At 72.9% G+C, this 55,937-nt stretch carries 48 protein-coding genes and 2 pseudogenes; 23 read left to right on the top strand and 27 right to left on the bottom strand.

Going from position 1 to position 55,937, the window contains the following annotated elements; all coding sequences use genetic code 11:
• Positions 1-163 precede the first annotated feature (163 nt).
• Entirely contained in the window at positions 164-577 is a 414-nt protein-coding gene (locus ACWD0J_RS28315) for an SsgA family sporulation/cell division regulator (RefSeq protein ID WP_451498673.1), read from the bottom strand.
• Positions 578-1,032: 455 nt separating this feature from the next.
• On the opposite strand from ACWD0J_RS28315, the gene ACWD0J_RS28320 reads away from it, so the two are divergent.
• Positions 1,033-2,463 (top strand): PP2C family protein-serine/threonine phosphatase, encoded by a 1,431-nt coding sequence (locus ACWD0J_RS28320; RefSeq protein WP_451498674.1) that lies wholly within the window; start codon positions 1,033-1,035, stop codon positions 2,461-2,463.
• Between the two features lie 27 nt (positions 2,464-2,490).
• Here ACWD0J_RS28320 and ACWD0J_RS28325 read toward each other — a convergent pair whose 3' ends face one another.
• Entirely contained in the window at positions 2,491-3,987 is a 1,497-nt protein-coding gene (locus ACWD0J_RS28325; RefSeq protein ID WP_451498675.1) for a DNA-binding protein NsdB, read from the bottom strand.
• Between the two features lie 244 nt (positions 3,988-4,231).
• Between ACWD0J_RS28325 and ACWD0J_RS28330 the strand changes: the two genes are divergently transcribed.
• Complete coding sequence (locus tag ACWD0J_RS28330) at positions 4,232-5,371, top strand: aminoglycoside phosphotransferase family protein (RefSeq protein WP_451498676.1); 1,140 nt, start codon at positions 4,232-4,234, stop codon at positions 5,369-5,371.
• Positions 5,372-5,634: 263 nt separating this feature from the next.
• Positions 5,635-7,602, top strand: coding sequence for an N-acetylmuramoyl-L-alanine amidase (locus tag ACWD0J_RS28335; protein WP_451498677.1), 1,968 nt, complete (start codon positions 5,635-5,637; stop codon positions 7,600-7,602).
• A gap of 5 nt (positions 7,603-7,607) precedes the next feature.
• Here ACWD0J_RS28335 and ACWD0J_RS28340 read toward each other — a convergent pair whose 3' ends face one another.
• The 7 genes from ACWD0J_RS28340 to ACWD0J_RS28370 form a co-directional block, all read right to left on the bottom strand.
• Positions 7,608-8,105 (bottom strand): hypothetical protein, encoded by a 498-nt coding sequence (locus ACWD0J_RS28340; protein WP_451498678.1) that lies wholly within the window; start codon positions 8,103-8,105, stop codon positions 7,608-7,610.
• A 282-nt stretch (positions 8,106-8,387) separates the two neighbouring features.
• Positions 8,388-9,290 carry a universal stress protein gene (locus ACWD0J_RS28345; RefSeq protein WP_451498679.1) on the bottom strand — a complete coding sequence of 301 codons (903 nt, stop codon included), beginning with the start codon at positions 9,288-9,290 and terminating at the stop codon, positions 8,388-8,390.
• Between the two features lie 147 nt (positions 9,291-9,437).
• On the bottom strand, positions 9,438-9,680 hold the full coding sequence (locus ACWD0J_RS28350) for a DUF397 domain-containing protein (RefSeq protein WP_451498680.1): 243 nt from the start codon (positions 9,678-9,680) through the stop codon (positions 9,438-9,440).
• An 83-nt stretch (positions 9,681-9,763) separates the two neighbouring features.
• Positions 9,764-10,930 (bottom strand): thiolase domain-containing protein, encoded by a 1,167-nt coding sequence (locus ACWD0J_RS28355; RefSeq protein WP_451498681.1) that lies wholly within the window; start codon positions 10,928-10,930, stop codon positions 9,764-9,766.
• Positions 10,927-11,976 (bottom strand): thiolase domain-containing protein, encoded by a 1,050-nt coding sequence (locus ACWD0J_RS28360; protein WP_451498682.1) that lies wholly within the window; start codon positions 11,974-11,976, stop codon positions 10,927-10,929. Before ACWD0J_RS28360 ends, ACWD0J_RS28355 begins: the two co-directional genes overlap by 4 nt.
• Entirely contained in the window at positions 11,973-12,914 is a 942-nt protein-coding gene (locus tag ACWD0J_RS28365; RefSeq protein WP_451498683.1) for a Zn-ribbon domain-containing OB-fold protein, read from the bottom strand. The genes ACWD0J_RS28360 and ACWD0J_RS28365 overlap by 4 nt, the downstream gene beginning before the upstream one ends.
• 48 nt (positions 12,915-12,962) lie before the next feature.
• Entirely contained in the window at positions 12,963-13,763 is an 801-nt protein-coding gene (locus ACWD0J_RS28370; protein ID WP_451498684.1) for a crotonase/enoyl-CoA hydratase family protein, read from the bottom strand.
• Between the two features lie 176 nt (positions 13,764-13,939).
• Between ACWD0J_RS28370 and ACWD0J_RS28375 the strand changes: the two genes are divergently transcribed.
• From ACWD0J_RS28375 to ACWD0J_RS28390, 4 genes are all read left to right on the top strand, one after another.
• Positions 13,940-15,559: an acyl-CoA synthetase gene (locus ACWD0J_RS28375; protein ID WP_451498685.1), complete on the top strand. Its 1,620-nt coding sequence runs from the start codon at positions 13,940-13,942 to the stop codon at positions 15,557-15,559.
• 114 nt (positions 15,560-15,673) lie between these two features.
• Positions 15,674-17,515 carry a sulfatase gene (locus tag ACWD0J_RS28380; RefSeq protein ID WP_451498686.1) on the top strand — a complete coding sequence of 614 codons (1,842 nt, stop codon included), beginning with the start codon at positions 15,674-15,676 and terminating at the stop codon, positions 17,513-17,515.
• A 187-nt stretch (positions 17,516-17,702) separates the two neighbouring features.
• A complete protein-coding gene (gene paaK / locus ACWD0J_RS28385) occupies positions 17,703-19,010 on the top strand; it encodes a phenylacetate--CoA ligase PaaK (RefSeq protein WP_451498687.1) in 1,308 nt (435 codons plus the stop codon).
• Between the two features lie 96 nt (positions 19,011-19,106).
• The gene (locus ACWD0J_RS28390) at positions 19,107-19,712 is read left to right on the top strand and encodes an HD domain-containing protein (RefSeq protein WP_451498688.1); all 606 of its coding nucleotides are present in this window, start codon (positions 19,107-19,109) and stop codon (positions 19,710-19,712) included.
• 142 nt (positions 19,713-19,854) lie between these two features.
• Here the strand turns inward: ACWD0J_RS28390 and ACWD0J_RS28395 are convergent.
• Positions 19,855-19,962 (bottom strand): annotated as a pseudogene (locus tag ACWD0J_RS28395) (transposase); the annotation flags it as partial.
• Between the two features lie 98 nt (positions 19,963-20,060).
• On the bottom strand, positions 20,061-21,563 hold the full coding sequence (locus ACWD0J_RS28400; RefSeq protein ID WP_451498689.1) for an acyl-CoA synthetase: 1,503 nt from the start codon (positions 21,561-21,563) through the stop codon (positions 20,061-20,063).
• Positions 21,564-21,743: 180 nt separating this feature from the next.
• On the opposite strand from ACWD0J_RS28400, the gene ACWD0J_RS28405 reads away from it, so the two are divergent.
• Positions 21,744-24,155 carry a penicillin acylase family protein gene (locus ACWD0J_RS28405; RefSeq protein WP_451498690.1) on the top strand — a complete coding sequence of 804 codons (2,412 nt, stop codon included), beginning with the start codon at positions 21,744-21,746 and terminating at the stop codon, positions 24,153-24,155.
• 71 nt (positions 24,156-24,226) lie between these two features.
• Here ACWD0J_RS28405 and sigJ read toward each other — a convergent pair whose 3' ends face one another.
• The 3 genes from sigJ to ACWD0J_RS28420 form a co-directional block, all read right to left on the bottom strand.
• Positions 24,227-25,093 carry an RNA polymerase sigma factor SigJ gene (gene sigJ, locus ACWD0J_RS28410; protein ID WP_451498691.1) on the bottom strand — a complete coding sequence of 289 codons (867 nt, stop codon included), beginning with the start codon at positions 25,091-25,093 and terminating at the stop codon, positions 24,227-24,229.
• Between the two features lie 441 nt (positions 25,094-25,534).
• The gene (locus ACWD0J_RS28415) at positions 25,535-27,088 is read right to left on the bottom strand and encodes an acyl-CoA synthetase (protein ID WP_451498692.1); all 1,554 of its coding nucleotides are present in this window, start codon (positions 27,086-27,088) and stop codon (positions 25,535-25,537) included.
• Complete coding sequence (locus ACWD0J_RS28420; RefSeq protein ID WP_451498693.1) at positions 27,085-28,194, bottom strand: NAD(P)H-dependent flavin oxidoreductase; 1,110 nt, start codon at positions 28,192-28,194, stop codon at positions 27,085-27,087. Before ACWD0J_RS28420 ends, ACWD0J_RS28415 begins: the two co-directional genes overlap by 4 nt.
• 177 nt (positions 28,195-28,371) lie before the next feature.
• Between ACWD0J_RS28420 and ACWD0J_RS28425 the strand changes: the two genes are divergently transcribed.
• Positions 28,372-30,177: a serine hydrolase gene (locus ACWD0J_RS28425; protein WP_451498694.1), complete on the top strand. Its 1,806-nt coding sequence runs from the start codon at positions 28,372-28,374 to the stop codon at positions 30,175-30,177.
• A 307-nt stretch (positions 30,178-30,484) separates the two neighbouring features.
• On the opposite strand, the gene ACWD0J_RS28430 is transcribed toward ACWD0J_RS28425, so the two are convergent.
• The 5 genes from ACWD0J_RS28430 to ACWD0J_RS28450 form a co-directional block, all read right to left on the bottom strand.
• A complete protein-coding gene (locus tag ACWD0J_RS28430) occupies positions 30,485-32,053 on the bottom strand; it encodes a phytoene desaturase family protein (RefSeq protein WP_451498695.1) in 1,569 nt (522 codons plus the stop codon).
• An 88-nt stretch (positions 32,054-32,141) separates the two neighbouring features.
• Positions 32,142-34,394 (bottom strand): tetratricopeptide repeat protein, encoded by a 2,253-nt coding sequence (locus ACWD0J_RS28435; protein WP_451498696.1) that lies wholly within the window; start codon positions 34,392-34,394, stop codon positions 32,142-32,144.
• Between the two features lie 67 nt (positions 34,395-34,461).
• Positions 34,462-35,307, bottom strand: a complete 846-nt coding sequence (locus ACWD0J_RS28440) for an oxygenase MpaB family protein (protein ID WP_451498697.1) — start codon at positions 35,305-35,307, stop codon at positions 34,462-34,464.
• A 167-nt stretch (positions 35,308-35,474) separates the two neighbouring features.
• The gene (locus ACWD0J_RS28445; protein ID WP_451498698.1) at positions 35,475-36,653 is read right to left on the bottom strand and encodes an acyl-CoA dehydrogenase family protein; all 1,179 of its coding nucleotides are present in this window, start codon (positions 36,651-36,653) and stop codon (positions 35,475-35,477) included.
• Positions 36,654-36,768: 115 nt separating this feature from the next.
• The gene (locus ACWD0J_RS28450) at positions 36,769-37,143 is read right to left on the bottom strand and encodes a four-helix bundle copper-binding protein (protein ID WP_451498699.1); all 375 of its coding nucleotides are present in this window, start codon (positions 37,141-37,143) and stop codon (positions 36,769-36,771) included.
• 133 nt (positions 37,144-37,276) lie between these two features.
• On the opposite strand from ACWD0J_RS28450, the gene ACWD0J_RS28455 reads away from it, so the two are divergent.
• Both ACWD0J_RS28455 and ACWD0J_RS28460 read left to right on the top strand, forming a co-directional pair.
• Positions 37,277-37,642, top strand: a complete 366-nt coding sequence (locus tag ACWD0J_RS28455; protein WP_451498700.1) for a DUF6479 family protein — start codon at positions 37,277-37,279, stop codon at positions 37,640-37,642.
• Between the two features lie 144 nt (positions 37,643-37,786).
• On the top strand, positions 37,787-38,140 hold the full coding sequence (locus ACWD0J_RS28460) for a hypothetical protein (protein ID WP_451498701.1): 354 nt from the start codon (positions 37,787-37,789) through the stop codon (positions 38,138-38,140).
• A gap of 158 nt (positions 38,141-38,298) precedes the next feature.
• Here ACWD0J_RS28460 and ACWD0J_RS28465 read toward each other — a convergent pair whose 3' ends face one another.
• Both ACWD0J_RS28465 and ACWD0J_RS28470 read right to left on the bottom strand, forming a co-directional pair.
• Positions 38,299-38,721, bottom strand: a complete 423-nt coding sequence (locus ACWD0J_RS28465; RefSeq protein WP_451498702.1) for a PPOX class F420-dependent oxidoreductase — start codon at positions 38,719-38,721, stop codon at positions 38,299-38,301.
• A 525-nt stretch (positions 38,722-39,246) separates the two neighbouring features.
• Positions 39,247-39,402 (bottom strand): DUF6131 family protein, encoded by a 156-nt coding sequence (locus ACWD0J_RS28470; protein ID WP_451498703.1) that lies wholly within the window; start codon positions 39,400-39,402, stop codon positions 39,247-39,249.
• A gap of 116 nt (positions 39,403-39,518) precedes the next feature.
• Here ACWD0J_RS28470 and ACWD0J_RS28475 point away from each other — a divergent pair, with 116 nt between their 5' ends.
• From ACWD0J_RS28475 to ACWD0J_RS28500, 6 genes are all read left to right on the top strand, one after another.
• On the top strand, positions 39,519-39,947 hold the full coding sequence (locus ACWD0J_RS28475) for a hypothetical protein (RefSeq protein WP_451498704.1): 429 nt from the start codon (positions 39,519-39,521) through the stop codon (positions 39,945-39,947).
• Between the two features lie 92 nt (positions 39,948-40,039).
• On the top strand, positions 40,040-40,174 hold the full coding sequence (locus ACWD0J_RS28480; RefSeq protein WP_451498705.1) for a hypothetical protein: 135 nt from the start codon (positions 40,040-40,042) through the stop codon (positions 40,172-40,174).
• 211 nt (positions 40,175-40,385) lie between these two features.
• Complete coding sequence (locus ACWD0J_RS28485; RefSeq protein WP_451498706.1) at positions 40,386-41,597, top strand: YbfB/YjiJ family MFS transporter; 1,212 nt, start codon at positions 40,386-40,388, stop codon at positions 41,595-41,597.
• A 213-nt stretch (positions 41,598-41,810) separates the two neighbouring features.
• A complete protein-coding gene (gene dhaK / locus ACWD0J_RS28490; protein ID WP_451498707.1) occupies positions 41,811-42,803 on the top strand; it encodes a dihydroxyacetone kinase subunit DhaK in 993 nt (330 codons plus the stop codon).
• 46 nt (positions 42,804-42,849) lie between these two features.
• Positions 42,850-43,458 (top strand): dihydroxyacetone kinase subunit DhaL, encoded by a 609-nt coding sequence (gene dhaL / locus ACWD0J_RS28495; RefSeq protein ID WP_451498708.1) that lies wholly within the window; start codon positions 42,850-42,852, stop codon positions 43,456-43,458.
• Positions 43,451-43,861: a PTS-dependent dihydroxyacetone kinase phosphotransferase subunit DhaM gene (locus ACWD0J_RS28500; RefSeq protein WP_451498709.1), complete on the top strand. Its 411-nt coding sequence runs from the start codon at positions 43,451-43,453 to the stop codon at positions 43,859-43,861. Before dhaL ends, ACWD0J_RS28500 begins: the two co-directional genes overlap by 8 nt.
• Positions 43,862-43,965: 104 nt before the next feature.
• Here ACWD0J_RS28500 and ACWD0J_RS28505 read toward each other — a convergent pair whose 3' ends face one another.
• Positions 43,966-44,604 carry a TetR/AcrR family transcriptional regulator gene (locus tag ACWD0J_RS28505; RefSeq protein ID WP_451498710.1) on the bottom strand — a complete coding sequence of 213 codons (639 nt, stop codon included), beginning with the start codon at positions 44,602-44,604 and terminating at the stop codon, positions 43,966-43,968.
• 132 nt (positions 44,605-44,736) lie between these two features.
• On the opposite strand from ACWD0J_RS28505, the gene ACWD0J_RS28510 reads away from it, so the two are divergent.
• Positions 44,737-45,498 carry an SDR family NAD(P)-dependent oxidoreductase gene (locus ACWD0J_RS28510; RefSeq protein WP_451498711.1) on the top strand — a complete coding sequence of 254 codons (762 nt, stop codon included), beginning with the start codon at positions 44,737-44,739 and terminating at the stop codon, positions 45,496-45,498.
• A gap of 61 nt (positions 45,499-45,559) precedes the next feature.
• Here ACWD0J_RS28510 and ACWD0J_RS28515 read toward each other — a convergent pair whose 3' ends face one another.
• Complete coding sequence (locus ACWD0J_RS28515; RefSeq protein WP_451498712.1) at positions 45,560-46,267, bottom strand: glycoside hydrolase family 75 protein; 708 nt, start codon at positions 46,265-46,267, stop codon at positions 45,560-45,562.
• Between the two features lie 406 nt (positions 46,268-46,673).
• On the opposite strand from ACWD0J_RS28515, the gene ACWD0J_RS28520 reads away from it, so the two are divergent.
• Both ACWD0J_RS28520 and ACWD0J_RS28525 read left to right on the top strand, forming a co-directional pair.
• On the top strand, positions 46,674-47,636 hold the full coding sequence (locus ACWD0J_RS28520; RefSeq protein WP_451498713.1) for a fibronectin type III domain-containing protein: 963 nt from the start codon (positions 46,674-46,676) through the stop codon (positions 47,634-47,636).
• Between the two features lie 212 nt (positions 47,637-47,848).
• The gene (locus ACWD0J_RS28525) at positions 47,849-48,388 is read left to right on the top strand and encodes a hypothetical protein (protein WP_451498714.1); all 540 of its coding nucleotides are present in this window, start codon (positions 47,849-47,851) and stop codon (positions 48,386-48,388) included.
• On the opposite strand, the gene ACWD0J_RS28530 is transcribed toward ACWD0J_RS28525, so the two are convergent.
• The 3 genes from ACWD0J_RS28530 to ACWD0J_RS28540 all read right to left on the bottom strand — a co-directional run bounded on the left by ACWD0J_RS28530 (position 48,376) and on the right by ACWD0J_RS28540 (position 51,624).
• Complete coding sequence (locus tag ACWD0J_RS28530) at positions 48,376-48,987, bottom strand: PadR family transcriptional regulator (protein WP_451498715.1); 612 nt, start codon at positions 48,985-48,987, stop codon at positions 48,376-48,378. The two genes, ACWD0J_RS28525 and ACWD0J_RS28530, sit on opposite strands and share 13 nt — an antisense overlap.
• Before the next feature lie 32 nt (positions 48,988-49,019).
• Positions 49,020-51,035, bottom strand: a complete 2,016-nt coding sequence (locus ACWD0J_RS28535; RefSeq protein ID WP_451498716.1) for an oxidoreductase — start codon at positions 51,033-51,035, stop codon at positions 49,020-49,022.
• Between the two features lie 220 nt (positions 51,036-51,255).
• Positions 51,256-51,624 carry a hypothetical protein gene (locus ACWD0J_RS28540; protein ID WP_451498717.1) on the bottom strand — a complete coding sequence of 123 codons (369 nt, stop codon included), beginning with the start codon at positions 51,622-51,624 and terminating at the stop codon, positions 51,256-51,258.
• A gap of 183 nt (positions 51,625-51,807) precedes the next feature.
• Here ACWD0J_RS28540 and ACWD0J_RS28545 point away from each other — a divergent pair, with 183 nt between their 5' ends.
• On the top strand, positions 51,808-52,032 hold the full coding sequence (locus ACWD0J_RS28545) for a hypothetical protein (RefSeq protein ID WP_451498718.1): 225 nt from the start codon (positions 51,808-51,810) through the stop codon (positions 52,030-52,032).
• A gap of 128 nt (positions 52,033-52,160) precedes the next feature.
• Here the strand turns inward: ACWD0J_RS28545 and ACWD0J_RS28550 are convergent, their stop codons facing one another.
• Positions 52,161-53,036, bottom strand: coding sequence for a hypothetical protein (locus tag ACWD0J_RS28550; RefSeq protein WP_451498719.1), 876 nt, complete (start codon positions 53,034-53,036; stop codon positions 52,161-52,163).
• 259 nt (positions 53,037-53,295) lie between these two features.
• Between ACWD0J_RS28550 and ACWD0J_RS28555 the strand changes: the two genes are divergently transcribed.
• Both ACWD0J_RS28555 and ACWD0J_RS28560 read left to right on the top strand, forming a co-directional pair.
• On the top strand, positions 53,296-55,389 hold the full coding sequence (locus ACWD0J_RS28555; RefSeq protein ID WP_451498720.1) for a SpoIIE family protein phosphatase: 2,094 nt from the start codon (positions 53,296-53,298) through the stop codon (positions 55,387-55,389).
• Between the two features lie 249 nt (positions 55,390-55,638).
• Positions 55,639-55,937 (top strand): annotated as a pseudogene (locus ACWD0J_RS28560) (hypothetical protein); the annotation flags it as partial.

The raw sequence follows: 55,937 nt of genomic DNA on the forward strand, positions 1-55,937 counted from the left end.
CCCGGCCGGGGGCTCACCGCGGCGACCGTGCCGCGCCCGCGCGCCCCGCGCCGAACGGCATACGCGCGTTGCCGGCTGTCCATCCGGACGACCGTCGGTCCCGTCGCACGCCCGGAGCCGTAGCCGGGAAGGGACGACTGGCCCGTCCCGCCTCCCCTCCCGGTCACACCCCGTCGAAGAGGGAGCCCAGGCCGCGTTCGACGACCGCGGCGATGTCCTCCTGCCCGGCGCCCACCACCGCGTACGTCCGCAGCAGGAAGCGGCGCAGGGCGGGGGTGTCGAAGCGGAGCAGGGCCAGGCCGTACGGCGAGTGGAACTCCAGGGCCGTGCGGGTCCGGCCGCATGGCCAGATGTGCACGTCACCGCTGCCGGCCGGGCCGTCCAGTCCCTCCTCCAGCAGCACGCGGGCGAAGGTCCAGGTGACCTCCTCTCCGTCCAGGGAGACCTCGGACGGGAAGTCGAGGTGCACCGCCAGCGGGTCCGCGGACGTGTAGCGGAGCAGGGCGGGAACGGGCAGCTCCCGGTCCCGGGCGGTGATCAGTCGGGCGCGGGCGGGCTGCTCCAGGGTGATGTCCATGGTCGGTCTCCACTGCCGGTAAGAGGTCGGCCGTTGTGCCGCTGCCTCTTTACGACCCTCGAAGGGCCACTCGGATTACGCCGAACCGGAAGAAGTTGATGTGACCTGAGTCACTCGACCCCTCCGACCCCCCGCCATCCTGCGCCGCTCACGCCCTCTGGCACAGCCCGATCGGGCTGTGCCAGACTCCTTGGAACACAGAGCCGTCGAACACACGACTGAACGCACGCCGACCGCCCGACGCCCGGCCGAGTCCCGTGCCGGACCTGCGACGCGACTCACCGGCGCCGCATGCCAGGCGGGCGCGCCGACCGCTCCACGAAGACCGTGGCATATGCCAGAAGCACCCCCGTATCGTGTGTTGCCAAATCCCTTACAGCGCGTCGCGGGCTGTGCCACAGTCGTAACGGTCCTTCCGCCCGCTTTGGTCGTACCGTCCCGCATCGGAGTGCGTCATGCCGTCCCATCTCTCCGCGGACCGCCCACCCGCCCAGCCGCCAGGACGCGGCTCGGTCGACGCGCTGATATCGCAGGCGCGACGGCTCAAGGGCGAGGTGGACGCCGTACGGCGGGACACGCAGGTGGACGGGGTGGACCCGCAGGACCGGTGGCAGCGCGCGCTGTGCGACCTCGCGCTGCACCAACTCGACGACCTGGACGGGCATCTGGCCCAGCTGCGGGACGGCCCGCCGCCCGTGCCCGCGTCGTCCGGGGCTCCGCCCGCCGTGCGAGCCGCGCCGTCCGCTCCCCGGCGCGGCTCGCTGCTGAGCCGGGTCGGCAGCGCGGAGTGGAACCTCCTGACGGACGAGGCCAGTTGGTCCGGCGAGCTCTACCAGATCCTGGGCCGCGACCCCGCCGCTCCCCCGCTGACCCTCGACGAGCTGCCGTCCCTGGTGCTCGACGAGGACCGGCCGAAGCTGACGGCGATGGTCACCGACTGCCTCGTCGACGCCAAGCCCATCGACGGAGAGTTCCGCGTCGTACGCCCGCACGGCGACGTACGGACCGTGCACATGATGGGCGAGCCCGTGCTCGACACCGACGGAAGCACCACGTCGATGTGGGCGGTGCTGCGGGACGTCAGTGAACTGCGCCGCAGCCAGCGGGCGGTGAGCGAGACCCGTGACTCGTTACAGCGTGACCGGCACCGCGCGCAGACCGAGCACCGGCTCGCGGTCGAGCTGCAGGAGGCCGTGCTGCCGCCGTGGCGCGGCTCCCTGCGGCTCCCGCACCAGGGCCCCGAGAGCCTGGATCTCGCGGCCCGCTATCTGCCGTCGTCGACGAGCGCCCTGATCGGTGGCCACTGGTACGACGCGCTGGAGCTCGCCGACGGCGAGACCCTGCTCAGCGTCGGCGACCTCACCGGCCACGGAGTCGCCGTGACCTCGGGCATGGCGACCTTGCTGGGCGCCGTCCGCGGAATGGCCATGGCCGGCACCCAGCCGGGTCAACTGATGTCCTGGCTCAACCAGTTGCTCGACACCACCGTGCAGCCCGCTCTCGGCAGCGCGGTCTGCTGCCGCTACCGGCCCGGGACCCGCACCCTGGTGTGGGCGCAGGCCGGACACCCCGCCCCGCTGCTGTTCCGCGACGGGACGGGGCGCAGGCTGCGGGCGCCGGCCGGCGTGCTGCTCGGGGCGACCTCCGGTGCCTCCTACGAGCAGGCCGAAGAGACCCTCGAAGCAGGCGACCTGTTACTGCTGCACACAGAGGGGCTGGTGCCCGGGCACAGCGGAACTCAGGCCGCGAACCGTCTCCTCGGCCTGGCTCCGCGGTTCGCCCGGGCGCGCACCGCGCAGGACTGCGTACGGACGGTCGTGGAGGAGTTCGGCGAGGCGGAGCGCGCGGCCGACGCCTGTGTGCTCATCGCCAGGGTGACTTCCTGACCCCGGCCGGACCCCTGGCGAGATGCGTCACGCGGGTGCGCCGTGGCCGCCCCTGCCCTTCTGCCTGGGCAGCGCCAGCCAGATCTCCTCCCGCAGTTCCTTGATCTTCGGATAGCCGGAGTACTCGGCGGTGAGCCGGTACATCTGACGCAGCCGGTCCCAGGTGCGGTGGGAGGAGTTGGAGCCCATCGACACCAGCGCGAGCCGTGCGTACCGGTCGGCCTGTTCGGGATCGTCGGCGATGAAGCAGGCGGAGGCCATGGACAGGAAGTCGAAGATCTTCGACCGTTGCCGCCCGTCGACCCTGAGAGCCAGGGCCTTCTCCGCGTAGTGCTGGGCGTGCACGGCCGCGCCCGGCTCGAACTCCGCCAGCGTGCGGTACGCCAGGGCCTGCATGCCGTACAGGTCCTCCTCCCTGAAGGTCTGCATCCAGCTCGGCGAGGGCACGTCGCTCCGGTCGGAGACGAAGAGGTCCTCCGCCAGGCCGAGGGTGCGGCGCATGGCCTGACCCTTGCCCATGGACGCCTGGGCCCAGGCCTCGATGGTGCAGAGCATGGCCCGGGTGCGCGGCAGCACCTCCTCGCCGGAACCGGACCGGGCGAGTTTCATCAGGTCGAGCGCGTCGTCGGGCCGGCCCAGGTGCACCATCTGGCGCGCCGCCCGGGAGAGCGCCTCCCCGGCGCGGGGCCGGTCGCCGCCCTCTCTCGCGGCATGGGCGGCGATGACGAAGTACTTCTGGGCCGTGGGTTCCAGGCCGACGTCGTGCGACATCCAGCCCGCGAGGACGGCGAGGTTGGCGGCGACGCCCCACAGGCGCCGCTGGAGATGGTCGGGGTGCCGGTAGGCGAGCATGCCGCCCACCTCGTTGAGCTGGCCCACGACCGCCTTGCGTTGCAGCCCGCCGCCGCGGGCCGCGTCCCAGGCCCGGAACACCTCGACGGAGCGCTCCAGTTCCTCGATCTCCTGTGACCCGATGGGGGCGGCCTCGTAGCGGTCGAACCCGGCGGGGTCGGCGTGCAGGGGGTCGGCGTCGAACGGAGGAGCGTCGGCGGTCAGGGCCGGATCGGTGTGCAGCCAGTCGTACATGGCACTGCTGAGGGTGGATCCCGCGGCGAGCGCGGCACCCGCGCCCACCAAGCCGCGTCGGTTGAGCATGAGGTCCATTCCCGTGAATTCGGTGAGGACCGCGGCAGTCCGCTCGGGCGCCCACGGCACACCGTCGGGATGTTCCGCACTCCCGTCGCGTGGCCGTTTCCCCGCACGCCCGTGCCGGACCAGACCGAGATCCTCGATGGTCACGACACGGCCGAGACGCTCGGTGAACAGAGCCGCCAGCACCCGCGGCACCGGATCGCGCGGGATCTCTCCCGTGTCGATCCACCGCCGCACCCGTGAGGTGTCGGTCGCCAGCTGGGGGTGGCCCATGGCCGCCGCCTGCTTGTTGACCATCCTCGCGAGTTCACCCTTGGACCAGCCGGCCAGGCCGAACAGGTCCGCGAGACGGGTGTTGGGTTGTCCGCTCACATCAAGCCCCCAGGTACTCGGCTGAGTTGACAGTAGCCCGGGGAGAGTTGCCGGGCGACTATTCGCCAGGGTTCGCCAGGGCACGCCAGATGGTGTGCCAGTGGGCGTCGGGTGTCAGGTAGGAACGCGCCACCCCGACCCGGTCGCCTTTCGCGACAAGGGATGCATTCCCCAGGGTGTATCCGGGGGACCGGGCCGGGCAGCGCACTGTCGTCGCAGGTACACGAAGGGATCTGTCTCGCCCATGTACACAGCATCGTCCTCCGTGTCCGCCCCACTCCGGTCGCTGCACGCCCGCCCGGCGGGCGGCGGCCCCTACCTCGACCCCGCACGTCCGACGGCCCCCGTGCTCGGTCCGGGCAGGGCCCGGCGTGCTCCGGGTGTCGGCACCCAACCGCTCAGCGGGAGACTCGACTTGTCCGGCCCTCAGGGCGCCCAGCTGCGCACGGCGATCGCGTCGGTGCACCGGATCTGCCCGGAGTTCGCCCCGGTGCAGGTGCTGCGCCGCAGCGGACGCTCCGTGCTCCTGGTCGGCACGACAGGACGCAGCACCGCCGTCGCCAAGTGCTTACTCGACCACTCACCCGGGTGGGCCGAGCGGATCCGCCACGAGATAGCCGCGTACCGCACGTTCGTCCGGCACCGCCCTCCGGTGCGGGTGCCGAGGCTGATCGCGGCGGACCCGGACAACTGCACCCTCGTCATCGAGCGGATGCCCGGCCGTGTGGCGGCCCTGCAGCGGCACCCGGCCGAGGCCCCGCCCCGCGCGGACATCAGGGCGGCACTCGGCGCGATCTGCCGGCTGAACTCCTGGCGGCCCCCGGCGGGCACCTTCGACGCCCCGCTGGACTACGCGACGCGCATCAACCGGTACCACGAGCTGGGACTGCTCACCGACCGGGACCTGGGCGACCTGCAGAAGCTGATGCACGGCATCGCCGCGACCGCGGGCCGGCAGGGCATGGGTCAGTTCTGCCACGGCGACGCGCTCCTGTCGAACATCCTCCTGTCCCCGGCCGGTCCAGTGCTGGTGGACTGGGAGCACGCGGGCTGGTATCTGCCGGGGTACGACCTGGCGACCCTGTGGTCGGTCCTCGGGGACGCCCCGGTGGCCCGGCGGCAGATCAGCCAGATCGCCCAGTCGGCGGGCCCGGCCTCACGGGACGCGTTCCTGGTGAACCTGATGCTCGTACTGACCCGGGAGATCCGTACCTACGAGACGGCCGTGCAGCGTTCGATGCACGACACGACCCCGGCGGCACCGGGAGTGGCCCACCCTGGTGCTGCGCCGTCCGGCGAGGAACAGCGGCTGCTGCTGCGGCGGCTGCACGACGACTGCCAGCTGGCCCGCAGGGCCGTACGCGCGGCGGTCGGCACTCGCTGACGGGGACGACGGTCCGCGGTGCGCCCGCGACGGCGGCGCGCACCGCGGACCGTCACATGTCCGCGGTCCCGGGCGGGCGGTCATCGGTGTACGTCATCGACGCCCCGCAGGCCCGCGGGCGTCCGCCGCGAAACTCCCGCGAACCCTCGTTGACATGGGACGTCGCCTGCCTGTGGGCATGATTGACGGATTGTCGGCAAGCCGGTACCTCTGACGCACCCGGCCCCGCACGGCTCATCGCCCGTCCGTCCCAGGAGGCTGCATTGCGAGGATCCGCCACCGTCCCCCGTCGGGCCGCCGGGCACCGGACCGTCCGGAGAACCGCCGGCGCGCTGGCTTCGGCCGCGCTGCTCCTGCCGCTGCTCGGCGCGGCCCCGCCGGCCGCGCAGGACCCCGCGCACCGTCTCCAGTCGGCGTTCGTTTCCGCGGCGGCCGAGTACCGCGTACCGCAGAGCGTCCTGCTGGCCGTCTCCTACCTCCAGTCCCGCTGGGACGCGCACGGCGGCGCGCCGAGCGTGACCGGCGGCTACGGCCCGATGCACCTGACCGACGCCCGCACCGCGTCGGCCGACGCCCCGCCGCACCACAGCGAGGGCACGGAGGACCCGCGCGGAGACAGCGCCCGCGCGCCGCTGCACCCGAGGGCGCGGGTCCCGGAGAGCGCCGCGCTCCCGGCCCGGCTCAGGACGCTGCCGAAGGCGGCCGGACTGACCGGCCTGTCCGCCGAGCGGCTGCGGACCGATCCCGCCGCGAACGTGGCCGGCGGCGCCGCCCTGCTCGCCGCCGCGCAGCGGGACCTGGGCGGACCGCCGAGCGAGGATCCCGCGGACTGGTACGGGGCGGTGGCCCGCTTCTCCGGCGCGGCCGACAGCGCGACGGCCGCCGCGTACGCCGACGACGTGTACGACGTGCTGCGCACCGGCGGGGAACGCACCACCGACGCCGGCCAGCGGATGGTCCTGGCCGCGCGGCCCCGCCTGGTCCCCGACACCGCACAGCTCGCGCGCACCGGGCTGCGCACGCTGTCGCGCGAGGGCACCGAGTGCCCGGCGACCGTGTCCTGCGAGTGGATCCCGGCTCCGTACGAGGAGTTCGGCGAGGGCGACTACGGCAACCACGACCTGGGCGACCGGCCCGCGTCCCAGGACATCGACTACATCGTCATCCATGACACGGAGGGCGCCTGGGAGGGTGTGCTCAACCTGGTGCAGGACCCGACCTATGTGTCGTGGCACTACTCGCTGCGCTCCACGGACGGCCACATCGCCCAGCATGTGAAGGCGAAGGACGTGGCCTGGCACGCCGGCAACTGGTACGTCAACGCCAAGTCGATCGGCCTGGAGCACGAGGGCTTCCTGGCGAACCCCGACGCCTGGTACACGGAGGCCATGTACCGGTCGTCGGCGCGGCTGGTGACCTACCTGGCGAAGAAGTACGGCATCCCGCTGGACCGACAGCACATCCTGGGCCACGACAACGTGCCCGGCCCGACCGCGTCGGCCGTCGCCGGGATGCACACCGACCCGGGCCCGTACTGGGACTGGCGCCACTACTTCGCCCTGCTCGGCCGCCCGTTGACACCCGGCGCCGGCCGGAACGGCGGGCTGGTGACGATCCGCCCCGACCACGCCGCCAACCGGCCGGCGTACACGGGCTGCGTCACCCCGGGCGAGCCCTGCGCGGCGCACGGCTCCAGCGCGGTGCGGCTGTACGCCGGCCCCGACGAGAGCGCGGCCCTGATCACGGACATCGGCCTGGGCACGGCCCCGACCACCGGGGTCAACGACATCTCCTCCCGGGTCTCCACCGGCCAGCGGTACGCGGTCGCCGGCCGCCACGGCGACTGGACGGCGATCTGGTACCTGGGCCGCAAGGCCTGGTTCAGGAACCCGGAGAAGAACCCGGTCGCGGTCGGCGCGAGGGGTCGCGTGGTGACGCCCAGGGCGGGGCTGAAGAGCGTCCCGGTGTACGGGCGCGCCTACCCGGAGGCGTCGGCGTATCCGGCGGACGTGCCGGTCCAAGCGGTGTCGCCGCTGCCGTACCGGCTGCTCGAAGGGCAGAAGTACGTGGTCGGCGACGAGGTGCCGGGCGAGTACTCCTACGCGGTCACCTTCACCACCGGCTCGCACCGCATCGTGGTGGGCGAGGACCGGTACTACGAGATCCAGTTCGGCCACCGGGTGGCGTTCGTGCGCGCCGCGGACGTACGGGTGGGGCCGTCGGCCGGGTAGCGGCCTCAGCCCTGCTGGAAAAGTTCCGCCGGGAGCGGCTTCAGCAGGGCGTACAGGTCGTCGGTGATGGGGCGGTCCCAGGCGGCGATGGTCACCAGGACGTTGTCGCTGCGGTCGAACTGCACGCAGGAGATCCGGCTCTCGGAGAGCTTCAGCCGGCGCACGATCAGCAGGTTGTCGCCCTGCATCACCGGCATGTCCTCGGTACTGACGACGGTCACCTCCTCGTCGTTCTCCAGGGCCAGCAGGAGCTGTCCGACCTCGAACGGGATCTCGCCCTCGGCGATGTCGCGGGCCGGGGAGCCCTCCGGCAGATTGCCGATGATCATCGCGGGGCCGCGGCCGCCGAACAGGTCGTACCGCAGGTACAGGCCCTGGCAGCTGCCGTCGGGGGCGGGAAGCAGGCCGGCGTTCAGATTGCCGGGCCAGTCGCTCGGGTCCATGGCCAGGACGTCGAAGTCGGGCCCGGCGGGAGTGGCACTGCGGCGGCGGAGGAACGACATGCCGCCATGGTACGTGCCCGGGGCCGCCGCGTGGCGTCCGGGCGGCCCGGAAACGGGCTGATCCGCGGGAGCCGTCCCTGCGCGTTCCGACGGTGGCGTGCGAGCCGTCCCTGCGGCACCGGGGCCCGGGTGCCGCAGGACGGCTCGCAATGTAGGGCCGTGATGTCCTACGGCCGGTGCGGGCCCGTGGGCCGTCGACAGTCAGCGCGGGCTCCCGACCCGTCACCGCAGGTGAGGGCCCGTGCTGCCTCGCAGCCGTGGGCCGGTGGCACCCCGGTCGGTTCACTCCTCCGGGGGTGCGGGTGGCACCACGGCGACCGGGCTCGCCGCGTGCAGCAGGACGGCGTGGGTGACGGACCCGAGCAGGCGGGCGGGTGCCAGCAGGCGCCGCCGGTGGCGGCCGACGACGACGAGGTCGGCGTCCTTCGAGGCGGCGACGAGATGCCCGGCCGCGTCGCCCGGGGCCACGTACGGCTCGGCCCGGACGTCGGGGTGCCGGGCGCGGTGCGAGGCGAGGAAGCCCTCGGCGAGCGTACGGGTCTCGCTCTCGACGGCGTCCTGCTCGATCACCGGCGGGACGAGTTCGGCGGGCGCCGCCCAGGCCTGCACCGGCCAGGCGTAGGCGGCGACGACCTGGAGGCGTGCGCCGCGCAGGGCGGCCTCGGTGAAGGCGAAGGCGAGCGTGGCCTCGTCGGGACTGTCGACCTGGAGACCGACGACGACCCGCGGACCGGGTTCGCCCGGTGCCCCGTCATGCACCTCGCGGCCGGGGCGGGGCACCACGACGACCGGGCACTCGGCGTCGCGGGCGGCGGCCATGCCGTTGGAGCCGAGCAGCAGACTGGCGAAGCCGCCACGGCCCCGGGAGCCGAGCACCAGCAACTGGGCGGTGGTTCCCAGTTCGGGCAGCAGGGCGGCCGGTGCGCCCTCCAGGCCGAGGTACTCGACGTCCGGCCGGCCGGTCCGCCCCGCCAGCCGCGTACGCACCTGGTCGAGCACCGGGTCGTCGCCCACGTCGGGCGGCCCGGCGACCAGCACGTCGGGCTGGGACCAGGCCGAGTACTGCCGGACATGGACCACCCTCAGCGGTACCGCGCGCCGACGGGCGGCGCCCAGGGCCCAGTCCAGGGCGCGCAGACTGCCGTCCGACCCGTCGACCGCCGCGACCACCGGCAGGGTGTCCATGGGTGCCTCACTTCCGGATGTACGACCTTCGCTTCCTGGGGCCAGCCTGGCTCAGGCGGGGCTTCCAGGGCAGCGGCGAAGGTCGCGTGTCCGGAAAAACGCGCGGAACACCGCCGGTTCGGTCCGTCCGGCGGATCAGGACCGGGGTCAGGTGAGGTCGAACTCCCCTTCCCGCGCTCCCGACACGAACGCGCCCCACTCCGCGGGCGTGAAGATCAGGGAAGGGCTCTGAGGGCGGCCGCTGTTGCGCATCGCGATGAATCCCTCGACAAAGGCGATCTGGACATCCCCCAGGCCACGGCTGCTGGAGTGCCATTCGGCGCTGCTGAGGTCCAGCTCGGGCTTGTCCCAGCCCATGAGCGGCTGCTGCTGGATGGTGGTCTCGGCCACGTCCGTGCTCCTCCCGATTGCGTCGTCCGCGGCCAGCCTAGCGATCGGTTCCTGACGCCAACAGGCCACGTGAGGGGGACCTTTCAGGAGTCGGGTGGCCGCGACCCCACGAGCCACATCGCGAAGAACTGGGATCCGCCGCCGTAGGCGTGCCCGAGCACCCTGCGCGCCCCGTCCACCTGGTGTTCCCCGGCCTGTCCGCGCACCTGGAGTGCCGCCTCCGCGAACCGGATCATGCCGGAGGCGCCGATCGGATTGGTCGACAGGACACCGCCCGACATGTCGACGGGCAGGTCCCCGTCGAGTTCGGTCACCCCGGACTCGGTGAGTTTCCAGCCCTCGCCCTCGTCGGCGAAGCCGAGGTTCTCCAGCCACATGGGCTCGTACCAGGAGAACGGCACGTACATCTCGACGGCGTCGATCTCCCGGCGCGGGTCGGAGATCCCGGCCTGCCGGTAGACGTCGGCCGCGCAGTCCTTGCCGGCCTGCGGCGACACGGCGTCCTTGCCGGCGAAGAGGGTGGGTTCGCTGCGCATCGCGCCGCCGTGCATCCAGGCCGCCGGCCGGGGCGCGCGGGCGGCTCCGGCGCGGTCGGTGAGGATCATCGCGCAGGCGCCGTCGGAGGAGGGGCAGGTCTCCGAGTAGCGGATCGGGTCCCAGAGCATGGGCGAGGCCTGCACCTTCTCCAGGGTGATGTCGTGTTCGTGCAGATGCGCGTAGGGGTTCTTCAGCGCGTTGCGCCGGTTCTTGTAGGCGACCAGCGAGCCCACCGTGTCCGGTGCGCCGCTGCGCCGCATGTACGCGCGTACGTGCGGGGCGAAGAAGCCGCCGGCCCCGGCGAGCAGGGGCTGCTGGAAGGGGATCGGCAGGGACAGGCCCCACATGGCGTTGGACTCCGACTGCTTCTCGAAGGCCAGCGTCAGCACCGTGCCGTGCACGCGGGCCGCGACCAGGCCGGCGGCGACGAGGGCCGTCGAGCCGCCGACGGAGCCCGCCGTGTGCACCCGCAGCATGGGCTTGCCGACGGCGCCCAGCGCGTCGGCGAGGTACAGCTCGGGCATCATCACGCCCTCGAAGAAGTCGGGCGCCTTGCCGATGACGACGGCGTCGATGTCCGCCCAGGTCAGCTCGGCGTCGTCGAGCGCGCGTCGGGCGGCCTCCCGGACGAGCCCGGCGATCGACACGTCCCGGCGCGCCGCGACGTGCTTGGTCTGGCCGATGCCTACGACGGCCACGGGTTCCTTGCTCATCGCGGATCCCCTTCGAGTACGGCGACCAGGTTCTGCTGGAGACAGGGGCCGGACGTGGCGTGTCCGAGGGCCCGGTCGGACTCCCCGCGGTGGATGCGGGCGGCGGCCTCGCCGATGCGGAGGAGCCCGGCGGCCATGATCGGGTGGGCGGCGAGCGCGCCGCCGGACGGGTTGACGCAGACGTCGTCGGCCAGCCTGAGCGCCTTGCGCAGGACGACCTCCTGCGCGGAGAAGGGCGCGTGCAGCTCGGCCGTGTCGACGGGCTTCGCGAAGGCACCGGCCTTCTCGGCGGCCAGCCGGGTGGAGGGCGAGTCGGTCAGGTCACGCACGCCCAGACCGTGCGCCTCGATGCGGTGGTCGATGCCGCGGATCCAGGCGGGCCGCCCGCACAGCTCCCGGGCGCGGTCCCCGGCCGCGAGGATCACGGCGGCGGCTCCGTCACCGATGGGCGGGCAGTCGCCGGTGCGCAGGGGACGTACGACGTACTCCCCCTGCGGCACCGGGCCCCGCAGCTGGGCGTGGGGATTGGCGGCGGCGGCCTCGCGGCTGCGGGCGGCGACGGCGGCCAGTGCGGGCTCGTCCGTGTCGCCCGCGTCGATGAGCGCCTGTGCCTGGAGGGCGGCGAGGGCGACGGAGTCGGGCCACAGGGGAGCCACGTAGTACGGGTCGAGCTGCCGGGTCAGGACGTCGCGCACGGAGCCGGGTGACGACTTGCCGTAGGAGTAGACGAGCGCGGTGTCGGCGTCGCCGGTGAGCAGCTTGGTCCACGCCTCGTACAGGGCCCAGGCCCCGTCCATCTCGACGTGCGACTCGGAGATCGGCGGCCATGCGCCCACCCCGTCGAGGGCGAGGGTGAAGGAGAAGGCCCGGCCGGCGAGGTAGTCGCTGGAGCCGGAGCAGGTGAAGTCGATGTCCGGGGTCTTCAGGCCGGTCCGGTCGAGGACCTCGTGCAGGACCGGCATGAGCATCTCGACCTCGGAGAACTCCTCACTGGTGCGCCGGTGGTCGGTCTGGGCGAAGGCCACCACGGCGATCTCGCGCGTCACAGCAGCTCCTTGAAGGTGTCGTACTCCGCGTCCGGTTCGCCGGTCGGCCGGTAGTGGTCGGGGTGGCGGGCGCCTTCCGTCCACACCGGTTCGACGCGCAGGCCCAGGCGCACCTGGTCGTAGGGGATGCCGCCGATCCGGCCGTGCAGAGCGAGGTCGGCGCCGTCGAGGGCGATGTGGGCGTACACGTACGGCACCTCGATGTCGAGGTTCTTGGCCTTGATGTTGACGATGCAGAAGGTGGTGACCGTGCCGCGCGGACCCACTTCCACCTGTTCGGACGTGGCCACGCCGCAGGTGGGGCAGGCGCCCCTCGGCGGGACGTACACCTTGCGGCAGGACGGGCACCGTTCGCCGACCATGTGCCGGTCGCCGAGCGCGTGGATGAAGGCGGACTGGGCGCGGCCGGGCGAGTAGGTGTAGTCGAGGCGGGCCGGGGCGACGATGCCGGTGACCGGGTCCGCGAACGTGCCGGTGGCGCCGGTGGGTCCGGCCGGTGTGCCGTCGTACGGTTCGAAGCAGGCGATGTCCGTGATGGCGCCCGCGCGTTCGCCGGCCCAGCGGACGCGGACGCGCATGCCGGTGTGCACGGCGTCGGGTCCGGGCGCGTCGAGGGCGTGCAGGAGGGCGGTGTCGGCGCCGTCGAGGCGGACCAGGACCCAGGCGAACGGGGTGGCCAGGGGCTGACCGCGGCGGGGGGCGTGGTTCCAGGCCCAGGTGGTGACGGTGCCGGTGGGGGCGACCTCGACGAGGTCGCGGATCTCCTCGGCGGTGACGGGGTCGTACTCGACGGGCGGGACGAGGACGCGGCCGTCGCCGGTGCGCACCCCGAGGACGACCCGTTCGCGCAGGCCGGTGAGGAAGGCGCTCTGGACGGGGCTGAGGGAGCGGGTGAAGGGGAACTCGACGACGAGCGGCGCTTGGAGGACTTCGGGCATCCCGGATGTCTCCTTCCGAGGGAGGGTCGGGCGCGTCCGGGGAAAGGGTCAGGCGCGCTTGTAGTCGGGGGGCCGTTTCTCGGCGAAGGCGCGGGCGCCCTCCTTGGCGTCGGCGGTGTCGAAGACGGGCCAGCCGCGCTTGAGTTCGGCGGCGAGTCCCTCGGCCTCGGTCATCTCCGCGGTCTCGTACACCGAGGCCTTGACGGCCTCGACGGCGAGCGGGCCGCAGGCGTTGATCTGTCCGGCGATCTCCAGGGCCTTGGTGAGGGCGGTGCCGTCGGGCACGACATGTCCGATCAGGCCGATGCCTGCGGCCTCCCGGGCGCTGTAGGGGCGGCCGGTGAGCAGCATCTCCAGGGCGTGGGTGCGCGGGATCTGGCGTTGCAGCCGGACCGTGGAGCCGCCGATCGGGAAGAGGCCGCGCCTGACCTCGAACAGACCGAAGGTCGCGGACTCGCCGGCGACCCGGATGTCGGTGCCCTGGAGGATCTCCGTGCCGCCGGCGACGCAGTGCCCCTCGACGGCGGCGATCACCGGCTTGCGGGGGCGGTGGTGGCGCAGCATCGCCTTCCAGTGCAGGTCGGGGTCGGCCGTGAGGCGGTCCCGGAGGTGCTCGCCCGCCATGCCCCGTCCGGCGAGGGCCTTGAGGTCCATGCCCGCGCAGAACGCGCCGCCGGCGCCGGTGAGCACGACCGAGCGGACCTCGTCGTCGGCGTCGGCCTCGACCCAGCCGTCGTACAAGCCGACCAGCATGGACAGCGAGAGCGCGTTCTTGGCGTCGGGCCTGTTGAGTGTGAGCACCAGTGTGGCGCCTTCGCGTCGCACGGTGAGGTGTTCCGTCCCAGCCATGGGCCATCTCCCCTCTGACAGAACGAGAACAGGTTGCAGGAGGCGGCGGGGCACTTCAAGGGTTTTCTGACAGTCAGTCAGATTTCTTCGGTGCGAGCCCTTCCCACTTCCGGCGCCCTTTGCTCTGATGACCGGCAACCGTTGGGGAGCCAGGCCGTCCGAGGTCAGGAGGAGCGGTGGAGTACAACCTTGCCGACCTGTTCGAGTCGGTCGTCGACGTGGTCCCGGACCGCGAGGCGCTCGTGTACATCGACCATCCGGGCACGGGCGCGGAGCGCCGTCTGACGTACGCGGAGCTGGACGCTGCGGCCAACCGCGTCGGCCACCACCTCCTCGACAGCGGGATCCGTCCCGGCGAGCACGTCGGGCTGCACCTGTACAACGGGGTCGAGTACCTCCAGACCGTGCTCGGCTGCCTGAAGGCGCGGATCGCGCCGGTCAACGTCAACTACCGCTACATGGAAGAGGAGTTGGTCTACCTCTACCGGGACGCCGATCTGACGGGTCTGGTCTTCGACGCGGAGTTCACCGGCCGGGTGGCGGCGGCGCTGCCGCACGCGGACGCGCTGCGGCACCTGGTGCGGGTCGGGGCTCCGGCTCCCGGGGCGGCCGAGGTGTCCGCCGTGGACTTCACGCGGGCGGAGGCCGCCGGGTCCCCGGAGCGCGGGTTCGCGCCGCGCTCGGGTGACGACCTGTTCGTCATCTACACCGGCGGCACGACCGGGATGCCGAAGGGGGTGATGTGGCGCCAGGAGGACCTGTTCTTCTCGGGGCTCGGCGGGGGCGCGCCAACCGGTGAGCCGGTGCGGAAGCCGCAGGAGCTGGCCGAGCGGGTCGCGGCCGGCGGCGCGGGGATCACCTTCCTCCCCGCTCCCCCGCTGATGCACGGCACGTCCACGCTGACGGCGTTCATCGGCTTCTACTTCGGCCAGCGGGTCGTGCTGCACCGCAAGTTCGTGCCCGAGGAGGTGCTGCGGACCATCGAGAGGGAGAGGGTCACCAGCATGTCTCTGGTGGGCGACGCGATGCTGCGTCCGTTGGTCGACGCGCTCGAAGGCCCGCTGAAGGGCACCGACATGTCGTCGATGTTCAGCGTGTCGTCGTCGGGGGCGGTCATGTCGGACACGGTGCGCCGGCAGTTCCAGGCGCTCGTCCCGAACGTGCTGCTGCTCAACAACTTCGGCTCCTCCGAGTCGGGCTTCAACGGCACCGCCACGGACGACTCCGGACCCGAGCGGGGCTTCCGCATCCGCGTCAACTCCCGTACGCGGGTGGTCGATCCGGCCACGCACGAGCCGGTCGCCTGCGGTGAGGTGGGGCGCGTCGCGCAGCGCGGCCATGTGCCGCTCGGCTACTACAACGACCCGCGCAAGACCGCCGAGACCTTCTTCGAGAAGGACGGCGAGCGGTGGGTGCTCCTCGGCGACATGGCCACCGTCGACGAGGAGGGCGTGGTGACCGTCCTCGGCCGGGGCTCGCAGTGCATCAACACGGGCGGGGAGAAGGTGTATCCGGAGGAGGTCGAGCAGGCGCTCAAATCCCATCCGGACGTCTACGACGCGCTGGTGGCCGGCGTGCCGGACCCGAAGTGGGGCCACCGGGTGGCGGCCGTGGTGCAGCTGCGGGCAGGCTCGGCGCGGCCGTCCCTGGAGGACGTCCAGGCGCACTGCCGTTCCCGGCTGGCCGGGTACAAGATCCCGCGCCGGCTGGTGATCGCGGAGGCGCTCCGGCGGTCGCCCAGCGGCAAGGCGGACTACCGGTGGGCGCGGGAGGTGGCGACGGCCGCGGACGGGTGAATCACGCCCGCGCGATTGAGACGAACGTGACGTGCGAACGTACTGGTGGTGGCAGGCTCGGCCCCTGGGCCAGGTTTGCCATGCCATCGCACGACCGCACGGAAGGACCGCCGGGTGTCGCTCTTCACTCGTTCCCGTCAGCTGCCGAACACCGAGGGTGGGACGGACACCGAGGGCGGAGCGGACCCGGACGGCGACACCGTCCCGGCAGCGCGGACGGCGCAGGGCGGCGGCGAGCAGACCGCCTCCGACGAAACCGCCCCCGACGAGACGGCGGGCGGCGAGACGGCGGGCGCCCCGTCACCCGGCCGGTTCGGCCGGTTCGGCTTGCGGCGCCGCTATCCTCGCGCGGCACACGGCGTGCACGTGGCGACGACCGTCCTGGCCGGCGCGCTCGTGCTCTTCACGCTCCTCGTGCCCAACCGCGTCGAACGGATCAACGTCGAGGCGTTCCTCCGCCTCCCCGCCGAGGGCATCCTGCTCGCGGCCCTGCTGCTCGCCCTGCCACCGAGGACCCGGCGGATCACGGCAGTGGTCACGGGAGTGTTCCTGGGGCTGCTCACCGTCCTGAAGTTCCTCGACATGGGCTTCTACCAGATCCTGGCCCGGCCCTTCGACCTGGTCCTGGACTGGATCCTGCTGGAGAACGCGACGGAATTCCTGCGGGAGTCGTTCGGCCGTACCGGTCAGGTGCTCGCGGTGGCCGGGGCGGTCGTCCTGTTCGTCGTCCTGCTCGCGCTGACCACGCTCGCGACGGTGCGGCTGACCGACCTCATGGTCCGCCACCGCCCCGTCGCCACCCGCACGACGCTGATCCTCGGCACCGTGTGGATCACCTGCGTCACGCTGGGCGTGCAGATCACCAGCGTCCCGCTCGCCACCAAGGGCAACGCCGAGTTCCTCGGCAACCGGGTGGAGCAGGTACGCGCGGGGCTCAGGGACGGGCGCGTCTTCGAGAAGCAGGCCGCCGTCGACGCGTTCGCCGCCACCCCTCCCGACCAGCTGCTCACCGGACTGCGGGGCAAGGACGTCCTGTTCACCTTCGTCGAGAGCTACGGCCGGACGGCGATCGACGACCCGGCGATGGCCTCGCAGATCGACGCGGTCCTCAAGGACGGCACCGGCTCCCTGAAGGCCGCCGGTTTCGAGTCGCGCAGCGCCTGGCTGAAGTCGCCGGTGACGGGCGCGGGCAGCTGGCTGGCCCACTCGACGTTCCTGTCCGGGCTGTGGATCAAGAACCAGCAGCGGTACCGGAGCCTGACCACCAGCGACCGCGCCACGCTCACCAGCTACTTCCAGAAGACCGGCGCCTGGCGCACGGTGGGCATCGTGCCCGGGGTCCGCCGGGCCTGGCCCGAGGGCGAGTACTTCGGCCTCGACCACATCTACGACTCCGAGCGCCTCGGCTACCACGGCCCGTACTTCAGCTGGACGCCCGTGCCGGACCAGTTCAGCCTGGAGGCCTTCGAACGCCTGGAGCACGGCAGGGAGAACCGCGACCCGATCATGGCGGAGATCATCCTGGCGTCCAGCCACAACCCCTGGTCCCCGATCGCCCGCATGATCGACTGGGACGACCTCGGCGACGGTTCCGTCTTCCACGAGATCAAGAAGGAGGGCACGGATCCCAAGGAGGTCTGGCAGGACCCGGAGCGCGTCCGCACCGAGTACCGGCGCGCCATCGAGTACTCCCTCAGGAGCACGGTCGAGTGGGTCGAGCGCTACGGCGACGAGAACACGGTCCTCGTCTTCCTCGGCGACCACCAGCCGGTTCCCACCGTCACCGCGGGCGACACCAGCAAGGACGTGCCCGTGACGATCGTCGCGCACGACCCGAAGGTGCTGGACCGGATCTCCGACTGGGGCTGGACGCCGGGACTCAAGCCCGCCGAGGACGCTCCGCAGTGGGGCATGGACAAGTTCCGCGACCGCTTCATGACGGCGTACGCGAAGTAGGCGGGGGCTCCCGCTGCCGGCTGCGGCCGCGACACCTCGGCGCCGCCGGCACCGAGAGCGGGCGGTCGCCGCCGCGGAAAGCGCGGGGCGTCCTCTTGCCCCGGACGGGATCGCCTGGATTACTGATCCCCGGCGTCTGACCCGATGATCGGCCGCCCGGATCGCGCGGCGGCGAGAGAGGGGCGGCATGGCGGACGTGACGGATGTACTGGACGCGGGGGAACGGCTCACCCCGGAGGCGCTGCGCGCGGTGCAGCTGGAGCGGCTGCGGGCGTCGCTGCGGCACGCGTACCACCATGTGCCGTTCTACCGGGAGGCCTTCACCCGGGCCGGCGTCGGCCCGGACGACTGCCGTTCCCTGGCCGACCTGGCACGGTTCCCCTTCACCACCAAGGCCGACCTGCGCGAGAACTATCCGTACGGGATGTTCGCCGTGCCCCGGGACCGCGTCCGGCGTCTGCACGCGTCGAGCGGCACCACCGGGCGCCCCACGGTCGTCGGCTACACCGACGGTGACCTGTCCCTGTGGTCCGACATGGTGGCGCGCTCGATCCGCGCGGCGGGCGGGCGGCCCGGTGACACGGTGCATGTGGCGTACGGCTACGGGCTGTTCACGGGCGGGCTCGGCGCGCACTACGGGGCCGAACGGCTCGGCTGTACGGTCGTCCCCGCGTCCGGTGGCATGACGTCCCGCCAGGTCCGGCTGATCCAGGATCTCCGGCCCGGGATCATCATGGTGACGCCGTCGTACATGCTGACGATCCTCGACGAGTTCGAGCGGCAGGGCGTCGATCCGCGGGGCACCTCGCTGCGGGTGGGCGTCTTCGGCGCCGAGCCGTGGACCGAGGGGATGCGGCGGGAGATCGAGGAGCGGTTCGCGATCGACGCGGTCGACATGTACGGGCTGTCGGAGGTGATCGGGCCTGGCGTCGCGCAGGAGTGCGTGGAGACCAAGGACGGGCTGCACATCTGGGAGGACCACTTCTACCCGGAGGTCGTCGACCCGGTCACCGGCGAGGTGCTGCCGGACGGCGAGCGGGGCGAGCTGGTCTTCACCTCCCTCACCAAGGAGGCGATGCCGGTCGTCCGGTACCGGACCCGGGACCTGTCCCGTCTGCTCCCGGGCACCGCCCGCGTCTTCCGGCGCATGGAGAAGGTCACCGGCCGCAGTGACGACATGGTGATCCTGCGCGGCGTGAACCTCTTCCCCACCCAGATCGAGGAGATCGTGCTGCGCACCCCGGGCGTCGCGCCCCACTTCCAGCTGCGGCTCACCCGCGAGGGCCGCCTCGACACCCTCACCGTACGGGCCGAGGCCCGCCGCGACGCCACTGCCGAGGACCGGGACACCGCCGCCCGGGCCGGCGCGGCGGCCGTGAAGGACACCATCGGTGTGTCGGTCACCGTCGAGATCGTCGACCCGGAGTCGCTGGAGCGGTCCGTGGGCAAGATCCGGCGGATCGAGGACCTGCGCCCGCGCGAGGCCTCCGGGTGACCCGGTGCTGTGGCCGCGAACTTTCACCGGTTGGAGTCCAGTCCTGGCTAAGGTGCGGGTAGCGGAATGATGTGTGGTTGTGAGGGGGCGGGGCGGATGCTGATCGAAGTCGCGGGGGTGCGCGTACCTGTGGGGCGGGCGGCAGAGGCGGCGCGGCTGGTCTGTGAGGAATACGCTGACGAGGCGCTGTACCACCACTCTGTGCGGTCCTACTTCTTCGGCGCGGCCTGGGCAAAGGCGCGTGGCCTCGACTTCGACCGTGAGCTGTTCTTCGTCTCGGCGTTGCTGCACGACCTTGGTCTTGTTCCGCCCTTCGACAGTCACACGCTCTCGTTCGAGGAGGCTGGTGGCCACCTGGCCCGGGTCTTCACGGCCGGTCTCGGCTGGCCGACGGAGCGACGCGACCGGGCGGCTGAGCTGATCGTGCTCCACATGCGGGACGACGTTGCGCCGGAAGTGGACGTGGAGAGCCGACTGTTGCAGGTGGGGACGACCGCGGATGTATCCGGGACGGGCCTGGAAGCCTTCGACCCGTCTTTCACGGACACACTCGTCGGGGCATACCCCCGGCTGGGCTTCGCCAAGTCCTTCGTGCGCCTGTTCCAGGACCAGGCAGAGCGTAAGCCGGGGTGCGCGGCGGCGCAGTTGGCAGCAGGAGAGTGGGCGGAACGGACTGTGTCCAATCCGCTCGATCAGGGCTGAGAACCGGGAAACGGATCGTCACGCGGCTTCCGTGACGGGGCGTCCGCCCCAGCGGATGCCTTTCCCACTGCGGACGCGGGCGCGTTCCTTGCGGGTGCCCTTGTGGGCGGGCAGGTTGTCCAGGATGTCGTCGCCGACCGAGCAGTGCCTCGCGGCCGATGCGGATCACCCGGCCGTGGACCTTGCGCAGGTGGGCGGCGAGCTTGCGTGACGACCAGCGGGTGAAGGGCCGGCCGAGTTCGGCCGGGCGGGCGATGGGTGGCGGGCCGGTTGGACGTGAACCGACAGGCCGTCCGACAGGTGGAGGGGCGCGAACCGCACCCCGGTGAACCATCGCGGTTCAGAGCACTAGGGAGTGCCGGAGAACCGGTCCCTCAGCTCCCGCTTGAGGATCTTCCCGCTCGCGTTGCGCGGCAGCTGGTCCACGAACACCACCCGCTTCGGTGCCTTGAAGTGGGCGAGCTTCTCGCGGGCGTGGGCGATCAGTTCCGCCTCGTCCGCCTCGCCGCGCGGGACGACGACCGCGGTGACCGCCTCGATCCAGCGGTCGTCGGGCAGCCCGATCACGGCGACCTCGGCGACCGACTCGTGGGTGTACAGCGCGTCCTCGACCTGACGGGAGGGGACCAGCACCCCGCCGGAGTTGATGACGTCCTTCACCCGGTCGACGATGGTGAAGTAGCCGTGGGCGTCGCGCACCGCGAGGTCGCCGGAGTGGAACCAGCCGTCGCGGAACGCCTCGGCGGTCTCCTCCGGCTTGTCCCAGTAGCCCTCGCACAACTGCGGGGAGCGGTAGACGATTTCGCCGGGTGTGCCGTCGGGCACGTCCTCGCCGTCCTGGTCGACCACGCGCGCGTCGACGAACAGGACGGGCCGGCCGCAGGAGTCCATCCGCCCCTTGTGCTCGTCGGGCGCGAGGACGGTGGCGAGGGGGCCGATCTCGCTCTGTCCGAAACAGTTGAAGAAGGCGAGCCCGGGGAGCCGTGCGCGCAGGCGCTCAAGGACGGGCACCGGCATGATCGACGCCCCGTAGTACGCCTTGCGCAGTCCGCCGAGGTCGCGGGTGGTGAAGTCGGGGCGCCCGGCCAGGGCGATCCAGACCGTGGGCGGGGCGAACAGGCTGTCCGCCCGGCCGGCCTCGATCAGGTCGAAGAGGCGGTCGCCGTCGGGTCCGTCGAGGATGAGGCTGGTGGCGCCGACCGCGAGGTACGGCAGCAGGAACACGTGCAGCTGCGCCGAGTGGTAGAGCGGCAGCGCGTGCACCGGGCGGTCGCCCGCGCTGAGGTCGAGGGCGGTGATCGCGCTCAGGTACGCGTGCACCAGGGCGCGGTGGGTCATCATCGCGCCCTTCGGCAGGGCCGTCGTACCCGAGGTGTAGAGCAGCTGGACCAGATCCTCGCTGCGCGGCTCGGGGCCGTCGTACGCCGGTGCCGAGGGCAGGCGTGCCAGCAGGGAGTCGTCGCTGTCGCGCAGGGCCAGCGTACGGACGCCGTCGGGGAGCCGGCCGGCGAGGCCGGGGTCCGTGAGGACCAGGGAGCTGCCGGACTGGCCGACGATGTACGCGAGGTCGTCCCCGGTCAGGTGCTGGTTGACCGGCACGTGCACCAGGCCCGCGCGGGCGCAGGCGAGGAAGCCGATCAGGTACGCGTCCGAGTTGTGTCCGTACGCGCCGACCCGGTCGCCCCGGGTGAGTCCCTGGTCGAGCAGCAGGCTCGCCGCGCGGGAGACGGCCTCGTCGAGTTCCTGGTACGTCCAGGCGCGGTCGGCGTACTCCACCGCCACGCGTGCCGGGGTGCGCCGGGCGCTGCGGCGCAGTACCCCGTCAACCGTGCTGCCGTGTCCGGGCGTCATGACACATGATCCTCGGTCCGCGGCGGGAGGAGGTCAAGCGCCGCGAGGGGCCGCGAGCCGGCGCGGAGCGCTCCGCGGCACCACGGAGCGCTCAGAAGCACCGCGCTCCGGCAGGACCCGAGGGCACATACCCGTTGGTACGCTCAACCGCTCCTTCCCTCAACGATGTTGGGAGGCACGATGCGCACCCGTCTGAGACGCTTCGCCGTCACGGCCGTCGCCCTGCTCACCGCCACCACCGCACTGCCGGCGGCCGCGGCGCAGAGCCGGGACCGGCCGCACCCTCCGTCCCACGGCGGCCTGTCCGCCGTCATCCGCTACACCGAGTACGGCATCCCGCACATCGTCGCCGAGGACTACGCGAACCTCGGTTTCGGCACCGGCTGGGCGCAGGCCGCCGACCAGGTGTGCACGCTCGCCGACGGCTTCGTGACCGTGCGCGGCGAGCGTTCCCGTTTCTTCGGGTCGGACGCGGCGCCCGACCGCTCGTTGTCCTCGGCCGCGCGGAACCTCTCCAGTGACCAGTACTTCCGCGGGGTGCGGGAGTCCGGCACGGTGGAGAAGCTGCTCGCAGAACCGGCGCCGCGCGGCCCGAGCCGTCAGGCGAAGGACCTGATGCGGGGCTTCGCGGCGGGCTACAACTCCTGGCTGAGGCAGAACCGGATCACCGACCCGGCGTGCCGGGGTGCCGCCTGGGTGCGTCCTGTGACGGCGCTCGACGTGGCCGCGCGCTCCTTCGCGCTGGCCGTGCTCGGCGGTCAGGGCCGCGCGGTGGAGGGCATCACGGCGGCCGGGCCGCCGACCTCCGCCACGGCGCCGACCGCGCCGCCCGACGCCCGGGCCACCGCCCGGGCCGCCCGGGAGCTGTTCGCCGCGGACTCCGCCGGCATGGGCTCCAACGCCGTCGCGTTCAGCGGCGGGACGACCGCGAACGGGCGTGGGCTGCTGCTGGGCAATCCGCACTACCCCTGGCAGGGCGGGCGCCGTTTCTGGCAGTCGCAGCAGACCATCCCCGGCGAACTGAACGTGGCCGGCGGTTCGCTGCTCGGCTCGCCGACGGTGTCCATAGGGCACACCGCACATGTGGCCTGGAGCCACACCGTCGCGACCGGTGTCACCCTCAACCTCCATCAGCTGACCCTGGATCCGGCCGACCCGACCACGTACCTGGTGGACGGCATCCCGCAACGGATGACGAGGCGCACGGTCACCGTGCCGGTGCGGGGCGGCGCCCCGGTGACCCGGACCCAGTGGTGGACGCGGTACGGCCCCGTGGTCACCTCGCTCGGTTCCTCGCTGCCGCTGCCGTGGACGGCCACGACGGCGTACGCGCTGGGCGACCCCAACGCCGCGAACCTGCGCGGCGCGGACACCTCGCTCGGCTTCGCGAAGGCGCGCGGCACGGCCGGCGTCCTCGGCTCCCTCCGGCGCACGCAGGGCCTGCCCTGGGTGAACACGATCGCCGCCGACGCGGCCGGCCACACCCTGTTCACGCAGTCGCAGGTGCTTCCCCGGATCACCGGCGAACTGGCGCGGCGCTGCTCCACTCCCCTGGGCGAGGTCACCTACCCCGCCTCGGGGGTCGCGGTCCTCGACGGCTCGCGCGGCGACTGCGGGCTCGGCAGCGACCCCGACGCCGTCCAGCCGGGGATCCTCGGGCCCGCGAGGATGCCGGTCCTCACGGACGCCCCGTACGCGGCGAACTCCAACGACAGCGCCTGGCTGGCCAACGCGGACCGGCCGCTGACCGGCTACGAGCGGATCTTCGGCACAGTGGACACGCCGCGTTCGCTGCGGACGCGGGGCGCGATCGAGGACGTGGCGGCGCTGGCCGGCAAGGGCGGTCTGACCGTACGGGATCTTCAGGCGCAGCAGTTCGCCAACCGGGTGCCCGCGGCCGGGCTGGCCGTGGCCGACGCGGCGCGGGCGTGTGCCGCGTTGCCCGGCGGTACGGCGACGGGCGGCGACGGCCGGGCTGTCGACGTGCGCGAGGCGTGCGGGGTGCTCGCGGCGTGGGACCGCTCCATGGACACCGGGAGCCGGGGCGCGCTGCTCTTCGACCGGTTCTGGCGAAGGCTGACGGCGACCGTGCCGGCGGTCCTGTTGTGGAAGGTGCCGTTCTCGGCCGCCGATCCGGTCCGCACCCCGCACACGCTGAACACGGGTGCGCCGGGCTTCGCCACGGCCCTCGCGGACGCGGTCGCCGAGCTGCGGGCGGCCGGCATCGCGCTGGACTCCCGGCTCGGGGAGCACCAGTTCGTCGTGCGCGACGGCCGGCGCGTCCCCGTGCACGGCGGCACGGAGTCGCTGGGCGTGTGGAACAAGGTGGAGTCCGTGTGGAGTCCGGCGGGCGGCGGCTACGCGGAGGTGACGACCGGGTCCAGCTATGTGCAGGCCGTGGGCTGGGACGGCGGCCGGTGCCCGGTGGCCCGCACGCTGCTGACGTACTCCCAGTCCTCGAACCGGGACTCGCCGCACTTCAGCGACCAGACGCGGCTGTTCTCGGATGAGCAGTGGGTGACGTCCCGGTTCTGCGAGAAGGACATCCGGTCCGCGCCCGGGCTGCGGATCGTGCGGGTACGCGAACGCTGACCGCCGGCGTCCGGGAACACGGGCGCCGAGGATGTGGTCCCGTCACCCAGGTGGCGGGACCACCCGCTTCGCTAGGCCGAGAGGTGACCCAGCTTGTCCGGGTTGAGGATCGTGTAGATACCTTCGATACGGCCGTCGCGTACGTCGACCGTGAGGACCTGGTCGACGCCGTCGACCGCCGGGGCGAGGGCGGTCCGGTCGTTGACGTGCACGCGACGGAAGGGTCCGGACGGGAAGCGGGCGGCCGGGCCGGTGACGAACGCGACGACCTGATCGCGGCCCTCGACCGGCCGCAGGGCGGCCCTGACCTTGCCGCCGCCGTCCTCCCAGGCGACCACGTCGTCGGCCAGGACTTCGGTGAGCGTGGCCAGATCCCCGCTCTGCGCCGCCTCCAGGAACCGCGTCAACAGCTTGGCGTGCTCATCCTCCGAAAGAGCGAACGGGTCACGTCCGGCGGCCAGCCGGCGAGCGGCCCGCAGGTGCGTCTGGCGGCAGTGGGTCTCGGTGGCGTCGAGGATCCGGGCGATCTCGCCGTAGGGCAGTGCCAAGGCCTCGCGCAGGACGAACACCGCCCGCTCGGGAGGTGACAGCCGCTCCATCCGGTGGACGGTGGCGTAGGCGACGGTGTCCCGCAGCTCGGCCGTGTCCAGCGGGCCCAGCACGTCGGTGGCCACGGGTTCGGGCAGCCAGGGCCCGGTGTACGCCTTGCGGGTCGCCCGGGCCGATCCGAGCTGGTCAAGGGCGAGCCGGGCGACGACGGTGACGAGGAAGGTCCGGGGTTCTCGCATCCCGGTGTGATCGGTGCCGGCCCACCGCAAAGACGTGTCCCGGATGATGTCCTCGGCGTCCCGCATGCTGCCGAGCAGCCGGTAGGCGAGCCCCAGCAGCAGGGGGCGGTAGGTCGTGAACTGCTCGGTCGCCGGTTCCGGGGTTTCCAATTCCCGTGTCCTTCCCAGTGGTTCGACTCGCGGTCTGAGGTGTGCGGTGGGCGCGTTCCACGCGCGGTGGTCCCCAGTCAACTCCGCCGCGCACCCGCCGCGCCACCCGGTGTGACCAGGACGCCAGTTCGGGTGCGGGCGGCGCGCGTTGTCCGCGCCGCGCGGTTCGTTCCTGAACGGGCCGCCCGGCACGGGGCGATGCGGTCCAGGGCGTCGGCGGCGACACCTCCGGGTCCGGGGCGCGGGACAGGACGACGGCCTCCTGTCCGACCGGGGTGAGCAGCGGGACGAGCAGCCGGCCGATGGCTTCGGTGGTGTCCGGGACGAGGAGGCGCAGGGGGCTCCTGATGCCGAAGCGCCCCGGGTTGCTGGTCCTCCCGGGGCGCTTCGGCATCAGGGCGGGCGGGGGTCCGCCGCGTGACCGTGCGTGGAGTGCCGCGGTCACACGAGCCGGGTGCGGCCCTCCCAGTACGGGTCCCGCAGCCGCCGCTTGTACAGCTTGCCGTTGGGGTCGCGGGGCATCTCGGCGACGAAGTCGACGCTCTTGGGCCGCTTGTACCCGGCGAGCCGCTCGGCGCAGTGGTCGAGGAGCGCGGCGGCGAGGGCGGGACCGGGCTCATGGCCGGGCGCCGGTTCGACGACGGCCTTGACCTCCTCGCCCCAGTCGTCGTGCGGGATGCCGAAGGCGGCGGCGTCGGCGACCGCGGGGTGCGCGAGCAGGGCGGACTCGATCTCGGCGGGGTAGATGTTGACCCCGCCCGAGATGATCATGTCGATCTTGCGGTCGCGCAGGAAGAGGTAGCCGTCCTCGTCCAGGTGGCCGAGGTCGCCGACGGTGAAGAAGTCGCCGATGCGGTTCTTGCGCGTCTTGGCCTCGTCCTTGTGGTACGAGAAGCCGCCGGTGTTCATCTTGAGGTACACGGTGCCGAGTTCACCGGGCGGGAGCCGGTTGCCGTCGTCGTCGAAGATCGCGAGTTCGCTGATCGGCCAGGCCTTGCCGACCGTGCCGGGCTTCTTCAGCCAGTCCTCGGCGGTCGCGAAGGCCCCGCCGCCCTCGCTGGCCGCGTAGTACTCCTCCACACAGTGGCCCCACCAGTCGATCATGGCCCGTTTGACGTGGTCGGGACAGGGGGCGGCGCCGTGGATGGCGTGGCGCATGGAGGAGACGTCGTAGCGCGCCCTGATGTGCTCCGGCAGCGCCAGCAGGCGGTGGAACTGGGTCGGGACCATGTGGGTGTGCGTGCACCGGTGGGTGTCGATGAGGCGGAGCATCTCCTCGGGCGTCCACTTGTCCATCAGCACCAGCCGGTGGCCGATGTGCAGGGACGCGCCCGCGAACTGGAGGACGGCGGTGTGGTAGAGCGGCGAGCAGACGAGGTGCACGTTGCCGTCGAACGGGCGGATGCCGAAGATGCCGAGGAAACCGCCGAGGTACGCCTCCTCGGGCGGCTTGCCGGGCAGCGGGCGGCGGATGCCGCGCGGGCGTCCGGTGGTGCCCGAGGTGTAGTTCATGACCCAGCCGAGGGTGCGGCCGGCGGGCGCCGACTCCGGTTGCCCTTCGAGGAGTTCGGCGTACGGCCGGAAGCCCTCGACCGTGCCGACCGCGTACCGGTGGGTGGCGGGCAGGCCGGCCTCGTCGGCGGCGTGGCGGGCGGGGCCGGCGAAGCGTTCGTGGGCGAGGAGCACCTTGGCGCCGGAGTCGGAGACGATCCAGGCGATCTCGGGGCCGACGAGGTGGTGGTTGACGGGGACGAGATAGAAGCCGGCCTGACTGGCGGCGAGGTGGGCGGCGAAGAACTCCGGGCCGTTGGGCAGCACGACCGCGAAGGCGTCGCCCCGTTCCAGTCCGGCCGCGCGCAGGCCGTGGACGAGGCGGTTGGCGGCGGCGTGCAGGCGTCCGGCGCTCCACTCGGTGCCGTCGGGGGCGACCAGGGCCACGCGGCCGGGCTCTTGAGCGGCCTGGGCCCAGAAGCCCACGGGGGGTGTGCTCGTCACTGACCGCTCCTTCCGGCGACGCGGTTGACACGGTCGACGGCTCGCTCGAAGCCGCTGGTGAGGTCGTCGAAGACGGCCTGGACGCTGCGTTCGCGGGTCATCCGTCCGACGATCTGGCCGACGGGTGTGCCCAGCAGCGGCTCGACCTCGTACGCCTGGATGCGTGAGACGGCCTCGGCGACCAGCAGCCCCTGCAACGGCATGGGCAGGGTGCCGGGCCCGTCGGGGTCGTCCCAGGCGTCGGTCCACTCGGTGCGCAGCTGGCGGGCGGGCTTTCCGGTGAGGGCACGGGAGCGGACGGTGTCGCCGGAGCCCGCGGCGAGCAGTTTGCGGGTGAGGGCGGCGGAGTGGAGGTCGGCCTCCGTGGTGGTCAGCCACAGGGAGCCCAGCCACACACCCTGGGCACCGAGCGCGAAGGCCGCCGCGACCTGCTGCCCGCTGCCGATGCCGCCGGCGGCCAGCACGGGCAGCGGGTCGACGGCCTCGACGACCTCGGGCGTGAGCACCATGGAGGCGATCTCGCCGGTGTGGCCGCCGGCCTCGTAACCCTGGGCGACCACGATGTCGATGCCCGCCTCCTGGTGCTTGCGGGCGTGCCGGGCGCTGCCCGCGAGCGCGGCGACGAGCAGGCCCCGGTCGTGGGCGCGGGCCACCACGTCGGCGGGCGGGGAGCCGAGGGCGTTCGCGAGCAGCCGGATCGGGTAGTCGAAGGCGACGTCGAGCTGGCTGCGGGCGACCTGCTCCATCCACCCGGTGATGCGCCAGCCGGAGGCCTCGCCCTCGGCGAGTCCGGGCACGCCGTGCTTGGCGAGGGTGTCCTGGACGAACTGCCGGTGGCCTTCGGGGATCATCGCCTCGATGTCGGCCTCGGTGACCCCTTCCACCTTCTTCGCGGGCATGACGACGTCGAGGCCGTAGGGCGTGCCGTCGACGTGCGCCTCGATCCAGTCGAGGTCGCGCCTGAGGTCGTCGGGGTCGGTGTAGCGGACCGCGCCGAGCACGCCGAAGCCGCCGGCCCGGCTGATGGCCGCGGCGACGGCGGGGAACGGCGTGAAGCCGAAGACGGCGTGCTCGACTCCCAGTGTCCTGCTCAACTCCGTCTGCATGGGCGCAGGATGCCGCAGTCCTCCGGACGACGGAAGAGGTTTTCTGATGCCCCGTCAGATTCTCGCCGGATTTCCCGGTCCCTCGCGCACCCCGTTGACACGCCGCACGCCTGACACGAAAGTTCCACAGCGCAAGGTGATCCCGAAAGATACTTTCAGACAGCGGGAGGTTCACCCATGACCGACGACGCGGCGGGCACGGACGCGGACGGACGACGCGGGCCGAGCCGGCGCCAACTGGGGCGAAGAGCAATGGCCCTGGGCGGTGCGCTGGCCCTCGCTCCCTTTCCGGCCGGACCGGCGGCCGCCGCGCGCTCCACGCGGTCCGCCCGGTCCGCGCACCCCACGCTGCGCCACGGCTCCCCGGAACGCGCCGGCCTGCTCCCCGCCCACCTGCGCCGACTCGTCACCGACGCCGAGGCGTTCCTCGGCCCCTCCCCCAGACGCCCCTGGTACGCGGGAGCCGTGCTGCTCGCCGGGCGGGGCGGCACCGTGGCGCTGCACCAGCCGATCGGCATGGCGGTGCGCTACCGGGCGTACGACGAGAAGACCGACACGGGCGTCGAGTTCCCGGCCGCCCGGCAGATCTCCATGGCCGGGGACACCGTCTTCGATCTCGCCTCGGTGTCGAAGCTGTTCACCTCGATCCTCGCCGTGCAGCAGATCGAACGGGGCGCGCTGGAGCTGGAGGGGAAGGTCGCCGGGTACCTCCCGGACTTCGGCGGGGCGGGCAAGCAGGACATCACGATCCGTCAGCTCCTCACCCACACCTCGGGTTTCCGGGCCTGGATCCCGCTGTACAGCGCGCCGACGTACGAGGAGAAGCTGCGGCTCGTCTGGAACGAGGCCCCGCTCAACCCGCCGGGTTCCACGTACCTCTACTCGGACCTCAACCTGATCTCGCTCCAGCTGGTGCTGGAGAGCATCACCGGCCGCGCCCTGGACACCCTGCTGCGCGACGAGGTCACCGGCCCGCTCGGGCTGCGCCGCACCCGGTACAACCCGCCCGCGTCCTGGAAACCGGGGATCGCCGCCACGGAGGACGCGCGCAAGCCCTGGTCCGGCCTGGACCGAGGGCTGGTGTGGGGCGAGGTGCACGACGAGAACGCCCACAGCCTCGGCGGGGTCGCGGGCCACGCGGGCGTCTTCTCCGACGCCTGGGACCTGGCCGTCCTCGGCCGGACGCTGCTCAACGGCGGGGTCTACGGCCGGGCCCGCGTCCTGCGGCCGGAGTCGGTGGACCTGATGTTCACCGACTTCAACACCGCCTTCCCCGGCGACGAGCACGGCCTCGGCTTCGAGCTCCACCAGCACTGGTACATGGGCGCGATGGCCACCCCGCGCACGGCCGGCCACACCGGCTTCACCGGCACCTCGCTGGTCCTGGACCCGACGACCGACTCGTTCCTGATCGTGCTGGGCAACTCCGTGCATCCGGTGCGCACATGGCGGTCCGGTTCCGCTCCCCGGGTGGCCACCGCGAACGCCATGGCGCGCGCCGTCGCGGTACGCCCCCGCCACGGACGTACCGCGTGGTTCTCGGGCATGGCGACCGCCACGGCCGCCACCCTCACCCTTCCCGCCCTCGACACCTCCCCGGGCGACGCGCGGCTGCGCTGCGCCCTGTGGTGGGACACCGAGCAGGCCGACGTACTCGTCCTGGAGTCCTCGGCGGACGGAGGCGCGAACTGGCAGCCGCTCCCGTTCACCACGAGGCGGGCCGGTAGTCCGCCGCGACAGCATCCGGCGGGCACGGTCACCGGCTTCTCGGGGCGGGTCTGGCACCGCCTCGCAGCCGATCTGCCGGCCGCGAGGCGGCTGAGCCTGCGCTGGCGGTACGCGACCGACCGGCTGTACGTCGGCCGCGGTGTCTACGTCGACGGGCTGCGTATCGAGGCGGCGGACGGTGTCCTCTTCGACGAGGCGCGCCCGGCCGACTCGGCGCGGATCGAGGCGGCGGGCTGGACGGCGTCCGCCGACTGACGGCACCGCCGGACACCGGCCCGTCCGTCCGCTCAGCCGGACACCGGCACGTCCGTCCGCTCAGCCGGACACCGGGCACGTCCGTCCGCCGGATCCACACGACCGGCCGTCAGCCGCGGTGCCCCCCTCGGCCGGCGGGACGGGAGCGGCGGCGGGCCCGGGAGCGCGGTGGGACGGGAGCGCGGTGGGACGGGTGTGTCCGACGCGCACGGCCGTCCGGTCGACGCCGGCACCCGGCCCGCCGCCGTGCCCGGCCGCGCGGATCGACTCCCCGGGGGCGTCCGGTGCCGGACGCCTGCCGGTCCCGTCAGTCCCGCAGCCCCTCCAGGACGGCCATCGCCGCGTTGTGCCCCGGCACCCCGCTGACGCCGCCCCCGCGCACGGCCCCCGCTCCGCACAGCAGCACGTTCGCGTGCCCCGTCTCCACGCCCCAGCGGCCGGTGTGCTCCTGGGCGTACGGCCAGGCGAGTTCCCGGTGGAAGATGTTGCCGCCGGGGAGGCGGAGCTCCCGTTCCAGGTCGAGGGGCGTCTTCGCCTCGATGCAGGGCCGTCCGTCCGCGTCGGTCGCCAGGCAGTCGGTGAGCGGCTCGGCGAGGTGGGCGTCCAGCTGGGCGAGGGTCGACTTCAGGAGTTCGTCCCGTACGGCGTCGTGGTCCCGCTCGAAGAGCCGGGCGGGGGTGTGCAGGCCGAACAACGTCAGCGTCTGGTAGCCCTGTTCGACGAGGTCCGGGCCGAGGATCGTCGGGTCGGTGAGCGAGTGGCAGTAGATCTCCGAGGGCGGGGCCAGGGGCAGTTCACCGGACGCGGCCTGGGCGTGGGCGGTGGCGAGCTGCTCGTAGCCCTCGGCGATGTGGAAGGTGCCGGAGAACGCCTCGCGGGGGTCGACCGCGTCGTCACGGAGCCTCGGCAGCCGCTTGAGGAGCATGTTCACCTTGAGCTGGGCGCCCTCGGCGGGGTCCGGCGGCCGGTCGCCGGTGAGCGTGGCCAGGTCCTGCGGGGAGGCGTTCACGAGGACGTGGCGGGCGGCGGCGACCCCCTCGCTGCCGGCCGTCCGGTAGGTGACCTCGGCGGTGCGTCCGTCGGTGTCGATCCGCACGGCCTCGTGCCCGGTGGCCAGGACGGCGCCCGCCGCGCGCGCCGCCGCGGCCAGGGCGTCGGTGAGGGCGCCCATGCCGCCGACGGGCACGTCCCAGGCGCCGGTGCCACCGCCGATGACGTGGTAGAGGAAGCAGCGGTTCTGCCGCAGCGTGGGGTCGTGGGCGTCGGCGAACGTCCCGATGAGGGCGTCGGTGAGGACCACGCCCCGCACCAGGTCGTCGCTGAAGCGGTCCTCGACGGCCGCCCCGATCGGTTCCTCGAACAGGGCCCGCCAGGCGTCCTCGTCGTCGACGCGGCGGCGCAGTTCCCCGCGGGTGGGCAGCGGCTCGGTGAGGGTCGGGAAGACCCGCTGGGCGACGCGGCCGGTCATGCCGTAGAACCGCTGCCAGGCCTCGTACTCGCGCTCCCCGCCGGTGAGCCGGGCGAACGCCTCCCGGGTGCGCCGCTCGCCGCCGCCGACCAGGAGGCCGGTCGGCCGGCCGTCGCGCTCCACGGGGGTGTACGACGAGACGGTCCGGGTGCGGACCCGGAAGGTCAGGCCGAGATCACGCACGATCTTCTTCGGCAACAGGCTGAGCAGGTACGAGTAGCGTGACAGCCGCGCGTCCACACCGGTGAACGGACGGGTGGAGACGGCGGCGCCGCCGGTGTGGTCCAGCCGCTCCAGGACCAGCACGGAGCGTCCGGCCCGGGCCAGGTAGGCGGCGGCGACGAGGCCGTTGTGGCCGCCGCCCACGATGACGGCGTCGTACGTCCGGTGTCCCTCGTGTGCAGGCATGGTTCTTGGTAACACGGGGTGATCCAGGTCGGCCAGACGTGGGCCGCACCTGGGTCAGTGCCCCGGGAGCGCCGCCTCGGCGCGGTGCTCAGTGGCCGCCCGCCGCCCGCTGCTGCCGCAGCACCGCCACCCTGCGGTACAGCTCGGCGGCCTCCGCGCCCCGCCCGAGCTGTTCCAGGCAGTGGGCCTCGTCGTTGCGGCCGGCGAGGGTGTCGGGGTGGCCGGCGCCCAGGACGCGCTCGCGGGCGGCGGCCACCCGGCGGTACTCGGTCAGCGCGTCGCTCCAGCGGCCGAGCCAGCCGAGGCCGACGGCGACCTCGCGGCGGCTGACCAGGGTGTCCGGGTGGTCGGGGCCGAGAACGCGCTCCCTGATCGCGCACACGTCGCGCGATTCGGCCAGGGCCTCCTCCCAGCGGCCGAGGCGGCCGAGGTTGACGCCGAGGCCGTGGCGGGCGCGCAGCGTCTCGGGGTGGGCGGGGCCGTGGACGCGGGTGCGGTCGTCGATCAGGTCGCGGTAGAGCCGCAGTGCCTCGGTGCTGCGGCCGAGGCGGCCGAGGCTGATGCCGACCTCGTAGCGGGCGGCGAGGGTGTCGGCGTGGTCGGGGCCGAGGGCCTGGGCGCGGGCCTCGGCGACGTCCCGGTAGGTCCGCAGGGCCTCCGGCCAGCGGCCCAGCTGACCGAGCGCGTAGGCGACCTCGTAGCGGGTGACCAGGGTGTCGGGGTGGTGCGGGCCGAGCACCCGGCTGCGCGCGTCCGCCACCTCGCGGGCCATGCGGTACGCGTCCTCCAGGCGGCCGAGCCTGCTGAGGTTGAAGGCGAGGTTGTGGCGGCAGCGCAGGGTGTCGGGGTGGTCGGCGCCCATGGTGCGCTCCCGGGCCGCGAGCACCGAGTGGTACACCTGGTGGGCGTCGAAGTGACGGCCCAGCTGTCCCAGTACGTAGGCCATTTCCTGGCGGGCGGCGAGGGTGTCGGGGTGGTCCGGGCCGAGGGCGATGCTCCGGGCGCGGGCGACGTGCTTGTACGCGCGCAGGGCGTCGGCGGCGCGGCCGGTGCGGCTGTGGGCGAAGGCGACCTCGTAGCGGCTGGCGAGCGTGTCGGGGTGGTCGGGGCCGAGCAGGTGTTCGCGTTCGGCGGCGACCGCGCGGTGCACCTCGCCGGCCTCGGCCCAGCGCCCGAGCCGCCCCAGGCTGAGTCCGGCGTTGTGCCGTCCGGCCAGCGCGGTGACGGCCTCCGGGGAGGGGGCGGGCGGTGTCCCGGGGACCGGTTCCCCGGGCCGGCCGCCGAGCGGGCGTGGGATCCACTCGCCGGTGAGGCCCGCTCCCGCGTCGTGAGGTGCGCCGAGGCCGGCGCCGGTGGCCTTGCGGCCGGTGGTCATGCCCCGGGTCCAGGACGGCAGGAGGGCCTCGCGGGACGGCACCGGCGCGGGCGGGAGCAGCGTGGGCGGGAGCAGCGTGGGCCGGGGGCTCACCACGGTGGGCACGTAGACCGGTGTGGCGCGGCCCGCGCTGATCCGGCGGCCCAGCTCGCGGGCGTCGTGCGGTCGTTGCCCGGGACGTTTGGCGAGCAGGTCGAGGATGACCTGCTCCAGGTATTCCGGCAGCTCGGAGCGGTGGCTGCGCGGCGGGCGGGGAGGTGTGTCGCGGTGGCCGACGAGGATCGCCCAGGCGTCGTCGAGGTCGAAAGGCGGTGCGCCGGTGGCGATCTCGTAGAGCACGCAGCCCAGCGAGTACAGGTCGCTGCGCTGGTCGACCTCGGTGCCGCTGATCTGCTCCGGCGACATGTAGTGCGGGGTGCCCATCGCGATGCCGGTGCCGGTGAGGCGGGAGGTGGGGCCGATGTCGTGGCCGAGGCGGGCGATGCCGAAGTCGCAGATCTTCACGGTGCCGTCGGTCAGCCGCACGATGTTCGCGGGCTTCAGGTCACGGTGCACGATGCCCTGCTGGTGGGTGTAGGCGAGAGCGGCGGCGACCTGGTCGGCGATCTCGACGACGTCGGGCACCGGCAGCGGATGCTGTTTGTTGTCCTCCAGGAGCTGGCTGAGGTCGCGGCCCTCCAGGAGTTCCATCACCAGATAGAGCACGCCGTCGGCCTCGCCGAAGTCGTGGACGACGGTCACGCCGCGGTGCTGGAGGGCGGCGGCCACCCGGGCCTCGCGCCGGAACCGTTCCCGCAGGACCCGGGTGAACGACTGGTCGTGGTGCCCGCCCAGCGGCTTGAGGCACTTCACGGCGACCTGCCGGCCCAGCGACTCGTCGCGCGCCCGCCACACCTCGCCCATACCGCCGCGCCCGATCAGGTCGAGCAGCCGGTACCGGCCCTGGATCAGTCTGCTGTCCTCCATGCTCCTGCGACCGCCCCCGTCGTCACCGCGCCCCGCCCTCCCCTGTCCTGTCCAGTATGGCGAGCGGTCATCCGAGTCTGTACGGGGTCGGACGGGTGTCCGGGCCGAGGCGGGCCATGGCGCGCAGGATGTGTTTGGGCGGCAGTTGCCAGCGCAGACGTGCGGGAACGCGGCGCAGCGCGGTGCCCGTGGCACGCAACCGGCGGGTGACGGTGGCGGGTTCCGGGGCCGGTCTGCCGTACAGCTCGTGGGCGTACGGCGGCAGGGCGGCGTACGCCAGCTGCGCCACGCGCCGCCACAGCAGCTCGCGCGCCGGGACGAGGAGGGGATGCGCCGGCGGGCGGAGCAGGAAGTCGTCCACCGCGCGTGCCTCTTGTGCGGCGGCGAGTTCCGGCCGCACCTTCTCGAAGTAGGCGGCCAGCTCGGCCTGGTTCGCCGGTACGGCATCCGGGTCGAGCCCCACCAGGCGGGCGCTGACGCGGTGTTCGCCGATGTAGCGGTCGGCCTGCGTGTCGGTGAGCGGGAAGCCGGAACGGCGGGCGACGTGCAGATAGGAGTCGATCTCGGCGCAGTGCACCCACAGCAGCAGGTCCGGTTCGTCGACGCCGTAGCGCTCGCCGGTGCCTGGGTCCGTGGCACCGAGCCTCCGGTGGATCCCGCGAACCCGGGCTCCCGCCTTCTCGGCGGCCTCGGTGGTGCCGTAGGTCGTGGTGCCGACGAAGCCGGCGGTCCGCATCAGCCTGGCCCAGGCCTCGTTGCGGAAATCGGAGTTCTGCATGACACCGCGCACCGCGCGCGGGTGCAGCGCCTGGAGGTAGAGGGCCCGGACACCGGCGACCCACATCATGGGGTCCGCGTGCAGTTGCCAGGTCACGGAGTCAGGACCGAACAGTCCCGGGTCGGCCTCGCCCATCGCGGTTCACCTCCGCCTGCGTCCGTGCGGCCACGATGTCACGGCCGTACGGAACGGTCGAGCCCTCTCCCCGTCCCCTGGTGGAGATGTCCTTGTCATCACCCCGGCAGGCACTCCCGATGCTCGGGGCGCTCAGGGCACTCGGGGCACTCGCGGCACGGCCAGTGCTAGCGCCGTACCCGCGGCATCCCCAGTCCGATCCACGAGATGATCTCCCGCTGGATCTCGTTGTTGCCGCCGCCGAAGGTGAAGATCACCGCGGAGCGGTAGCCGCGTTCCAGTTCGCCGTGGAGCACCGCGCCCGCCGAGCCCTCCTTCAGCGCGCCCGCGGCGCCGACGATCTCCATCAGCCAGGCGAAGGCGTCCCGGCGGGCCTCGGAGCCGTACACCTTGACCGCGGAGGCGTCCTGCGGGGTGAGGGTGCCGTCCTCGACGGCGTTCACCATCTGCCAGTTGAGGAGCTTGAGCGCGTCCAGCCGGGTGTGCGTGCGGGCGAGCAGGCGGCGCACCCAGGAGAGGTCGACGACGCGACGGCCGTCGGCGAGTGTGGTCTCCATGGCCCAGCGCTGCACGTCGTGCAGGGCGCGGATGGCCATGGTGCCGTGGGCGGCGAGGGTGACGCGTTCGTGGTTGAGCTGGTTGGTGATCAGCCGCCAGCCCCGGTTCTCCTCGCCGACCCGGTGCGCGACGGGCACCCGGACGTTCTCGTAGTAACTGGCCGTGGTGTCGTGCGAGGCGAGGGTGTGGATGACGGTGCAGGAGTAGCCGGGGTCGGTGGTCGGCATCAGGAGCATGGTGATGCCCTTGTGCGGCGGGGCGTCCGGGTCGGTGCGGACCGCCAGCCAGACCCAGTCGGCGGTGTCGCCGTTGGTGGTCCAGATCTTCTGGCCGTTGACGACGTACTCGTCGCCGTCGCGTACCGCACGCGTCTTCAGGGACGCCAGGTCGGTGCCGGCGTCGGGTTCGCTGTAGCCGATCGCGAAGTCGATCTCGCCGGAGAGGATCCTGGGCAGGAAGTACGCCTTCTGTTCCTCCGTGCCGTACCGCATGATCGTCGGGCCGACGGTGTTCAGCGCCATCAGCGGCAGCGGGACGCCGGCCTGGGCGGCCTCATCGAAGAAGATGAACTGCTCCATCGCCGTCAGGCCCTGGCCGCCGTACTCCTTCGGCCAGCCGACGCCCAGCCGGCCGTCCTGGCCCAGCCGGCGGATGGTGGCACGGTAGAAGCGCTTCTGGGCGGCCCGGTCGGTGAACCGGGCGTGGGCGTTGTCCGGCACCAACTCGGCGAAGTAGGCACGCAGTTCCGTGCGCAGCCGCTGTTGCTCGGGCGTGTGATCGAGATGCACGGCGCCTCCAGGCTCCCAGGCCGGTCCTGACGGCGCACACCGTAGAACGCGTTCCAGAAATTGGGAATGCCGAGGCGTCCTCGGGCCTCGGCCGGGGCGCGGCGGGCCCCGGCCGTCAGACGAGCGTGGCCATGAAGTCGGAGCACGCCTGGGCGCACTCCCGGCAGGCCTTCGCGCTGTCCTGGGCGCCCGGGTACTGGTCGAAGACGTGCGCGGACTCCAGGCACACCGACCGGCACCACTCCAGCTGCACGCGGATGCCTTCTTCGTCGAGGCGGTTCTGCTCGGACAGCACACGGCAGGTCGCGTCGCAGACCTCCGCGCACATGATGCCCTTGCGTCGTACGAGTTCCTGTTGCTCGGTTCCGTCCGGATCGACAAGGCTCGCCCGCAGGGCGCACGCCCGGGCACACTCGGTGCACGCCTGGGCGCAGGCGAACCTGTCCTCCAGGAACTGGAAGAGCTCCTGCTGAGATGTCGTCGTGGTCACACCGGCCGGGTAGCCTTCGCCCACCGCGCCAAACCCGGTGTTTCCAAGGGTTGTGCCGGGAGCGGGACAGCCCTTCGGACGGTCCGCCCGGGTGAGCCGGTTGACCTGCGGTGCCGGGGGTACCCGCGTTGCCATGAATACCGCATGGATGAACATCGCCGCAGGCACCGGCGCCGGGGCCGGCGGCCTGATCGTGGCGGGTGTGGTGGTCGTGGCGGTGCTGATCGGCGCCTTCTTCCTGGGCGTGCGGGGCAAGAAGCGTGAGTCGCCCCGGCCGACGCCCGCGGAGCAGCCGCGTCCGCCGGAGGGCGGCCCGGTCCGCGAGGTACAGGAGCACCGGGAGCCGAACGAGATGCCGCAGAGCGATCACCGGCTCACCCCGCACGAGTTGCACGAACACGGCAACGCCGGCACCCAGACCGGCGCGCCCAAGGAACGGCCTCGCTGGGACGGGGGCAGCAGCGGCTCCTTCGGCAGTGGCGGCCCGGGCGGTCGCTGAGGCGCCGTCCCACCCGTACCCGTACCCGTACGCGTACCTGTACCGGTACGCGTCACCGAAGGCCCGTCGCACAGCAGGCACACAGCACGACCAGACCGCCGCACCGAGCACCACCAGGCTGTCGCACCGAGGGAAGTGAGATCCATGGCCGACTCCGGTCGCACCACACTGCCGTTGCCCGACTACGACCATCTCCCGATCGGCGGCCTGGAGAGTCGCGTACGGTCGCTCACCGCGCCGGAGGTCGAGGAACTGCTGGCGTACGAGCGGACGCACGCCGACCGGCTGCCGGTGACCGAGCTGCTGACGGCCCGGCTGAAGCAGCTGGAGGCGGGCGCCGAGCCGACGTCCGGCGACCCCGGCGCGCTCCGTCCCGAGCAGAGCGAGGGTCACGGCGGCTCGCCCGTCTCGCCGGCGACCTCCCCGCAGCCCTTCAGCCCGCCGCCGCACGGCACGCCCGACCAGCCGGGCAAGCCGAAGGGTGACCGGACCACCTGACGGCTTCCGGCACCGGCACCGGCACCGGCACGCCAGGACATCGGCACGCCGGGCCGTGAAGACTCCGAACGTCCGAACGCATGAGGAGGGCCCGGGCTGCCGCCCGGGCCCTCCTCATGCGGTGGCGCAGTCACCACCCCGTGGTCACCGTGCCTGCGTCACGTGGCCGCCTGGTCGCTGTCCCGGTGGGCGCCCCAGCCGTGCCAGCGGTCGATCTCGATCCACGCGCTGACCCGGGCGCGCACCCGCTCGGGGTAGGGCCCGCCGGTGTAGTGCGCGGAGATGCGGTCGATGTCGGCCAGTCCCTCGTCCGCGTACAGCTCGACGGCGCGGCCGATGAGGGTGACGTGCGTGTACCAGTCGTCCCCGTCGAGGACGGTGAGCGTCACCCGCGGGTCGCGGCGCAGGTGCTTCAGGCGCACCCGGCCCTCGTCCAGGCTGATCAGCACGCGGCCGTTGTCCCACACGTACCAGGTGGCGGCGGAGACGGGCGTGCCGTCCGACCTCAGGGTGGCCATCACACAGGGGTTGGGGCGGCGCAGCAGTTCCACGGCCTCGTCGGGCAGCGGCGGCTTGGACATGTGGGATTCCTCCGAACTCGTGGGGGCGAGCGGACGCGCGACTGCCGGGAAGCGGCGTTCCGTGGGAGCCGGCGCAGCGGGCGGCGGCCGTGTCCTCGTCGGTGTGACCCCGCGCGACGGCCTGTTCCAGCCGCTCGTCACGCGCGACGCACGCGTCGTCCCGGACACCGTGCCGCTCACCCGCCTCAACGATAGGACGCACGTCGTCGGCACGGGTGACCACCCCGAGCGGGGCGGGCGGCGGACCGGTCGGGGCACCGGTCGCGCCGACCACCGAAGGGGAAGACGGGGGCGCGAGTCCGGTGATCGTCGGCGGCGGCAACCCGTTTCTTCCCGGAGGGCGTCCGCCTCGATCTCGACCTGTGGGAGGAGCGGCGCTTCACAAACGGCGTGGTCTGTCTGCGGTACGGCGTCAAGGACTGACCCGGTCGCCCACGGGGTGACGGCTCGTCGTACGCCCCGAGGTCGGGCCGAGGTCGGGCCGAGCCGTCGCGGCGAAGACCGGCGACAGGCCTGACGGACCGGCTACCAGTAGTGCCGGCGGCCGCCGACCGCGTGCCCCACCCCTCCCAGGATCCACAGGATGAGCCCGACGACCACCAGGACGATCCCGATGGTCCACAGGATGGAGATGCCGGCCAGGAAACCGATGATGAGCAGGATGACCCCAAGGACGATCATGACGCCCTCCGTTCTCGCACTTACCTCCATCTCACAGTAGGCGCAACCTCCGCGGATGGCTCGTCGGGCGGAACGGTTCTACCGTGGGAACAGGAAGCGGAACGCGGGAGCGTGTCATGATCATCCTCGGACTCATCATCCTTGTCGCCGCGGTCGTCGTCGGCACCGCCGGCGTTCTGTCCAATGACGGCGGCGGCCACGAGCTCACCGGCGGATTCTCGGTCTTCGGCTTCGACGTCACCGGCTCCACCGGCACGCTCTTCCTCTGCGGCATGGTCGTGGGGGCGGCGGGTCTGCTCGGGCTGAGCCTCCTCCTGGCCGGCGCACGCCGCACCGCTCGTCGCCGTCCGGCACGCCGCGGGTTCACCCAGCCCCGGCGCGAGACCGCCGCGGCCGGACGGGAACGCGGTGTGCCGACCGACGAACGCGGCACCGCCGACACGCGGACGCGGCAGGGGACCAGCGCGGACGAAGACTCCCCGTATCCCGCCGAACGCCCGCGTCACAAGCAGCACTGGTTCCACCGCCGGCCCACGCCTCACTGACACCCCCGCAGAACCGGAACCGGAACCGTTCCATCGGCCGCGGTGATGCGGCAGCTCCGTCCTGCCCGTCCTGCCCGCCCACCGACCGATGGTTGACATGCCATCAGGCCACGCGGGCGAACCGGCCGGGACGGGCGACGGCACTCACACGAGTGGGCACCTACGACGAACTCGCCGACGCCGACGGCCAGTTCGCCGAACTCCTGGCCCTCTCCCGCGACCGCTGACCATCCCGCCGCCGCGTCCGCCGCTCCTCGCCGCACGCCGCTCGCCCCCTCGCTCCCTCCGGGGTGTAGCCCGTGCCGTGGTGGACACCGGTGTACGAGAACGTGAGCCGGACGACCGGGTGTCCTCGGAGCACCCCGCACCATGAGGAGTTGCCGCGTGACCGGACGGTCTGGGTCAAGGGCGTCATCCCTGGCTTGGCAGGTGGGTGGGGTGGGGGTGGCGGCCCAGGCCGTGGCCTACGGCTTCGCACGGTACGGATACGGGCTGTTCCTCCCCGAGCTGCGCGACCGCTTCGGGCTCTCCACCTCGGCTCTCGGCCTGATCAGCAGCATCTCCTACAGCGGGTACGTGATGGCGCTCCTGCTGGTGGGAGCGCTTGTCTCGCGGTTCGGCCCGCGCCCCATGGTGGTCGCGGCAGGGCTGTCCGCGGGGATCGGCATGGTGACGGTGGCTCTCGCCCGGGACACCTGGACGCTCGTGGCCGGACTCGTCGTGGCCGGTATGGCGTCCGGTTTCTCCTGGGCTCCGTTCTCCGACACGGCCGACCGACTGCTGCCCGACCGCACCCGCGAACGGGTCATGGCCCTCGTCCCGAGCGGCACCGCCTTCGGTGTCGCCGTGGCCGGACCGCTCGCACTGGTCACCCGGGGGGCGACCTGGCGGTACGCGTGGCTCGGCTTCGCCCTGGTCGCCTTCGTGGTGGCCTGGTACGCCGCCCGGGTCCTGCCCGCGGGACGTCACGAGGGCGCCGGGGACAAGGGCCAGCGGATCGTCACGCTGCGCTGGTTCGTACGCCGGGTCGCCCTGCCGCTCTACTCCACGGCCCTCGTCTACGGCGTGGTCGGAGCCTTCTACTGGGCCTTCGCCCTGGAAGCCGTCTCCCGCGCCGCGGGAGACGGCTCCCCGGTGGCACCGCTCTTCTGGACCCTGATGGGGGTGGCCGGCATCACCAGTGTGTTCGCCGGCGCCTTCTTCCTGCGCCTGGGGCTGCGGCTCGGACAGGCCGTGCTGTTCACGGCGCTGGCCGTCTCGATCGCTCTGCTGGGGCTGGCCCCCGGCGATCTGGCCGCGGTCGCCGCGTCGGCCGTCCTGTACGGACCGGCCTTCATGGCCACGTCGTCGCTCCTCGCGCTGTGGAGCTACCGCGTCTTCCCCGAACAGCCGTCGACCGGCTTCAGCGCCACGGTCCTCGCGCTCGGCGTCGGGACCCTGATCGGCCCCGCCGCACTCGGAGCGGTGGCGGAGCAGCACAGTGTGCGCGCCGCGTTCCTGGTGACCGCGGCCGTGGCGCTGGTGACGCCGGTCTTCCGGCCCCCTGCCGGGCGACGACCGGCAGCCGTGGCCGACCACGGCGGCACCGCGTCGCACCACGCCGGAAAGGAGCGCGCGGCCGGCCACCGCCGTGGGCCGGGGCCGCGGTGAACGCCCGTCGTCCAGCGAGGACCCGGCCTTCGGGGACCCTCGCAGCCGGCCATGCCGACCATGCCGACCAGCGGGTGAGCCCCTTGTGACGGCACGCCATCACGGTCGGCGCCCGCACGCCACGGCTCCCAAGATCGAGAAGTGACCGCATCCGGCCGGACCAGCGAGCACACTGGTCAGAGGTCCATGTGCCAGGCACACCAGGAGGTACCCATGAAGATGCTCATCAACGTCCCCGAGACCGTGGTCGCCGACGCGCTGCGTGGTGTGGCGGCGGCCCATCCCGAGTTGACCGTCGACGTGGAGAACCGGGTGATCGTACGGCGGGACGCTCCCCTGGCCGGGAAGGTCGGCCTGGTCTCCGGTGGCGGGTCGGGGCACGAGCCGCTGCACGGCGGGTTCGTGGGTCCCGGGATGCTCTCGGCGGCCTGCCCGGGCGAGGTGTTCACGTCGCCGGTGCCGGACCAGATGGTGCGGGCGGCGGCGGCCGTGGACAGCGGGGCCGGGGTGCTGTTCATCGTGAAGAACTACACGGGCGACGTGCTCAACTTCGACATGGCGGCCGAGCTCGCCGAGGACGAGGGCATCCAGGTCGCCAGGGTGCTGGTCGACGACGACGTGGCGGTCACCGACAGCCTGTACACGGCGGGCCGGCGCGGCACCGGCGCGACCCTGTTCGTGGAGAAGATCGCCGGGGCCGCCGCGGAGGAGGGACAGCCGTTGGAACGGGTGGAGGCGGTGGCCCGGCAGGTCAACGAGAACTCCCGCAGTTTCGGCGTCGCGCTCAGCGCGTGCACCACGCCCGCCAAGGGCAGCCCCACCTTCGACCTGCCGGCCGGCGAGCTGGAGCTGGGCATCGGCATCCACGGCGAGCCGGGCCGGGAGCGGCGGGCGATGATGACCTCGCGGGAGATCGCCGACTTCTCGGTCGGCGCGATCCTGGACGACATCACTCCGCGCAATCCCGTCCTGGTCCTGGTCAACGGCCTGGGCGCGACCCCGCTGCTGGAGCTGTACGGCTTCAACGCCGAGGTGCAGCGGGTGCTCGCCGAGCGCGGCGTCGCCGTCGCCCGCACCCTCGTCGGCAACTACGTCACCTCCCTCGACATGGCCGGCGCCTCGGTCACCCTGTGCCAGATCGACGAGGAGCTGCTGCGCCTGTGGGACGCCCCGGTGAAGACGCCGGGACTGCGCTGGGGCATGTGAACCCACGGCAAGCGATCACCAGGTACCGACCACGCAAGGAGATCCAGTGCTCGACGCCGACTTCTTCCGCCGTTGGATGACGGCGACCGCCGCGTCCGTCGACCGCGAGGCGGAACGGCTCACCTCCCTCGACTCGGCCATCGGGGACGCCGACCACGGCAGCAATCTGCAGCGCGGGTTCACCGCGGTGACCGCCACGCTGGAGAAGGAGGCGCCCGGCACCCCGGGTGCGGTCCTCACGCTCGCCGGCCGCACGCTCATCTCGACCGTCGGCGGCGCGTCGGGGCCGCTGTACGGGACGCTGCTGCGCCGCACCGGCAAGGCCCTCGGGGACGCCGGCGAGGTCGACGGGGAGCAGTTCGCCGAGGCGCTGCGCGCCGGGGTGGACGCGGTCAGGACGCTCGGCGGCGCCGCACCCGGCGACAAGACCATGATCGACGCTCTGGTGCCGGCCGTCGACGCGCTCGGCGACGGCTTCGCCGCGGCGCGGTCCGCCGCCGAGGAGGGCGCCCTGGCGACCACGCCGTTGCAGGCCCGCAAGGGCAGGGCGAGCTATCTCGGGGAGCGCAGCGTCGGACACCAGGATCCGGGCGCCACCTCGGCCTCACTGCTGATCGCGGCGCTCTCCGAAGCCGGGGAGGCGTCCGGTGAGTGACGAGAAGCTGGTCGGGATCGTGCTGGTGTCGCACAGCGCGGAGGTCGCCGCGTCGGTGGCCGAGCTGGCGAAGGGCCTCGCGGGCGGCGGCACGGCGGTGCCCGTGGCCCCGGCGGGCGGCACCGAGGGCGGCGGGCTGGGGACCAGCGCGGAGCTGATCGCCGCCGCGGCCGCCGCCGTCGACCGGGGTGCCGGAGTCGCCGTCCTCAGCGACCTCGGCAGCTCGGTGCTCACCGTGAAGGCCCTGCTCGCGGAGGGCGACGAACTCCCGGACGGCACGCGGCTGGTGGACGCCCCGTTCGTCGAGGGCGCGGTGGCCGCGGTCGTCACGGCGGCCACCGGGGCCGACCTCGCGGCGGTGGCGGCGGCCGCCGAGGAGGCGTACACGTACCGGAAGGTGTGAGACCACCCCTGGAGGCGGCCGCTAACCGAACCCTGACGGCAGGTACCTGACCCCTGACGGTCACTAGCTGAGCCCTGACGGCCGTTACTGAACGCTGAAGGCCGCTAGCTGAGCCCTTCCGCCGCGACGGCGAGCGCCGAGCGCAGGGTCGCCCCCAGCTCGGCCTCCGCCGCCGCGGGGTCGGCCGGCGTCTCGGCCGCGCGCCACGCGTAGTGCTCGACGGCCGCGCGCAGAGCCGCGTTGAACATCGCCGCCCGGATCGTCGGCCGCAGGTCGTCGGCGGGCAGCCCGGCCCGTTCGGCGAGGGCGCGGGCGAACGCCGGTTCGGCCTCGTCGTACGTCTGGAGCCACACGGCGCGCAGTCCCGGCTCGGTGCGGGTCAGCCGGACCAGGGCCCGGACGGTGGTGCGGTCGGGGCCGCCGGTGAAGCTGTGCGCCTTGGCGAACTCCTCGTCGAAGAGCCGCTCCAGGGGCTGCCCCGGGACCCACGCGCGCAGACAGGCGGCGGTCACGTCGATGCCCGCCGAGAAGAGCGGCCGTACGCAGCTCTCCTTGCTCGGGAAGTACCGCCACACGGTCCGGGCGGAGACGCCGACCGCCTGCGCGATCTGTTCGCCGGTGGTCGCCGTGACGCCCTGGGTGACGAACAGGTCCACCGCGGCCCGGGCGATGTCCAGCCGGATCTCGGCCCTGCGCTCCTCGGTGAGGGGCGGTCTTCCCGTGCGTCCGCGTGGGGCGGTCATCGGCTCCTCCGGCTGGTGGTGTCCACTCCTCCGGAATTCTCCACCACGACTTTTAGTCACTCGCAGACATTAAGTCGGTACGGTAGGGGCCACCGGGCACGACGCCCGTGGAGAGACGGAGGGGAACACCTCATGACCGACACACTCGACGGACGCGCTGTCATCGTCACCGGGGCGGGTTCGGGCATCGGGCGCGCCGCCGCCCTGGCCTTCGCCGCCCAGGGTGACCGCGTCGTGGTGGCCGACCTCGACGAGGAAGGCGCTCAGGCGGTCGTCAAGGAGATCGAGCGGGCGGGCGGGACCGCGGTCGCCGTCACCGGTGACCTCAGCGGGCAGGCGGTCGTGGACCGGGTCGTCGAGACCGCCGTGGAGCGCTTCGGCGGCATCGACGTCCTGGTCAACAACGCCGGGATCATGGACCGTATGTCCGCGCTGGCGGACGTGAGCGACGCGGAGTGGGAGCGGGTCATCCGGGTCAACCTCACCGCGCCCTTCCTGCTCACCCGGGCGGTGCTGCCGCACATGCTGGCCGCGGGCAGGGGGGCGATCGTGAGCACCGCGTCCGAGGCCGGTCTGCGGGGCAGCGCGGCGGGCGCCGCGTACACGGCCTCGAAGCACGGCGTGGTGGGACTGACGAAGAACCTCGCGGTGATGTACCGCAAGCAGGGCATCCGGGCGAACGCCATCGCCCCCGGCGGCACGGCGACCTCCCTCGTCGTGGACGTCGAGCAGGGTGCGCACGGCCCCGCGGCGATCGGCCCGCACTTCGTCAACCTCGGCCGCGTGGCCCAGCCCGAGGAGCAGGCCGCCGCCATCGTGTTCCTCGCCTCCGACGCGGCGAGCAACATCAACGGCGTGATCCTGCCGGTCGACGACGGCTGGTCGGCGGTCTGACGGCACCGGCCGGCGCACCGCGGCGAACGGCCGGCATCCCGGCACGCGCCGGCCCGCCGCCTCACCGGCCGCGTACGAACTGCCGCGCCAGGCGCTCCCCGATCATCGCGGCGCCCGCGTGGTCCTCGATGGGTGCCACCCGGGTGTCCTTGAAGACGATGTAGGTGACGCCGGAGTCGGTGCCGCCGCCGCGCGGGTCGGCGCTGATGCCCAGGCCCTCGGCCGTGGCGTAGGAGGCCTCGCCGATGATGTCGTGCGGGCCGACGTCCCCGACGACCGCGTACTGCACGCGGTCGCGGTGCACGACGGCGACGACCGAACCGCCGTGGACGCCGCTCGCGCGGTGGTCCCAGACGCGGCTCGGGGCGGGCACGACGACGTACGGGAGCTGTTCGGCGCTCAACGGGCGGCCGTCGGACTGCTGATAGGCCGTGGCGTCGGAGAACAGCGGGTCGGTGTCGCGGTTGCACAGGCGGCCGGGCCGTCCGTCACAGTCGATGTCCAGGTCGGCCTTCCAGAACACGGTGTCCCGGGTGCCGCAGACCGGGATCCGGGCGGGCAGGCCGGCGTCGCTGCGGTAGCGGCCCCGGGAGACGGGAGCGCAGTCGCGCACCTTGGCCAGCAGGTCGGCGGCGCGGACGTCACCCTCGCGCCGCGCCACGGGCTCCCCGTGGGCGAGGGTCCGGTGCTCGACCGCGGGAGCGGGCAGCGTCGTGGGAGCGAGCAGCGCGACGCCTGCCGCGGCCAGTGTCAGGGACGGGAGACGCACGATGAGGGACCCTCTCCTGGGGACACTGACGGACACTCAGCCACTGTGGTGCCGTCCTGATCACGCGGCCACCGGAGAGGTCCGGACGGTGCACGTCCCCGAACCGCCGACGGGGGCCGGGGAGCTGAGTCCGCGACAGACCCCGGTCCCCGGCCACCCGCGCCGGCGCGGGAACAGCGACGACAGCGGTCCGCGCCCACGGCCTGAACTCCCTGGATCTCACGAAGAGTTCGGCCGCCAGGACTTCAGCATACGGAACGTCCGCGGGTGGCCACCCACGACCGCCCCCTTGATGGGCCCGCACCGCCCGGGCCATATTGGTCCGGACCTTTACTGTGGGCCGTCCCCCGGAGGCAGCGCCGTGCGACACCTTCCCGCTCTCCGTCCGGCTGCGCCGGGCCGGTGCGTGGCGCTCAGTGCGGCGCTCACGCTGCTCGTCGCGTGCGGGGGGCCCGCGGCGGACGGCGGGGAGGGCGGGGAGGGCGGCGGACCGCCCGGCGCGCCCCTCGGCGTCACCGCCACCGCCGGCAGCGCGACCACTGTGCACGTCATGTGGAACGCCGTGTCCGTGCGCGGCGGCGTCAGCGACTACGAGGTATATCGCGGCACCACAAAGGTCGAGGAGGTGCCGGGTTCACAGCACATGGTGGATGTCACCAGACTCAAGCCGTCCACGGTGTACGTCTTCTCCGTGCGGGCGCGCGACGCCGAGGGACGCCTGGGGCCGCGCAGCCGGGAGGTCCGGGCGACGACTCCGGCGGCGGTGACGGCGGACCGCTCCGCTCCGGCCCGTCCGGAAGGGCTGACCGGCCGGGTGGTCGGGAGCCGGGCGGTCCAGCTGTCCTGGTCCGCCGCCTCGGACGACCGGGATGTGGTGTCGTACGACATCCACCAGGGCGCCACGAAGATCCACAGTGTGGGCGGGAACCAGACGGCGGCCGTGGTGACCGGACTTCGGCCGGGCACCGGCTACTCCTTCACGGTCCGGGCCCGGGACGCGGCCGACAACGTCTCCCCCGCGAGCGGCTCCGTCCGGCTGACCACGGCGGGCACCGACGACGGACGCGGCACCGCCCCCACCGGCTTTCGCGCGACGACCCACCGTACCGACGGGGCGTACCACCTCGGTCTCTCCTGGCTGCCGCCGCGGACGGACGGCGTGGTGACGGAGTACCAGATCCATCTCGACGGCCGCCCGGCGACCTCGCTCGTCTACGGCGGGTCCGCGCCGCGCGACCGCAGGGCGGAGCACAGCTTCTACCTGGGACCGGACGCCGGAGTCACGCACCGGGTGCGGATCCGCGCGAAGCTGCCGGACGGCACCTGGGGCGGCTTCTCGGCGGAGCGGACCGTGACGACCGGACCGTAGACGAGGGAACCGGGCCGTAGGCGAGACAACCGGGCCGTAGGCGAGACAACCGGCCCGCAGGATGGATGAAGGACTCCGTCACCTGTACGGCGGCCGTCCGGGTGCGGGGCGGACCGGGAACACGTTGGCTTCCTCTGAGGCAGCACGGGCGTTCCCCGACCTTCGGCGGCGCCAGGGATGTACCGCCGACCGTGCCGCCGGAGGGCAGTCCCATGCACACTTCTCAGCCACTCCTTCGCTCCTGCCTGACCGGGGCGGCCGCCGTCGCGCTGCCGCTCGCCCTGGCCGCGGGGCCGGCCGCGGCCGTTTCGGGGATCTCCGTGAGCACCAACGGGTCCACGGTCTCGGTCACGACCAGCGCGTGCACCAGCAACAACAACGGCTTCGGCAGGGCCTCCCTGCTGACCAGCGGCCAGACGAGCTTCGCGCAGGGCCGCCAGGCCGACCTGGCCGGCACCAACACCAGCCAGTCCGCCCTGTGGTCCAACGTGAGTCCGGGTACGTACACGGTGATCGTGATCTGCAACAAGGACGGGGCGCAGGCGGGCAGCCAGTCCGTCATCGTCTCCGCGGCCGCCACGCCCACGGTGTCCCCCACGGCCTCGCCCTCGCGCGGTGTCATGGGCGGGGTGGGCGGCTCCGCGCAGGACTACGGCACGCTCACACTGGTGGCCGGCGGGACCCTGGTGGGAGCGGGGGTGCTGGCCACGGCCTGGTTCCTGCGCCGCCGTTCGAAGCCCTACCGGCTCTGACCTGCGGGCCCCGCGCCCTGCCGGCTCTGGCCGGCGGGCCCGGAGCCCGGTGGCCCCTGGTCGGCGGGCAGGCCGGCGAACTCCTCCAGGGCGTGGGCGAGCCACCGCGTCCAGAAGGTCTCCAGGTCGATGCCCGCCCGCAGGACGAGGTGCCGCAGCCGGTCCTCGGGACTGTCCTTGCCGGGCGGGAAGTCCCGCTGCTCGATGTCCTCGTACTCCGCCAGCTGCCGCCGGTGCAGGTCGAGATGGCGGCGCAGGTCGGCCTCGATGCCGGCCGTCCCCACCACGGCAGCCGCCCGCAGCCGCAGCAGCAGCACGTCCCGCAGCGGCTTGGGGTCGTGCGCTGCGGCGGTCCAGCGGGCCAGTTCGGCGCGGCCCGCGGGCAGAACCTCGTAGCTCTTCTTCTGCCCGCGCGCCGGCTGCTCGGCCGGCAGGGCCCGGATGTGGCCCTGCGCCTCCAGTTTTCCCAGCTCGCGATAGATCTGCTGATGCGTCGCCGACCAGAAGTAGCCGATCGACTTGTCGAACCGGCGGGTCAGTTCGAGGCCCGACGACGGCTTCTCGAGCAGAGCGGTGAGGATCGCGTGCGGGAGTGACATGGGGTCATCCTAGGGACGGCTCCGACAGCGGCCTACAGCGTCGCCGCGAGCTCGGTGCCCTGCTTGATCGCCCGCTTGGCGTCCAGTTCGGCGGCCACGTCGGCACCGCCGATGAGGTGCGCGGAGCGGCCCGCGGCGACCAGCTCGTCGTACAGGTCGCGGCGCGGCTCCTGTCCCGTGCACAGCACGACGGTGTCGACCGGGAGGACCGTGCTCGCGTCACCGACGGTGACATGCAGTCCGGCGTCGTCGATACGGTCGTAGCGCACCCCCGGGACCATGGTGACGCCCCGGTGCTTGAGCTCGGTGCGGTGGATCCAGCCGGTGGTTTTGCCGAGGCCCGCGCCGACCTTGGTGGTCTTGCGCTGGAGCAGGTGCACGGTGCGCGGCGGGGCGGGCCGTGCGGGGGCGGCGAGTCCGCCGGGCGCCCGGTAGTCCATGTCCACGCCCCACTGGCGGAAGTACGTCGCCGGGTCCTCGGTCGCCTTGTCGCCGCCGTCGGTCAGGTACTCGACGACGTCGAACCCGATGCCGCCCGCCCCCAGGACGGCGACGCGGTCACCGACGGGGACCCGGTCGCGCAGCACGTCGAGGTAGCCGACGACGCTGGGGTGATCGACGCCGGGGATGTCGGGGGTGCGCGGGCTGACGCCGGTGGCGACGACGACCTCGTCGTAGCCCGCGAGATCGCCGGCGGACACCCAGGTGCCGAGCCGTACGTCCACGCCCTGTTCGTCGAGCCGGTGGCGGAAGTAGCGCAGCGTCTCGTCGAACTCCTGCTTGCCGGGGACCTTGCGGGCGACGTTGAGCTGGCCGCCGATCTCGCTCGCGGCGTCGAAGAGGGTGACCTCGTGGCCGCGTTCGGCCGCGCTCACGGAACAGGCGAGGCCCGCCGGTCCGGCGCCCACCACGGCCACCCGCCTGCGCCGCCGGGTCGGCGAGAGCACCAGCTCGGTCTCGTGACAGGCACGCGGGTTGACCAGGCAGGACGTGATCTGGCCGCTGAACGTGTGGTCCAGGCACGCCTGGTTGCAGCCGATGCAGGTGTTGATGGCCTCGGGGCGGCCGGCCGCGGCCTTGGCGACGAAGTCGGGGTCGGCGAGCATCGGGCGGGCCACGGACACCATGTCGGCGCAGCCGTCGGCGAGCAACTCCTCGGCGACGTCGGGGGTGTTGATGCGGTTGGTGGTGACGAGGGGGACCGTCACCTCGCCCATCAGCTTCTTCGTCACCCAGGCGTAGGCGCCGCGCGGCACCGAGGTGGCGATGGTGGGGATACGGGCCTCGTGCCAGCCGATGCCGGTGTTGATGAGGGTGGCCCCGGCGGCCTCGACGGCCCGGGCGAGCGTGATCACCTCGTCGAGGGTCGACCCGCCCGGCACGAGGTCCAGCATGGACAGGCGGTAGATGACGATGAAGTCCTCGCCGACGGCCTCGCGCACGCGCCGGACGATCTCGACGGGGAAGCGCATGCGGTTCTCGTAGGAGCCGCCCCAGCGGTCGGTGCGGTGGTTGGTCTGCGTGGCGATGAACTCGTTGATCAGGTAGCCCTCGGAGCCCATGATCTCGACGCCGTCGTAGCCGGCCTGCCGGGCGAGGCGTGCGGCGCGGACGTAGTCGTCGATCGTCCGCTCGACCTCGGCGTCGGTGAGCTCGCGGGGCGGGAAGGGGCTGATCGGCGCCTGCACCGGACTCGGTGCGACGAGGTCCGGGTGGTAGGCGTACCGGCCGAAGTGCAGGATCTGCATCGCGATGCGGCCGCCCTCGCGGTGCACGGCTTCGGTGACGATCGCGTGCTGTTCGGCCTCGGCGTCGGTGGTGAGCTTGGCGCCGCCCTCTTTGGGCCGGCCCTCGTCGTTGGGCGCGATGCCGCCGGTGACGATCAGGCCCACTCCCCCGCGGGCGCGGGCCGCGTAGAACGCCGCCATGCGCTCGAAGCCCCGCTCGGCCTCCTCCAGGCCGACGTGCATCGAGCCCATGAGGACGCGGTTGGGCAGCGTGGTGAAGCCCAGGTCGAGCGGGGTCATCAGGTGCGGGTAACGGCTCATGGGGCCCTCCGTGCGCGGCGGTGTGGTGCCCTCTTGTTGTAGAGGACCGCGCACCCCTTGTGCAACTAGTTGCACAACCGGGCAGGGGTGATCCGAGCCACGTCACGCGGGCGGGGCCGCCGCGCACCTGAAGACGCGCCGGCCGCCGGGCGGGAGGCGGACCCCATGAGCGACCAGGCCGTCCGGCCGCGATGCCGCTCGCCATCGTTCGCTGGGGAGCTCACCTGCTCTCCAGCCGTACGTGCAGCTCCTTCTCCTGGTCGCCGGACGCCGTGGACAGGTCGTGCACGGAGAACAGGGAGTCCAGGGTGGTGCGGAAACGGTCGATCGCCCAGTAGCCGCCCTGCACGTCGGCGATGACGGAGGAGGAGAGCCGGGCGGGGCCGGCGCCCTCGTGCGTCTCGGCGACGTCGAACGTGCCGAGCCACACCGTCGGGCGGGTCTGTGAGAGTTCCTCGGGTACGTCCTCGGCGCACCGGTCGGACGCGAAGCACCCGCACAGCGCGTCGAACACGGCCCGGGCGTCATGCTTGCTGCATCCGCTGATCTCCACCGAGACGGATTCCGGATGCGGTCGCTGACCGTCCATCGTGATCGCTCCTCTCGTGGCCGCGGCGCGGCGCACGGACACTCCGCGCGACCGCCCCACCCCCCAGAGAACCACCAGCTCCGCCGGAGCACTACCGGCACGGCCCCGCCCGTACGACGCCGTCCCTACCGGATCAGCCCCCGCAGAGCTGCGTGCCGGCCGGTCGCGGCGCATGGTGGACCTATGGAAGAGGATCCGCCCGTGGTCGTGCTCGCGCCCTCGCCGGACGGCGGGCGGCAGGTGACGGTTCATGGCGAACGCGCAGGCATCGCGTACAGCCTCTTCGACGTGCTGGAGTTCCTGCACCGGGCGGGACTGCCCGCACAGGACACGGCCGTCGACGACCCCACGCTGATCGAGTGGCGCGGTGGCGGCCCCTACGACTGGAACGGCACGGCCTCCGACTAGCCGCCCGGCCGACGGGGCCGACGGGGCCGACGGGGGCCGGCGCCGGGGCGAGGCCGAGGACGCGCACCGCGACGCACAAAGCGACACACACCGTGCAGCGCGCCCGCGACGCCGCCGCCCGGTGGAGTTCAGCTGCGGGTGAAGCGGTACGTCTTGCTGTCCGTCAGCACGCAGAATCCCGGCGACACGACGATCACGCGCAGCGTGCCGGTGCGGCGGTCGTAGTCGATGCCCTCCGCCTCGAAGGTGCCGGAGCAGGAGCTGCGCAGGGGGAGCTGCCGCAGGGCGGTGACGTGGCCGGTGACGTCGGCCGTGCCGTTCGGTTCGGCGGACAGGTCGATCTGGAGCAGCGGCTTGGTGACGCCGAAGAGGGTGCCCGCCGGGTCGTCGGAGGAGCACAGCAGCCGAATGGCGCTGAAGAAGTCGCAGCCCTGTAGGTCACGTACGGCGTGGTCGAGACGGACGGTGGCCGCCTGCCGGAGGTCCGCCGACGGCGAGGTGCCCGGGTTGACACCCGGGGTGGGGAAGACGAGCAGCCGGCTCATGGTGCCGTACTCCCCCGCCAGCATCCACTGTCCGCCGGGCGAGACGGCGACCCAGGAGTTGTTCAGCGCCTCGCCGGGGCTGAGCGTGTGGACGTACTCCGACCAGCCGCCGCCCGGCGACTGCACCCGGAACATCTTCGTGGTGCCGGAGTCCCGCTGGTAGGGCTCGATGAAGGAGCCGTCGTACGAGGCGTCGGGGTCGCCCACATGGTTCCAGCCCCGGGCGCTCAGGTTCACGGGGATGGTGCCGATCCCGGTGTACCGGTTGGCGGCGCCGACCGGGACCTCGACCGAGGTGAGGCCCTGGCTCTCGGTCAGCGGGTCGGCGCGGTCGGAGCCCGCCTCGGTCCAGGTGTCGGCGGCGGAGGCCGGCGGGGCCGAGGACAGCAGGGTGGCGGCGGTGAGGGAGACGAGGGCGGCGAGGACCGTGCGGCGACGGCGACGGGCGCGCAGGGGCATGGAGACGACTCCTCGGGGGTGGGGGGAGGTGCTCGGCGGTCAGTCTGGCCGGTCAAGGTGGTCATGTACAGACCAATAGAAGAACGGCGGTCGTCGAGCGCGTCACGTCCTCGCGGTGCCCTTGGCGGGACGGCGTCGCCGTGTCGGGGGATGGTGGAAGAGGCCGACGAGACGTCGTGGTGTGGTCGAACGCGGTAGAACAAGGGGAGTCGGCACCGGGAACGGCGTGCCACGAGGACGGGCGAAGGCGGTGCGTGGCATGGGAGCAGCCGGAGCGGCCGGGATTCCCGCGCCGGAGGGTGACGAGCCGGTGCGCGCCCCGGTGCGCCCGAGCGGCCTGCTCGACGTGCTCGGCATGGCCTCGGTGGTGCTGGACACCGAGGGACGGATCGTGCTGTGGAGCCCGCAGGCCGAGGAGCTGTTCGGCTATACGGCCCAAGAGGCGCTCGGCGAGTACGCGGCCCGGATCATGGTCCACGAGCAGCACGTCGACCTGGTCGTCAAGCTGTTCGCCGACGTGATGGACACCGGTCAGAACTGGGCCGGGGCCTTCCCCGTCCGGCGCAAGGACGGCAGCACGCGGCTCGTGGAGTTCCGCAACATGCGGCTGCTGGACGACCGGGGAGACGTCTACGCCCTGGGGCTCGCCGCCGACCAGTCGACCGTACGGCAGCTGGAGCGGGACGTGGCGCTGTCGACCCGGATGGTCAGCCAGTCCCCGATCGGGCTGGCCGTCCTGGACACCGACCTGAGGTACGTCTCCGTCAACCCGGCACTGGAACGGATCAACGGGATCCCGGCCGGGGAGCACCTCGGGCGCACCATCCGCGAGGTCCTGCCCCACCTCGACGCCGACACCGTCGCGGCCGCGGCCCGTGCGGTGCTGGAGACCGGCAGGCCGGTCGTCGACCGGCAGATCGTCGGCCGCACTCCGGCCGACCCGGACGAGGAACACGCCTGGACCGTCTCGCTGTACCGGCTGGAGGACGCGCTGGACAACGTGCTGGGCGTGGCCTGCTCGGTCGTGGACGTCACCGCGCAGCACCGGGCGGCCGTCGAGGCGGAGGGCGCGCGGCGGCGCTTGGCCCTCGTCGCCGACGCCACCACCCGCATCGGCACCACCCTGGACCTGGAGCGCACGGCACGGGAACTGGCCGACGTGGCCGTGCCGGAACTCGCCGACGTGGCCGCCGTGGACCTGCTGGAGGCGGTCGTGCAGGGCAGGCCGAGCGCTCTCGGCCCCGCCGAACCGGCCGTGATCCGTGCCCTGGCCGTGGCGGCGGACCGGGTCCCGGACGCCCTCCTGGCCGCGGACCCGCCCGGCCAGGTCGCCCGGTACGCTCCCGACCGGCTCGTCACCGAGTGCGTCCGTACGGGCCGTCCGGTGCTGGTGGCGGAGGTCGGGGCCGCGGACCTGCCGCGCATCGCCCGCTCCCCCGAGGCGGCCGGGTCACTGGCCCGGGCGGGCGTGCACTCCTATCTGGCCGTGCCGCTGATCGCGCGCGGCGAGGTGCTCGGTGCCCTCGATCTCAAACGCAGCCGCAACCCGCTGCCGTTCGGCGAGGACGATCTGGTGCTGGCGCGGGAGCTGGCGTCCCGCGCGGCCGTGCAGATCGACAACGCGCGCTGGTACCAGAACGCCCGCGACACCGCCCTCACCCTGCAACGCAGCCTGCTGCCCAGCCATCCGCCGGTCACCGGCGGCCTGGAGGTCGCCTCCCGCTACCAGCCCGCGGGCGCGACCGCGGAGGTCGGCGGCGACTGGTTCGACGTGATCCCGCTGGACGGGGAGAAGACCGCGCTCGTCGTGGGCGACGTGATGGGCAGCGGCATCAACGCCGCCGCGACCATGGGCCGGCTGCGCACCGCCACGAACACCCTGGCCTCCCTCGACCTCGACCCGGCCCGTCTGCTGGAACACCTCGACCGGATCACCGAGGGCCTCGACCACTCCATCGCCACCTGCGTGTACGCGGTCCACGATCCGCGGCTGCGGCAGTGCCGGATCGCCAACGCCGGGCACCTGCCGCCCGTCCGGCTCCGCACCGGCCGCCCCCCGGAGCTGCTCGACCTTCCGACGGGGGCACCGCTGGGGGTGGGCGGCGTCGCGTTCTCCACGACCACGGTCGGCCTCGAACCGGGCGACCGGCTCGTGTTCTACACCGACGGCCTCGTCGAGACCCGGCAGCATCCGCTCGACGAGCGCCTGAACGCGCTGCTGGCGCTGCTCGACGGCCCCGACCGCCCCCTGGAGGAGGTCTGCGACCTCCTCCTGCGCACCCTGCACCAGCCGGACAACTCCGACGACGTGGCGCTGCTCATCGCACGGGTGCGGACGCCGGACCAGACCTAGGCTCGGGCACCTCCGCCGGACCGGGGCCGTGGGGCGGCCCGGCAGCGGCCGGGCGGCCGGGGCGCAGGCGCCGCGCGGGGCGGCTCTGGGCCGGACGGGTGAATCAGCCGGCGGCGGACGCCTGGCGGCTGGGGCGGACGCCCCGAACGCACAGAAACCAATTACCTGTTTCTTACCGGTCACGTCCCACAATCACAGCAAGGCGTGGCAGCGCGGGTGGCGCGTCGCCGTGACCGAGGGGAGTGAGCCGTGACGCACGATGCGGAGCAGGAACACACCGCCGACGGGGAACCGTCCGACCGGCCCGCGCAGGCGGGCGCGGACCGCGAGGTGCTCGCGGGTCCCGGCGGAGCGGAGCCCGAGCGCGCTCCGGGCGGCCTGCGCGGGAGATGGGCGCGGCGGTCCGCCCACGCCCGTGCCGTCGCCGCGGCGACGACGGTCGCCGTGCTGGCCCTGGGCGGCGCGGTCGGGTACGCCGCCACCTCGGAGAACTCGCCCTCCTCGCGGACGCGCTTCTGCAGGTCGACGAGGTTGGCCGGATCCAGGGG

The sequence above is a fragment of the Streptomyces sp. NPDC003011 genome (genome assembly GCF_053591515.1).

Excerpts from the sequence above, each read along its gene's own strand:
- ACWD0J_RS28315 (WP_451498673.1), bottom strand. The coding sequence starts at position 577 with ATGGACATCACCCTGGAGCAGCCCGCCCGCGCCCGACTGATCACCGCC.
- ACWD0J_RS28320 (WP_451498674.1), top strand. The coding sequence starts at position 1,033 with ATGCCGTCCCATCTCTCCGCGGACCGCCCACCCGCCCAGCCGCCAGGA.
- ACWD0J_RS28330 (WP_451498676.1), top strand. The coding sequence starts at position 4,232 with ATGTACACAGCATCGTCCTCCGTGTCCGCCCCACTCCGGTCGCTGCAC.
- ACWD0J_RS28340 (WP_451498678.1), bottom strand. The coding sequence starts at position 8,105 with ATGTCGTTCCTCCGCCGCCGCAGTGCCACTCCCGCCGGGCCCGACTTC.
- ACWD0J_RS28345 (WP_451498679.1), bottom strand. The coding sequence starts at position 9,290 with ATGGACACCCTGCCGGTGGTCGCGGCGGTCGACGGGTCGGACGGCAGT.
- ACWD0J_RS28355 (WP_451498681.1), bottom strand. The coding sequence starts at position 10,930 with ATGAGCAAGGAACCCGTGGCCGTCGTAGGCATCGGCCAGACCAAGCAC.
- ACWD0J_RS28365 (WP_451498683.1), bottom strand. The coding sequence starts at position 12,914 with ATGCCCGAAGTCCTCCAAGCGCCGCTCGTCGTCGAGTTCCCCTTCACC.
- ACWD0J_RS28370 (WP_451498684.1), bottom strand. The coding sequence starts at position 13,763 with ATGGCTGGGACGGAACACCTCACCGTGCGACGCGAAGGCGCCACACTG.
- paaK (WP_451498687.1), top strand. The coding sequence starts at position 17,703 with ATGGCGGACGTGACGGATGTACTGGACGCGGGGGAACGGCTCACCCCG.
- ACWD0J_RS28390 (WP_451498688.1), top strand. The coding sequence starts at position 19,107 with ATGCTGATCGAAGTCGCGGGGGTGCGCGTACCTGTGGGGCGGGCGGCA.
- ACWD0J_RS28400 (WP_451498689.1), bottom strand. The coding sequence starts at position 21,563 with ATGACGCCCGGACACGGCAGCACGGTTGACGGGGTACTGCGCCGCAGC.
- ACWD0J_RS28405 (WP_451498690.1), top strand. The coding sequence starts at position 21,744 with ATGCGCACCCGTCTGAGACGCTTCGCCGTCACGGCCGTCGCCCTGCTC.
- ACWD0J_RS28420 (WP_451498693.1), bottom strand. The coding sequence starts at position 28,194 with ATGCAGACGGAGTTGAGCAGGACACTGGGAGTCGAGCACGCCGTCTTC.
- ACWD0J_RS28425 (WP_451498694.1), top strand. The coding sequence starts at position 28,372 with ATGACCGACGACGCGGCGGGCACGGACGCGGACGGACGACGCGGGCCG.
- ACWD0J_RS28430 (WP_451498695.1), bottom strand. The coding sequence starts at position 32,053 with ATGCCTGCACACGAGGGACACCGGACGTACGACGCCGTCATCGTGGGC.
- ACWD0J_RS28435 (WP_451498696.1), bottom strand. The coding sequence starts at position 34,394 with ATGGAGGACAGCAGACTGATCCAGGGCCGGTACCGGCTGCTCGACCTG.
- ACWD0J_RS28440 (WP_451498697.1), bottom strand. The coding sequence starts at position 35,307 with ATGGGCGAGGCCGACCCGGGACTGTTCGGTCCTGACTCCGTGACCTGG.
- ACWD0J_RS28455 (WP_451498700.1), top strand. The coding sequence starts at position 37,277 with ATGAATACCGCATGGATGAACATCGCCGCAGGCACCGGCGCCGGGGCC.
- ACWD0J_RS28460 (WP_451498701.1), top strand. The coding sequence starts at position 37,787 with ATGGCCGACTCCGGTCGCACCACACTGCCGTTGCCCGACTACGACCAT.
- ACWD0J_RS28465 (WP_451498702.1), bottom strand. The coding sequence starts at position 38,721 with ATGTCCAAGCCGCCGCTGCCCGACGAGGCCGTGGAACTGCTGCGCCGC.
- ACWD0J_RS28470 (WP_451498703.1), bottom strand. The coding sequence starts at position 39,402 with ATGATCGTCCTTGGGGTCATCCTGCTCATCATCGGTTTCCTGGCCGGC.
- ACWD0J_RS28475 (WP_451498704.1), top strand. The coding sequence starts at position 39,519 with ATGATCATCCTCGGACTCATCATCCTTGTCGCCGCGGTCGTCGTCGGC.
- dhaK (WP_451498707.1), top strand. The coding sequence starts at position 41,811 with ATGAAGATGCTCATCAACGTCCCCGAGACCGTGGTCGCCGACGCGCTG.
- ACWD0J_RS28505 (WP_451498710.1), bottom strand. The coding sequence starts at position 44,604 with ATGACCGCCCCACGCGGACGCACGGGAAGACCGCCCCTCACCGAGGAG.
- ACWD0J_RS28510 (WP_451498711.1), top strand. The coding sequence starts at position 44,737 with ATGACCGACACACTCGACGGACGCGCTGTCATCGTCACCGGGGCGGGT.
- ACWD0J_RS28525 (WP_451498714.1), top strand. The coding sequence starts at position 47,849 with ATGCACACTTCTCAGCCACTCCTTCGCTCCTGCCTGACCGGGGCGGCC.
- ACWD0J_RS28530 (WP_451498715.1), bottom strand. The coding sequence starts at position 48,987 with ATGTCACTCCCGCACGCGATCCTCACCGCTCTGCTCGAGAAGCCGTCG.
- ACWD0J_RS28535 (WP_451498716.1), bottom strand. The coding sequence starts at position 51,035 with ATGAGCCGTTACCCGCACCTGATGACCCCGCTCGACCTGGGCTTCACC.
- ACWD0J_RS28540 (WP_451498717.1), bottom strand. The coding sequence starts at position 51,624 with ATGGACGGTCAGCGACCGCATCCGGAATCCGTCTCGGTGGAGATCAGC.
- ACWD0J_RS28545 (WP_451498718.1), top strand. The coding sequence starts at position 51,808 with ATGGAAGAGGATCCGCCCGTGGTCGTGCTCGCGCCCTCGCCGGACGGC.
- ACWD0J_RS28550 (WP_451498719.1), bottom strand. The coding sequence starts at position 53,036 with ATGCCCCTGCGCGCCCGTCGCCGTCGCCGCACGGTCCTCGCCGCCCTC.
- ACWD0J_RS28555 (WP_451498720.1), top strand. The coding sequence starts at position 53,296 with ATGGGAGCAGCCGGAGCGGCCGGGATTCCCGCGCCGGAGGGTGACGAG.